Source organism: Gordonibacter pamelaeae (assembly GCF_003340385.1).
GTDB classification, from domain to species: Bacteria; Actinomycetota; Coriobacteriia; order Coriobacteriales; family Eggerthellaceae; genus Gordonibacter; species Gordonibacter pamelaeae.
Genome location: NZ_PPTS01000004.1, coordinates 287,740 through 329,790, shown reverse-complemented (window position 1 = coordinate 329,790; position 42,051 = coordinate 287,740). Strand labels below are relative to the sequence as shown.

Below are 42,051 nucleotides of genomic sequence, written 5' to 3'. Positions count from 1 at the left end.
CCTACTTCGACGATATGATTATGAGGAATGACAGCGACCTGGTAAAACGCTCTTTCTGCTTGACTCGCTCCTGGCACGTTCGCCGCTGCGGGGGCTTACCGATTGCCAAACCGGCTCGTTTTTGGCACTCGAGGGCGTTTTCGGCGTCACTCGCCCCTGTGCGAACCCGAGCACCTTGCGCGCCGTCTCGCGGCCCATGCTAAGATGGGTCGAAGGTGGCAAGAAAGGAGGGGATGGCAGCGTGATGGAACCGGCGGAGTTCTCCTTGTTCGGGGGCGTGGATCCCGGGGAGGTGCCGAAGCTTCTCGCGCGTTTCGACGCGCACGAGGAGTCGTTCGAGAAGGGGGAGCTGCTGTTCCGCGAGGGCGACGTGCCGCACGAGGTGGGGCTCGTGCTGTCGGGCGCGCTCCATGTGATGCAGGACGATTTCTGGGGCAACGCCAGCATCGTGTCCGAGGTGGGGGAGGGAGACCTGTTCGGTGCGTCGAGCGCCTGCGATCCGGTGCCCGCGCTCGACACGCACGGCCTGGCGCTGGTTCCCACGCGCGCGCTGTACCTGGATACGGGCCGGATACTGAACCCGCCGCCCGGTGCGCCCGCCTGCCACGTGCGCGCGCTCGCCAACTTCGCGCGCATGCTCGCCGGCAAGTACGCCGTGCTCAACCGCAAGATCACGCACACAGCGAAGCGCACGACGCGCGGCAAGGTGCTGTCGTACCTTTCCGAGCAGGCCGCCCTCGCCGGAAGCGACCTCTTCGCCATCCCGTTCAACCGCCAGCAGCTGGCCGACTACCTGGAGGTCGACCGCGCGGCGCTGTCGAAGGTGCTCGCGCGCATGCGCGACGAGGGCGTGATCGACTTCGACCGCTCGACGTTCCGTCTGCTGAGGCCGTAAAGGTCCAATCAGGCGACTTGCCATCGAAAACTCGCGGTGGTTCTCACTTTCGTTGCATATGACACATACGGTGTCGCTGCTGCGCCGTACGATGGCCTTCGTCAAAAAACAAGCGAAGGAGTAACCACCCGTGAGTATTTTCGAGATCATCATGCTGATCTGCTTTGGGGCCGCCTGGCCCTTTTCCATCTACCGGTCGGCGAAGGCGCGCTCTACGAAGGGCAAGAGCCTGCTGTTCATGCTGGTGGTTGCCACCGGCTACGTGGCGGGCATCGTCAACAAGCTCGTGTACAACTTCGACGGCGTGGTGTACCTGTACGTGCTCGACCTGGTGCTCGTGTCGACGGACATCGCCCTGTTCGCCCGCAACCGCCGCCTGGAGCGCCGCGGCGAGGGCGCTGCTGCGCGGGTCGCCGAGGCCGCCTGACCGTCCGCTCGCGGCGCTCGACCATCCGCGCCCAGGCTCGCGCGCCTCGGGCGCCCGCATGGCGCCCACGCCGGCAGGCGCCCGCATGGCGCCCACGCCGGCAGGCGCCCGCACGCTGCCTCGCGGCGACGGTCGCCCGCATGCGGATTTCGCGGCGCCTCGGGCGTCCACGCGCCGGCATCGCGGCGCCCGACCCACGCTTCTGCATCGTGACCTTCCCACCCTCGTCGGCCGACCTTCCCGAACAGCCTGGAGCCGCGATCGCGGCACCGGATGCGGCCCCGCTTTCCCTTCTGGTTCAAGCTGCCGGGCCCATTCGCGGCCTGTGCTATGATGGGCACACCGTTTCGGGAAAGGATGCCCTATGCTCGAGTCAGTCGACCTCTCACGTCCCCCGCTGTCCAAAGAAGAGTACAAGCCGCGCCGCGACGCGCTCATGGAGGAGCTCGTGGTGCTGCAGCAGGAGGCGGTGAAGAAGGGCGTGGGGCTGGTGGTGCTGTTCGAGGGTTGGAACGGCGCCGGCAAGGGCAGCCGCATCTCCGACCTCATGTACAACCTGGACGCGCGCGCCACGAGCGTCTACGTCACCGAGGACCTGGACGTCAAGGCCGCCCGCTCCTTTGCGGGCGCCCGGCAAGGGGTGACGGGCTTCTACCCGGTCATGCAGGAGTTCTGGCGCGCGCTCGGCCCGCGCGGCGCCATCACGTTCTACGATCGCGGCTGGTACACGGCCGCCACGCAGCACCTGCTGTACACGGAGTTCGGCGCGCTCTCGCTGGGCGGGCCGGGCGGCGGCGCCGGCAAGGGCGGGAAGAAGGCCGGCAAGAAGGCCGTTGCCGCCGTGGAGCGGGCGCGCGACGAGCGGCACATCGACCTCTTGCACCGCTACCTCACCTCGGCCGCCGACTTCGAGCAGCAGCTCGTGGACGACGGCTACGTGGTGGTGAAGTTCTTCGTGCACGTGGGCCAGGAAGCGCAGAGGAAGCGCCTTGAGCGCCTGCACGACGACCCGGCCACGCGCTGGCGCGTGAGCAAGGAGAAGCTTGCCAGCGTGCGCAACTACGCGCAGGCGTACCGCCTCTATGACCACCTGCTGGAGGGCAGCAACTTCTCGTACACGCCGTGGCACCTGGTGAACGGCGAGGACAAGCGCGCGGCGAACCTGGCTATCGCCGAAACGCTCGTGGAGGCCGTGAAGGGCGCGCTCGCGGCCCAGCCCGATCCTGCCGTGGCCCAGGCGGCCGCGAAGGCGCAGGCGAACTCGGCCGGCCTCCTGGACGAGGCGCCGCAGGGGGCGCGCACGCCCGAGCAGGAGCAGGCCGTGCGCGCCGCCGCCGAGCAGGAGGCCGCCGAGGCCTCCGCACGCGCCCCGCGCGCCTCGCGCTTCGTCATCATGGACGACTACCCCGCGCTCGATGCGGTGGACCACGCGCTGGCGCTGGCGCCCGAGGACTACAAGCGCCAGCTCAAGGCCGAGCAGGAGCGTCTGAACAAGCTGGAGATGGAGATGTACCAGAAGCGCATCCCCCTCATGGTCATGTACGAGGGCTGGGATGCCGCGGGCAAGGGCGGCAACATCAAGCGCGTGGCCCAGGCGCTCGACGCGCGCGCCTACACCGTGTTCCCGAGCCCCGCCCCCACGAAGCCGGAGCTCCTGCACCCGCATCTCTGGCGCTACTGGACGCGTCTGCCGAAGGCCGGCCACGTGGGCATCTACGACCGCAGCTGGTACGGCCGCGTGCTCGTGGAGCGCGTGGAGGGGTTCGCCACGCCGAGCGAGTGGGGCCGTGCCTATGACGAGATCAACGAGTTCGAGCGCGAGCTGGTGCGCTGGGGCGCCATCCTGCTGAAGTTCTGGGTCGACGTGAGCCCCGAGGAGCAGTTGCGCCGCTTCCGCGACCGCGAGCAGGATCCGGCGAAGCAGTGGAAGATCACCGACGAGGATTGGCGCAACCGCGATAAGTACCCCCAGTACAAGGCGGCTATCGAGGATATGTTCCGCCTGACGTCCACGCCTTTCGCGCCCTGGATGGTGCTGGAGAGCGACGACAAGCGCTACGCCCGCGTCAAGGCCCTTAAAATAATCAACGATGCGCTGGAAGCGCGCTTGCGCGAAAAGTGAGATAGCGCTACCATGATCAGACGATCGGAATCGAACCGCATGCTTCGGCGTGCTTGGACAAAGGGGTAGCCACCATGGTGGAACTTTTCGGAATGCAGATTCCCATGTGGGCAATTTGGGTAATCGTGGCCATCATCGTTCTTATCATCGTCGTATTCATCGCCAAGGGCTTCATCGACGAGATGAAGAAGAAGTAGCTCCGCTGGAACCGCCGCTTCGTGAAATATGAGCGTTTTCGAGGCACCGCGCCCCCATTCCGGGGGCGTTTGCTTATTATGGTAACGGTCTGGAGACGGCGGGCGAGGCCCCGCGCGTAGCCCGGCATTCGTCCATCCGAAAGGGAGCTATGGCCGAGTATCGACAATATCCCGACCCGACGCCGCGCGGTCGCCACGCGCTGCGCGGCTCCGCGCAGCCTGACGAGCAGGCTCCCCGGCATGCCGCCCGCCAGCCGCAGCCCCAGCAATCCTCGCAACCGCAGCAGCCGCAGCACCGGGCCCAGCCCGAAGTGCACCGTGCGGCCCAAACACGGCAGCGCGCTCCCCAGCAGCGCCAGGCAGGCTCTCGGCAAGCACCCCGCCCGCAGGCGGCCCCGCACCCGGCGGCGCAGCAGCGCGCCCCGCAGCCGCAGAGGCAGGCGGCCCCCCAAGCATATACGCAGCAGCAAGGCCGGCCGGGCCATCACCCGCCCCAGCAGGGAGCCCGTCCGCAGGGCTTCCGTCCTGCCCAGGCGGGACGCGCCGTGCCGGCTGCCTACGGCGCGGACGCGGCCGGCGGCGGCCATGGCGGCAAGGGCAAGGGCCGCGGCGGCGCGAGGAAGGGCGGCCCGTGGCGCATCGTATTCTGGGTTGCGCTCGTGGTGTTCGCCGTCGCGCTCGTGGCGCTCGGCGCCATCGGCTACAGCTACTGGCAGGGCCAGAACGCCTACGACTCCGTGGCCGAGGAGGTGTTCGCGGCGCCCGAGGACCTCGAGGGCACGGCGCTCGCCGACCTCACGGTTGACTGGGACCGCCTTCTGGCCATCAACCCCGACACCGTGGGCTGGGTCTACATCCCCGGCACTGCGGTGAACTACCCCATCGTGCACACGACCGACGACGAGAAGTACCTCACCACCGACTTCAACGGCCAGCAGGCGTGGGGCGCCACGTACGGCTCCATCTTCCTGTCGGCGGCGAACGCGGCCGACTTCTCCGACGCGAACAACATCGTGTACGGGCACCATCTGAACAACGGCTCCATGTTCGCCGCCATCGCGGACTTCGAGAACGCGGACCAGTTCAACGCCCATCGCACGGCCTATATCCTCACGCCGCAGGGCAACTTCAAGCTGCGGTCGCTCTCGCTCGTCCACGTGGCGGCCGACGACCCGCTGGCCCAGACGGCGTTTGCGACGGAGGGGGAGCTGGCCTCCTATATCCAGGACAAGGTCGACCGCTCGGTGGTGGCGGTTTCCGATGCGCCGGCAGCTGCGGATATCGCGCACCTGTTTGCGTTCGCCACCTGCGACAACCTGCCGAGCGATGGGCGCTTCGTGCTGTTCTCGTACCTCGAGGAGAGCACGGTGGCGGGCGTCGCGGCCGTGGGCGGCACCGATGCGGCCGTCGACCCGGAGGCCGCAGCCGCCGTGGACGACGCGTCGAAGGAGGTCGCCGCGTGAGCACGTCCGTGCTTCCCGGGGAGCGTCCCGACCGCTTGGAGGAGGAGTGCGCCGTGTTCGGCGTGTTCGCCCCCGGCGAGGACGTGGCCCGCATGGCCTGCTTCGGGCTGCAGGCACTGCAGCACCGCGGCCAGGAAAGCGCCGGCATCGCCGTGGGCGACGGCGAGACCGTCGTGGCGGCGAAGGACCTGGGCCTCGTGACGCAGGTGTTCGACGAGGCCACGCTCGCAGCGCTCGAGGGCTTCGTGGCCGTGGGTCACGCGCGCTACTCCACGAGCGGCGGCGCCGCGTCGTGGGAGGCCGCCCAGCCGCACATCTCGGCCATCGACGACGTGCTCATCGCGCTCGCGCACAACGGCACGCTCGTGAACACGAGCCGTCTGCGCGCCCGCCTCGTGGACGAGGGCGTGCAGTTCCGCTCGAGCACCGACAGCGAGGTGGCCGCGAAGGCCATCGGCCAGGAGACGCAGGCCACGCACCATCTTCGCAGCGGCATCCGCCGTGTCATGGAGGACCTGTCGGGCGCCTACGCCATGGTGCTGGCCAGCCCCGACTCGCTCTATGCGTTCCGCGACCCGAACGGCATTCGACCGCTGTGCATCGGCGAGCTGCCGGACGGCCGCGGCTGGGCGGTGTCCAGCGAGACGTGCGGCCTCGACATCGTGGGCGCGCGCTACGTGCGCGACGTGGCGCCCGGCGAGATCGTGCGCTTCAACGAGGAGGGCATGCACGCCGAGCAGGGCGTGCCCGCGGGCAGGCCGGCCGCGTGCATCTTCGAGTACGTGTACTTCGCGCGCCCCGACAGCGTGATCGACGGCCAGAGCGTGTACCAGGCTCGCCGCAACATGGGGCGCATCCTGACGCAGGAGGCGCCCGTGGAGGCCGACCTCGTGCTCGGCGTGCCCGACTCGGGCGTGCCGCCGGCGCTGGGGTTCGCGGCCGAGAGCGGCATCCCGTACGCCGACGGCATCGTGAAGAACCGCTACGTGGGCCGCACCTTCATCGAGCCCACCCAGGCCATGCGGCAGCTGGGCATCCGCCTGAAGCTGAACCCGCTGCGCTCGGTGATCGAGGGCAAGCGCCTCGTGGTCATCGATGACAGCATCGTGCGCGGCAACACGTCGAAGAAGCTCGTGCAGATGCTGCGCGACGCGGGGGCGACGGAGGTGCACCTGCGCATCGTGAGCCCGGAGGTGAGGTGGCCGTGCTTCTACGGCATCGACACCGACACGCGCGACCAGCTCATCGCGGCGAACATGACGCTCGACGAGATGAACGCGTGGATCGGCTCGGACTCGCTGGCGTTCATCTCGCTCGCGGGCCTGCGCGCCGCCGTGCCCGACGCGCGCTGCCAGGGCTTTTGCGACGCCTGCTTCACGGGCGACTACCCGGTGGAGATTCCCTCCTCCGTGGCGAAGAAGAGCTTCAAGACGAAGAAGGATTTCGAGGAGATATACGCCGAAGGCGACCAGTAGGGGACCACGATCAAGCAAGGAGCGTTACCATGACCGAGAGAATAACCGTGAGCGCCGCCGGAGCCGACGACGCCCCCGCGATGCCCAGTTGGATGGACGAGGAGGCCACGACCTACGCGCAGGCGGGCGTGGACACGGCCGAGGGCGCGCGCGCCGTGGACGCCATCAAGGGCGTGGTGCACGATACGTACCGGCCCGAGGTGGTCGGCGACATCGGCGGCTTCGGCGGGCTGTTCTCCATCGCGGCGGCCAAGGACATGGACGACCCGCTGCTGGTAAGCGGCACCGACGGCGTGGGCACGAAGCTCAAGGTGGCCCAGCTGGCCGGCAAGCACGACACGGTGGGCATCGACCTGGTGGCCATGTGCGCGAACGACATCCTGGCCACGGGCGCCGAGCCGCTGTTCTTCCTGGACTACGTGGCCATCGGCAAGCTCAAGGCCGAGAACGTGGCCGAGATCGTGGCGGGCATCGGCGAGGGCTGCAAGCAGGCCGGCTGCGCGCTCATCGGCGGCGAGATGGCCGAGCACCCCGGCGTGATGGACCCGGACGACTACGACCTGTCCGGCTTCTGCGTGGGCGTGGTGGACCGGGCGAAGATGCTCGACCCCGCGGCCGTGCGCGAGGGAGACGTGCTGATCGGCCTGGCGTCGAGCGGCCTGCACTCCAACGGCTACTCGCTCGCCCGCAAGGTGTGCGTGGAGGGCAAGACCCACTACGAGCTGCGTCTTGAGCGCGAGGAGCTGGACGGCGCGTGCCTGCAGGACGCCCTGCTCACGCCCACGCGCATCTACGTGAAGCCCGTGCGCGCCGTGCTGGACGCCTGCCCCGGCGCCGTGCGCGCGCTGGCGCACATCACGGGCGGCGGCATCTCCGAGAACCTGGACCGCGCGCTGCCGAAGACCTGCGACGCCGAGGTGGACCTGGGCACGTGGCCCGTGCCTCCCATCGCGAGGTTCGTGTGCGGCGCCGCGCACCTCGACGAGGCTGAGGCGCTGAAGACGTTCAACATGGGCTTGGGCATGGTCTTGATCGTCGACCCCGCTCGCGCCGGCGAGGTGGAGGCCGCCCTGGCCGAGGCCGGCGAGGCCACGTACCGCGTGGGCCGCATCGTAGCCGGCGAGGGCGCAGTGCGCTACGCGAACGACGGTGAGCTCTACGGGTACGACGCCGGCGCGGAGGCGTAGGGCCATGGTCGAACCGCTTAAGATCGGGGTGCTGCTCTCGGGGAGCGGCACGAACTTGCAGGCTATCATCGATGCGGCGGGCGAGGGGCTGCCGGTGGACATCGTGCGGGTGGTGTCGTCGCGGCCGGACGCGTACGGTATCGAGCGGGCGCGCGCGGCGGGCATCCCCGCAACCGTGCTCAACCGCGGCGTGTACGCCGACCCCGAGGCGGCCGACGCGCGCATCGTGGCGGAGCTGCGAGAGGCGGGGGCGGAATACGTGGTCATGGCGGGCTACATGCGCAAGGTGACGCCGGTCATGCTCGAAGCGTTTCCCGACCGCGTGCTCAACCTGCATCCAGCCCTGCTGCCGTCCTTCAAGGGCGCGCATGCCATCGCCGACGCATACGACGCGGGCGTGAAGGTGACGGGCATCACCGTCCACTTCGCGAACGAGGACTACGACAAGGGCCCCATCGTGGCGCAGCGCGCCGTGGAGGTGCGCGAGGACGATACGCTGGAGGCGCTCGAGGCGCGCATCCACGAGGTCGAGCACGTGCTGTACCCCGAGGTGCTGCGCCTCGTGGCCGAAGGCCGCGTGAGCGTGGGCGAGGACCGCAAGGTGCATATCGCCCCTGCCTGACGTCGGGCCCCTGACTGGTCGCGCGAAAGGCGCGTCCGGCGCGCAGGGCCCCTCTTCCGGCGCGCGGGAGGGGCGTGCGTATTCGACCACGTCTCGCGCGCAGCTTGCAACCGTGCTTGTCGACCGTAAGGAGCCCTGCCCATGAACAAGGAAACGCTGCAAAGCATCGTCGACGACCTGCGGGCGGGGCGTACGCCCCGGCTCTCGCCCGAGGACTTCCCGTGCTTCTCGGCCGAGGCGCTCGAGGGCAACCAACACGTGGACCCGTCGTACCTTGACGTGGTCGCCGCGAGCTTGACCACGGCCGACGTCCCCACCTTCGAGTGCGCCCTGCGCGCGATGGACGAGGGCGACCTCGCCTGGCTCGGCTTCAAGGTGGTCTACGATGCCGCCGAGGCGCAGGCCAACACCGACAACGAGGTGACGAAGAAGTACGGCGAGACGGGCTCCGCCGACGGCGAGCCGCTCGTGTTCTTCTGCAACGACGCGAAGGAGATCGTCGCATCGCGGCCGTTCAGCCCGCGCGACACGTTCCAGATGAAGGACGCCACGCGCGGCCCCTCGATGCACAACGAGCAGTTCGAGGGCCTCACCTGGCTCTCCGTGCCGCTGTTCGAACAGGTTCGCGTGTGGCTGCTGGGCGCGTCGGATGCCGCGAGCGAGGTGGCGGCGCTCGCCGACCACGTGGGCTTCGCCGTGTGCGTGGTGGACTACGATCCTGCATACGTGAGCGAGGCGCGCTTTCCGCGGGCGCGGCGCATCGTGCTCGACGGCGGGAACTTTGACGGCCTGGCCGAGCTGGCCTGCGCGCCGGAGGACTACGTGTGCGTGCTCACGCGCGGCCATATGTTCGACCCCGAGGGCTGCGTGTGGGCCACCGGGCATCACGCGCACTACGTGGGCATGATGGGCTGCGCGGGCAAGAACGATCGCGTGCACGAGCTGGTGTTGGCCGCCGGTGCCACCGAGGAGGACTGGGCGCGCGTCAAGCGTCCCATCGGCCTCAAGTTCGGGGCGAAGACGCCCGCCGAATTGGCCATCGCCATCGTTGCCGAACTGGTGGACGTGCGCTACCGGCAGCGCTACAGTGATGAGGCGCGCGAGCGCCACGAGAAGAGTTTGGGTCGCTAAGCCGGCCCCGATCAGCCTGTTTCCCGTCGCGGATCGGCGGGTTCACCATAGCAGGAGTCAACCAGAAAGGATGTAAGACCATATGAGCGATCCTAAGATCAAGCGCGTGCTCGTGTCCGTGACGGACAAGACGGGCGTGGCGGACTTCGCCCGCGCGCTCGTGAACGAGTTCGGGGCGGAGATCATCTCCACGGGCGGCACGGCCCGCGCCCTGAAGGACGCCGGCGTGCCCGTCACGCCCATCGACGACGTGACGCAGTTCCCCGAGATGATGGACGGCCGCGTGAAGACGCTGCACCCGCGCGTGCACGGCGGCCTCTTGGCCAAGCGCGACAACGAGGCCCACATGGCCCAGGCGGCCGAGCACGGCATCGAGATGATCGATATGGTGGTGGTGAACCTCTACGCCTTCGAGAAGACGGTGGCCGGCGGGGCCGACTTCGGCACCTGCATCGAGAACATCGACATCGGCGGCCCGTCGATGCTGCGCTCCGCGGCGAAGAACTTCGAGAGCGTGGCCGTGGTCACGCGCCCCGAGAGCTACGACGCCATCCTGGCCGAGATGCGCGCCAACGACGGCGCCACGCTGCGCGACACGCGCGCCAAGCTGGCCCTCGACGTGTTCCAGACCACGGCGGCCTACGACGGCGCCATCGCCGCGTGGATGGGCGCCCAGCTGGAGGGCGAGGGTTCCGCGCAGTTCCCGGCCGAGCGCACGCTGCGCCTGCAGAAGGTGCAGGACCTGCGCTACGGCGAGAACCCGCACCAGGCGGCCGCGTTCTACCGTCGCGACGGCTACGTGAACGCCGAGCACTCCCTTGCCCATGCCAAGCAGCACCAGGGCAAGGAGCTGTCGTACAACAACTATCTCGACCTCGACGCCGCCTGGACGGCCGTGCGCGAGTTCGACGAGCCGGCCTGCGTCATCGTGAAGCACCTCACGCCCTGCGGCGTGTGCCAGGACGACGACCTCGTGGCCGCCTACCAGCGCGCGCACGCGTGCGACCCGGTGAGCGCCTACGGCGGCGTCATGGCGTTCAACCGTCCCGTGACGAGCGACGTCGTGGTGGCCATCTTCGACAACAAGCAGTTCGTGGAGGCCATCATCGCGCCCGAGTTCGCGGGCGACGCGCTGGACATGTACAGCGCCAAGAAGAACGCGCGCCTGCTGTCCACGGGCGGCGTGAACCCGGCCGGCGGCGAGGTGGAGTATCGCTCCGTCGAAGGCGGCCTCCTGTGCCAGGACTCCGACGCCGTGGCCGAGGACCCCGCGGCGTTCACCGTGCCCACGAAGCGCCAGCCCACCGACGAGGAGATGGCCGAGCTTCTGTTCGCATGGAAGGTGTGCAAGTCCATCAAGTCCAACGCCATCGCCATCACGAAGGGCCACGCTACCATCGGCGTGGGCGGCGGCCAGCCGAACCGCGTGAACTCCGCGCGCATCGCCGTGGAGCAGGCGGGCGATGCTGCGCAGGGCGCCGTGGCCGCGTCCGACGCGTTCTTCCCGTTCCGCGACGGCCTGGACGCGCTCGCCGAAGCCGGCGTGACCGCCGTCATCGAGCCGGGCGGCTCCATCCGCGACGAGGAGGTCATCGCCGCCGCCGACGAGCACGGCATAGCGCTCGTGTTCACGGGGCATAGGCACTTCCGCCACTAGGAAGGCGCCTTTTCAGGCGGCCTCCCGGCCGTCGAAACGCTCGAAAACGAAGGGACGCCCGCAAGGACGTCCCTTTTCGATGCGTGCGGGAAGGTGCCTCGTCGCGCGATGGCAGCCGGCCGCCGGGTGCTATTCGCCTTCTGTCAGATCCAGGCGGTTGATGCGGTCGGCCAGGTCGGCGCCGCGTTCGTAGAACAGCAGGTCCTCGTTGTGCGCGAAATAGCGCTCGCAGCCGTGCGCGTTGATGAAGGCCATGCCGTAGCGGTTGACGGACAGGTCGGTGACGAGCAGCAGCATCTCCTGACCGCCGCCGAACGCGTCTTCCACGAAACGGAACGCGTTGTCGAGCGCGCTCGAGGTGCCCGCGATGCGCTCGTCGAGCGCGTTCACCTGCTCGGCGAACAGCTCCTTGACGCGCGAGAACGGCACGCCGCCTCCGACCGCGTCGCAGCGCAAGGCGCGATCGACCAGCGCGAGCGTGCGCTCGTAGGCCACGTACTTCTCGTCCGACAGCAGGCCCGCCTTGCGCTCGGTGTCGAGGAGGCGTTGCACCCCGGCGGCCTCGTCGCGCAGCTGCGGCAGCGCGTTCGCGTCGTCGGCGCCGCCGAGGGCGTCGCGCATGGCGGCCAGCTTCCCGTGCATGAACTCCACGGCGCGCTCCTCCAGCACGGCCTCGCGCAGGCGCCCGCCGAGGGCGTCGGTGACGAGCCCCATGAGCGAAACGCGCTCGTCGAAGGCGGCCTCGCGGGCGCGGTCGGTCACGGAAGGGTCGGCCTCGCCGGTCAGGATGCGGTCGATCTGGTAATCGGCGCGGTACTTCGTGAACAGGTCGTAGTACACGCTGAAGCGCTTCGCGATCTCGGCGTTCTGCACGTATTGGCCGATCAGCAGCTCGTCGACGGGAATCCCCTGCTCCTCGTAGAGCTTCATCATAGCCGACAGGTCGTCCCAGCCGCGCGCGGTGACGAACGACTTGCCGTCCACGGTGGTCTCCACGCGGTAGAAGTGGTCGCGCTCGATGTCGAGGTAGGTGAGTACGGCGGGGTGCACGCCCGACTCCACGGCGAAATCGCGCCAGGCGGCGAAGTCGGGCTCCACGTCGATGCGCTTGAGGCGGTCCCACGTGGCGATGTCGAAGTCGTGCGCCGTGCGGTTGTACTCGGGCGGGTTGCCGGCCGTCACCACGATCCAGCCGTCCGGCACGCGATGCCGGCCGAACACCTTGTACTGCAAGAACTGCAGCATGGCGGGCGTCAGCGTTTCCGACACGCAGTTGATCTCGTCGAGGAACAGGATGCCCTCGCGCTTGCCGGTGGCCTCCATCGCGTCGTACACGGCGGCGATGATCTCGCTCATCGTGTACTCGGACACGTCGTACTCCACGCCGTCGTAGGTCTTCTTCGCGATGAAGGGCAGGCCGAGCGCGCTTTGCCGCGTGTGGTGCGTCATCGAGTACGACACGAACCCCACGTCGAGGTCCTGGGCGATCTGCTCCATGATGGCCGTCTTGCCGATGCCGGGCGCGCCCAGTAGGAACACGGGGCGCTGCCGTTCGGTGGGCAGGCGGTAGTTGCCGAACTCGTCCTTCGAGAAGTACGCGACCATCGCGTTTTTGATCTGGTCTTTCGCCTGACGGATATCCATGGCTATCCTTTCTAGCGCGGATGCGACGCGCCTGCTGCCTGCGGGGCGTCGTCCACTATGACGGTTTCGTCGAGCTCCACCTTCATGGCCCAGGCGGGCACGTGGGGGCTGGCGGCGGCTGACGCGTCGTCGACGAAGACGAACGCGGTGTCGTAATCGGGCTTGCGGGCCGGGTAGGTGCCCTGGCCGTCGGTGAAGTAGATGAGGCCGCCGAGGTTCGCCAGCTCGCCGCGCTCCACGGCGTCGTCCACGTAGGCGAACACGGGGCGGAAGTCGGTGCCGCCCAACCCCTTGATCTCGAGGTCGTCCAGGTAGGCATCCAGATCGCGCAGGTTCGCGATGTGCGCCACGTCCGTGACGGCGGCGTCGCACTGCACGATGAGCACGTTCATGTCGGCGAAGAAGCTCGTTTCCTGCTCGAGGATGGCGTACGTCTTCTCGATGAAGCGGCGCACGAGGCCGTCCTTCGTCGAGGCCGAGGTGTCGATGGCGATGACGAAGTCGCGGATGCGCTTCTCCTCCACGTACTCGAGCGGCTCGATGAGGGGCAGGTTGCCGTAGCGCTCCAAACCGTAGCAATAGTAGACGTAGTCGAACTCGTCGTCGTTCACGCGGATCTGCTCAGCGCAGCGGGCGAACTTGCGCAGGAACTCGCGGTAGTCCTGCTTCTCGCGCGTGACGGCGCGCAGGTTCATGGCGAGGTTCGCGCCTTTGACGCCCCAGAGCTTCGCGTAGGCGTCCAGCTGCACGCCCATCTCGAGCGCGGCGTTCTTCCACTGCTCGCGCGAGCGGTCGAGGTTCACCGTGTCGGCGAACCGCTCGCCCACGGAGGGTTTGGCGTTCTCGGGCGCCTGCTTCTGCTCGATGTCGGCGGGGTCCATGCCGCGGTGCGACGCGTGGCTCTTCTTGGCGCTCGCGGCGTCGGGGGGCAGGTCGGCGTCGGTGCCGTTCTCGGCGGGCCCCGATGCGGGCGCCGTGGAGGCGCCGTCATCCTGCTCTTCCGCGCGGCCCTCCTCGGCGCCGCCGCCCTCGCCCTCGGCGGCCATCATGCGGTACCAGGGTTCGTGGTCGTCCACGTAGAAGGGTGCGCGCAGCTCGGCCAGCTCTTCACCCGCGAACCCCTCCTCGCCAAGGAGGCGGTACACCGTCTCGGCGGTGGCCAGCGGCAGCGCGGCATCGATGCGCGCGAGCGTCGCCTGTTGGCGCGCGCCGCGCGCCGTGCGGGTGACGGGCAGATCGAGCTCGGCGATGGTGCGTTCCACCACGATGTCGCAGGCGGCATCCCAGCGCGCGGCGTCCACGTGCTCGCCGGGGTAGGGGTGCAAGAACACGTTATGCAACACGATGTGGAGGTAGGCCCGTGTGAGCTCGTTCGGCTCGGCCGCATAGAGGCGCGCGAGCGCGAGGGGGTCGTAGCGCAGGTGCAGGCCGTCGGTGGCGAGCGTGGCGCCCGGCACGGGGAAGGGGTGCAGGCGCGCGAACGCGGCGTTCATGAAACGCAAGCTCACGAGCAGGGCGTTTTTCGCGAGGTCGAGGGCTTGGCGGGCAAGCGGACCTGCGGCATCGGACGCCATGGGGCCTCCTTCGACGGCGGTGCGTGCGGCGGCGAGGCTGTCGGCTGGGCGTTCGCGCGCCTGCGCACCCTTGTGCCGGACACATGCTTGCCCTTGCCGCCACAGGCAGTGTAGCATGGGGGAAGCGGGCGGTAAACAAACGGATCGGCGATAAGTTTTGGGAGGTAGCACGAAACCATGCCTATGGATGATCTGGTGTTCAACGATGCTGAAACACCCATCGAAGAACTCATTGTGCATGCGCACCAAAATATGCCGACCCTGTCCGTCGCCGATGTCGCGGTGGCGGACGCGGCGCGCGCAGCTGATGGCGAGGTGTGGTCGCCGCAGCTTCCCCCGTATCGGGAATGGGCTGCCCGAAACGGTGCCGAGGGTACCGACGGCGACCTCTTGGTGGTCGGCTCGCTGGGCATGGGGCTGTCCGACGAGGAGCGCGAGGAGCTGCTCGCGCAGGCCGGAGGGCAAGCACGGCGCGACGAGGCGGCGGCGCCGGAATCGCCTGGCGGGATCGCAGCGGGCTTGCGAGGCGCTGTCGGCGTGCGCCGCGACGAGGAGGGCTATGCCATCGTGGCGGTGGACCTGCGGCGCTTTGCGGCGGCGGTCGGGCATGCCGAAGGGCTCGTGGCGGTGCTCCCAGCACGCATCGACGGCGTGCCGGTGGTGCGCATCGCGGCGGAAGCGTTCGCGCGGCGCTTCGTGCAGGGCGTGGGGGTGCGGCTTCTCGTGATTCCCGACACGGTCGAGCGCATCGGGGCGAACGCCTTCCTCGCCTTGTCGGCGCAGCGCATCCATCTGGGTGCGGGCGTACGCATCTTGGGCGAGCAGTCGTGCGACCTCGCCGGCGTGTCGCCGCGCCTCATGCGTCGCGAGTACTCCGTCGCCGCGCGCAACGGTCGCTTCTGCGCGCGGGGCGGCAACCTGTTCGCCGACGAGGGATCGTCTCTCCTGTTCATGGCCTCGCCTTACCACGGACGCATCGATCTGCCTGCGGGTATCGAGCGCATCGGCCCCGCTGCGTTCGCTGCGGGATGCGAGCCTCCCTCGGTGGTGTCGTGCCCGGCCACGCTCACGCGCGTGGATGCGAAGGGGTGGGACGACGCCGTGTGGCTCTGCCCGCCCGAAGCGCCGGCGCACCGCGCGCTTGCGGCGCGCGGCGTGCGGCTTGCGGGGCCGCGCGCGGCGGAACTCGACGGATGCTGGTATGACTTCGACGATGCAGGGGCGGTGCTGGTAGCCGGGCCGCCGGCGCCGACATCGGTGTCGAAGCGGTTCGCGACGGCGGCAGCCGTGCGCGCGGCCACCCTGCGCGGGCAGAGCGCGGTTGCGCAGGCCCCCTCGCCGGGGCAGGAGGCTTCGACCGCAGCGCACGCGGCCGCACCGGAGGACGTGCTGGTGCTGCCGCGTTCGGTGAAGGGACGCCCGCTCGTGCGCGTGGGCGTGCGCGCGCTTCCGTATGCGCCCGCGTCGCTCGTGGTTGCCGACACCGTGCGCGTGATCGGGCGCGACAACGCGTGTCGCGGCACACGGCGCCTTGCGCTCCCGGAAGGCCTTGAGGCCATCGGGGCGCACTGCTTCTGCTCGCGCGTGCTCGAAGGGCCCGTGCCCATCCCTGCCAGCGTGCGCTCCATCGGAGAGGGGAGCTTCGAGTACGCCGTGTGCCGCCTCGAGCATACGGGGACGGTCGTCCACGTATCGGCCGACCAGCTGCTCACGTGCTTCCTGACGGACGCGCCGGACGGCGTTCCGTTCGATTACGCTCGCTACGACGAACTGCTGCGTTCGGGAAAGAACCTGCCGGACAGGCTCGGCGCCGTGCTGCATCGGCTGACGGTGCCGTACCGTTTGGAGGACACGACGCGTGCGGCGCTCGTGGCGTACCTGCGCGAACACGAGCGCGAGGCGCAGCAGCGGGTGGCGCAGGAGGGCGAGCGGGCCATGGTGGAGGCGCTCGTGCGCGACGGGTTCATCGACAACCGCACCTTCGAACGGCAGATCGAGCTCCTGCGTGCCTGCAACCGCACCGACTGCGTGCTCTACCTCATGGAGCAGCACCGGGAGCAGGCGAGGCCGTCAAGCGCGAGGGAGCGGTTCGCGCTGTGAGATCGGTGCGATATCGAACGCATGCCGTTGGATGGGCCTAAAGCGCAGCGCAATGGCATAAGCGCCGATCAAGCAATTTTATCCGTTATGGTCTACTATGTGTTGGCAGTTTGATTGGCAAAGCGGCTCGGGATTCGGTCGTACGGCGGTGGGGGTGCGAGGCGGCCGCACTTGGGCGGCGGAAAGCGAGGAGACGATGAAGATGAAGAGGTTTGTGCAGGTTATGCTGGGCGGCATGTTCGCGGTTGCCTTGGCTGCGTTCCTCGCAGGATGCGCGGCGCCTGCTGCGGATTCGCCGGCGGACGGCAAGGAGATCGACAGCGTGTTCGAAGGCGGCATGCTGTCGTGCGAAGGCGGGAAGATGATCGTGGTTCTTGACGCGAACGCCACCACGGGCTACGAGTGGAAAAGCTCGATCGAAGGCGCTGCCGTCAAGGCTGCCGGCGACGAGTACGAGGCCGACACGACCTCGGACGGCAAGGCGGGCGCCGGCGGCGTGCATACGTTCACCTACCAGGCCGAGGGTTCGGGCGAAGCGACCGTTACGCTGACGTACGCTCGCTCATGGGAGGCTTCCGACAGCGACAAGACGGTTGTTGTCAAAACCGAGGTGAAAGACGGTGTTTTCGTGGAAGCCTCCGTGCAGTAGGCCATCCGCACGCTTCCTTGCGGCAGGCATCTGCGCTGCAAGGAAGCGTGGTTGTTTCGAGATGGCGCGCAACCGCTGCTATACTTGATGGTCTAGGAACGATCAAGGTGTGAGGGGTGCGCGATGATCGATGAGATCCAAGTTGAGAACCTCGCGTTGATCCGCGAGGCCGCGCTCGTGCCGGCGCGCGGGCTGACCGTGCTCACGGGCGAGACGGGTGCGGGCAAGACGGCGCTGCTCTCGGCGTTGAAGCTGCTCATGGGCGCGCGCGCCGACAAGGATGCCGTCCGCGACGGCGAAGAGGCCCTCGTCGTGTCGGGGAGGTTCTACGGCGTCGCGCTCGATGGGCTCGAGGATGCGGACGCCGAGGCCGACCTTCGGGAGCTGGTCGCCACGCGCCGCGTCACCGCGGACGGCCGCTCGCGCGTCTCCCTCGACGGCCGCATGGCGAGCGTCGGCGAGCTTGCTCGTGCCGTGGCGCCCGCCATCGACCTCTGCGGTCAGCACGAGCACCAGCAGCTCATGAAGACATCCCAGCACGTGCGCATGCTCGACGCGTGGGCGGGAGGGGCCGTGGCCGAGGCGCGCGCCGCCTACGAGGAGGCGTTCACGGCCGCGGGTGCGGCGGCGGCCGAGCTCGCGCGCGTGCGCGAGGCGGTCGAGGCCTCGTCGGCCAGGCTCGACGAGGCGCGCTTCGTGCTGCAGCGCATCGACGCGGTCGACCCGCGCGAGGGCGAGTACGACGAGCTGCTGGAAGAGCTCGGGCGCGTGGAGCATGCCGAGGCGCTCGCGGTTGCCGCGAGCGCGGCACACGAGGCGCTTGCGGGCGAGGAGGGCGCCATCGACGCGCTGGGCGGCGCGGTCTCTGCGCTCGATTCGGCTGCGCGCTACGATGCGAAGCTCGGCGAGTTCGCCGATGCCCTGCGCGAGGCCGGTTACGTGCTGGAGGACATGGCCCGCGAGACGCGCGACTATCGCGAGGGCGTTGAGTTCGATCCCGAGGCGTTGGCGCAGCAGCAGGAGCGTATGGCCTCGCTGCAAGGGCTGCTGCGCACGTACGGCCCGCGCATGGAGGACGTCCTCGCGCGCCGCGCCGAGGCCGCCGACCTCGTGTCGCTCGTGGACGATGCCGCCGAGCGCGAGCGCGCGGCGCGGCAGGGGCTCGATCGGGCCGAGGCGGCGCTCGCGCAGGCGGCTGCCGCGTTGGCCGAGGCGCGCGCCGAGGCCGCGCCGCGGTTCGCTGCAGCCGTGTGTGCGCAGATGGGCCGTCTGGAAATGGGCGGCGCCGAGCTCGTGTGCGACCTTGCGCCGCTCGAGCGCGAGCAGTGGACGAAGGCGGGTTCGCAGGCGGTGGAGTTCCTGTTCCGGCCCGGTGCCGGGATGCAGGCGCGCCCGCTCGCGCGCATCGCGTCGGGCGGCGAGGTGAGCCGCGTCATGCTGGCCGTGAAGGTGGTGCTGGGCGAGGCCGACGAGGTGGACACGCTCGTGTTCGACGAGGTGGACGCCGGTGTGGGCGGCTCGACCGCCGTGGCGCTGGCCGACGTGCTCGCCGACCTCGCGCGCACGCACCAGGTGATCGTCGTCACGCACCTCGCGCAGGTGGCCGTCCGGGGCGAGGTGCACTACGTGGTGCGGAAAACGGCGGGCGAGCGCGCCATGCCCGAGACCGACCTGCGTCGCCTCCCCGATGGCGAGCGCCCCGCCGAGATCGCCCGCATGCTGTCAGGCGACGCCACCGAGACATCGCTCGCCCACGCCCGCGAGATGCTGGAGCGAGCCGCCGATTAGCCAACGTTTACCTGCGGCGCCCGGAAACCGCGGCAGCATGCCCGATTTGCCATATTGTGCAACCCCTGCTTCTCACCCTGGCGAAGATAATGAACCGAGGATTATCGAATCGGGGAAGAGAGAGTCGTATGGAAGCAGAGAGGTTGCGCGGAAAGCGCCCCTGCAAGGCACTGCCTTGGTGCTTGGCGTTGGTGTTGTGCGCCCAGATGCTCGGGACGAGCGCGATGCAGGCATTCGCAGACGAGGTGGTTTACACGGCCGTGCTTGCGAGCGAGAGCTTGGGCAAGAACTTGGTGTACGACGACGTGTACGGCGTCAAGACCACCGGGATCGCTTTGATGGTGAAGCGGGGCTCGGTCACGGACGGATCGGGCAATGCGAGCGAGGGCGTCACGCAGGTTGACACGGTGAACAGCTCGGGCACGGTGCTGGCGTCGTTCGGCTTGGGCGATGTGCCCTCTTCGGAAACCAACAAAGCACACTGCATCGAAGTTGCCATGGCGAGCATGCAGCAGCTCATGACGGACGAGTTCTCGTTTAGCGCTGCGCCGAAGAATGTGAACGACAAGGTGAAGTACGGCTTCGTTTCGAACGATGGAGCCGAGGTCGCCTCGGCCCGCTACGACAAATTCGTCAAGAGGGCGAGCGCCGAGCCCCTGGTGGCGGCCGTTGACCTCGACGGTTCTGTTGTGGACGTCTACGATGGGGAAGGTGTCAAAAGGACATCGGTTCCCATGCCCGAAGATTGGTCCAAGGGTTGGTCCGAAGAGGGTCCGAGCGTATCCATCTGGTTCGCGTATGACGAGACGCGTTCGCTTACGCTCAATATATCCGGTTATGACGCCAACAACGTTCGCGTCTCAAAGGAGTACGTATGGGATTCGGCAAGCAACTCGTTCGTTGCCAAGGGGGACACTCCATCCGTCGGGGAGACCGAACGCGAGTGGAGCTTGCCCGACGGCGGCAAGGTTACGATAACCAAAGTCGAGGGACAGGATGCGTACCGGTGCGTGACGCCGAAGAAGCCGGAAGGCTTCATCATGAGCGGTGTTGCGTCTCTTTGGAATTTCGAAGTGTTCTCGGAAGCTGAGTTGATCCAATACAAATCTGGTGGCACGCGGATATGGGATTTCACGGGTGTTCAGCCGGCGGAGTTTCAGGGCGTGACAATCGAAAGCTCTATGGGCAACGGCCGCTTTCTGTGCTACCAGAACTCCACGGATGGCCAGGGGTATTTCACGCAGTATTCCATACGGCTGGCAGACGGAACTTCGGTGAAGGTTCTCCCGGGTACAAGAGGATACTAGGGCACCTTTCGTTTGCACAACTGAGAGCAATGGCAATTGCATTATCCTCGACTTTGCGGGCGAGGAAGTGAAAACGATATCTCCCACGACAGCGGCGGGGACGGTTTCCCTCAACTCCTCGGGCCTGGAAGGCGCGTTGGTTGCGACCGAAACGGTGTACGATGGTGGGTATACCCAAAAAGCCCTTGTTGCCTATGACAAGGGGGAATGGATCGATTCTCCCGAAAAGGCAATGGAGTACGCTCGGGCTTACCGGACGATCTTGGCCGACGGGACAGTGGTCTACCGGATAGCTGTGTACGACCAAGAGGACGGAACGGTCTATCCCAAGGCCACCCCTGCTTATTATCGGTACGTCGACCGTGATCTGAACGAGCTCTCGCGGTCTGCTTACACCGAGTGGATAACGTGGCAGCAAACCAAGCGCACGCTCGGTGACGGCACGGTGATGACCTACACCGCTAACGACGCCGGAAAATATGGTGCGGTCGATGCCGAGGGAGAGGCGTTGATTCCGTTCGAGTACGACGCGTATTACGATTGCGGCGACCACGAGTCCCTCATCCTTTTGAAGAAGGGCGACGCGTGGGAGTTCTTCGACACGAGCACCATCGACACGAAGAAGGAGCCTGTGCCTGCCATGTCGGTGACCATCTCCGGCGCTCCCGAGCAGCTGGCGGTGGGCGCGACCGCGCAGCTGACGGCCGCGGTCGAGCCTGCGAACTCCACCGACAAGGTGATGTGGGCGACTTCAGACGACAAGGTGCTCACGGTCGATGCGTCCGGCAAGGTTACGGCCATTGCCAACGGCAAGGCGACCGTCACCGCCACGGCGGGCGATAGGTCGGCCTTGGTCGAGATAGCGGTGACAACCCCCGCCACGTCCGTGACCATTTCCGGCGCTCCCGAGAAGCCGCTCAACGTGGGCGGCACTGCCCAGCTGACGGCCACGGTGCAGTCTGAAAGCTCTACCGACAAAGTGGAGTGGGCTTCCTCCAGCGAGAACGTGCTCACGGTCGATGCCGACGGCCTGGTGACGGCGCTCGCCAACGGCGAAGCCACGATCACCGCCACGGCGGGCGAGCAGACCGCTTCGGTCGCCATTACCGTGGTGACGCCTGCCGCTGGCATCGAGCTGGACGCTGAAGCCCTCACGCTCTATGTGGGCGACGAGCCGTCGCAGCTCGAGGCCACGGTGCTTCCCGCGACTGCTTCCGACAAGGGCGTCGCCTGGACGTCCTCCAACAGTGACGTGGCCATGGTCGACGACAACGGCGCGGTGACCCCGGTCGGCGTGGGAACGTGCACCGTTACGGCTACCACACTGGATGGCGGACTCACGGCCGAGTGCGCGGTGACCGTGGGCGAGCACGTGGCGGGCGTCGCGCTTGACAAGAGCGAGGTGTCGATCGTGGGCGTCGGTACGACGCAGCTCGTGGCGACCGTTTCTCCCGCCGGGGCGCTCGACAAGTCTGTCGCGTGGTCTGCCAGCGACAAGTCCGTGGCCACGGTCAACGAAAACGGCCTGGTGACGGCTGTGGGCAAGGGAACGGCCGTCATCACGGCAACCTCCCTCGAAGACGAGCAGCAGTCTGCCTCCTGCACGGTCACGGTGAGCAACCCGGTGACGGGCTTCGACCTCTCCGCTGCGAGTGTCGCGCTTGTGAAGGGCGACGCGCAAACCGTGAACGTTGCCGCTTTCGGCGCCTTGTCCGGCGCAGTCGACGACTACGACCTGACGTTCTCCGTGGAGGGCAAGGGCTCGCTCTCGAACGGCGTGTGGAGCGACGCTTCCGGCAACGCCGTGTTCAGCGTCGCGGCCAGCGAGGGTGGCAATTACGCGATCGCTGCGCTTGGCACGGGCAAGGGCACCCTCGTGTTCGAGGCGCAGCAGGAGTCTTCCACCGTGAAGGGCGTCGTCGCGGTTTCGGTGACCAATCCCGCGAAGGCGATCGCGTTGGATGTGACGAGCAAGCAGCTTACTGTGGGCGACGAGCCTTTCACGTTGACGGCGACCGTCGATCCGCTTGACGCCGATGAGGCTGGCAGCATCGCGTGGTCTACCTCGAACTCTGCGGTGGCTACGGTCGACGGCGGCAAGGTGACGCCGCTCGGCGTGGGCTCGGCCACCATCACGGCGAAGGTCGGCGACGTGTCGGCGATTTGCGAGGTGGCGGTGGCTGCCAAGGAGATCGCCGCGACCGAGGGCGACTCCGCGTATCAGGCATCCGTCGAGGTGTCCAGCCCTGCTGCTGCCGAGCAGCTTGACAAGATCGCGCAGGGCAACGGCGGCTCCCTGTCGTTGGCGGTGCAGGGCGCGCAGGATCTGACGGAGAGCGCGCAGCAAACCATCACTTCGCTCCAAGGCGGGCAAACGAAAGTTGCCGAGATCCTTGACGTGTCGCTGCGCAACGCCGATGGCGGGGAAGTGGCGGTCAGCTTGGAGGACGGAACGATGACGGTGCGCCTGCGGATGACCGATGCCATGCGCGCGCTCGACCCGAAGACGCTTGAGGTCAGCCACGTTGCCGACAACGGCGCGATCGAGAAGAAGCCCACATGGGTGGATGGCGACGACCTGTGCTTTGCCACCGAGCACTTCAGCACCTACGTGGTGACGGGCAGCGAGCGGCAGACGTCGGGCGGCGAGATCGGCGGCGGGTCGGCTGGCGGCTCCGGGACCGTTCTCCCCGGAGGCGGTGGCTCCGGTCAGGATGAGGTCGTGAAGCCCCTGCTCGCTCCCACCGGCGACACGCTGGCGCTTCCGATGGCGCTGGCTGGCTGCGCGATTGCCGCGGCGCTGGTTTGCCTGGCGTTCGTGCGCGGCGGACGCAGGGTGAAGTAGAGCCTCTCCTCGATGGCTCGCAAGAACCAGGTGACGGACAGCCCGTCGAACGTACCCCTTCCTTGGGAGGGGGCGGCGTTCGTCGGGCTGCTCGGCGTTCTGGTGCTGTGGCAAGGAGGCTATTACGCCGCAGCCTCATGCGTCGTCGGCCTGCTGGCGGCGGGGTGCGCGGCATTTTCGGCGATCGTCTCGGCCCGTGCGCGTGGCAGACGCGACGGGAGCATCGCGATTCCCCTGCTGATCGCGGGTGTAGGGGCGTGCAGCCTGGCTAGCAGCGCCGTCCATGGCCTCACGCTGACGGGAGTCGCCGAGTCGGCCCCTTGGTTCGCCGTGGCGGCGCTGACGTTCCTGCACGCGGTGCTGCCCGATGCGGCGCGGGCGAGAACGATGCGCGCCGTCGTTTGGCTCGGGGTTGCCATCGCCGTGCTGGGGCTCGCCTTGATGTCGATGCCGGGCGGCGTCGAGGGGGCGGTCAACGCCGGACGGCTGCAGTTCCCCTTCCAGTACGCCAACACGTCGGGAACGTTCTTCGCGGCCTGCGCCCTGCTGGCGCTCGGGTCCGAAAGCGCGCGTCTGCGAAGGGCGGCCTCCTTCCCGTTGGCGGCGCTGCTGTTCACGCAGTCGGCGGGGGCCTGCGGGCTGTTCGCGTGCGCTCTCGTCGCTCTCTGCGCATGCCGATGGCGCGAGGGCGCGTTCGTGCATGTGGCGGAGGCGGCGGCGCTGACGGCGTGCGCGGCCGGAGCGTTCGTCCTCTGCCTCGTTGTCGGGACAGGCTGGGCCCTTGCCGCCGCGGCCGGCGCGTTCGCGGCCGGCTCGTTGGCGGTTCGGAGGCTGGCCAGGGCGAAGAACGCGAGGAGGACGGCTCTTTTTGCATGCGCGCTGCTGGTGGCGTGCACGCTCGCCTGCGTGGAGGCGCTCGCTCAGACGGGCAGGGCGGCGCAGGCGGGGCGGACGTTCGTCGAGCGCCTGGTCCAGATGGGGGATGCGGCGGCCGTGGTCGCGGCGAATCCTGCGCTCGGCATCGGGCCCGACGTGTGGAGGTTCCTCTACCCGTACGTGCAGTCCGCGCAGTACACCGCCACGTCGGTGCACTGCGGCTATCTGCAGATCGCCCTCGATGCCGGTTTGGTCGGGGCGGCGCTGTTCGTCGCGGCCATCGTCATGGGCGTGAAGCGGGCAGCGTCCTGCGGGAACGCGCCGGTCGTCTGCGCCATCTTGCTGATCGCCGTGCATGGAGCCTTCGACATAGACTTCCAGTTCGCCGCGCTGCTCGCATTCTTGGCGATGCTCTTGACCCTCCACGCTGCGCCGGAGCCGCGGCGCCGGTCGCGTAGCCTTGATCGGGCATGGGGCCTCCCGCTCGCGCTGCTTTTTCTGGTAGCGTCCTTCGCGGCCAGCGGGTTCGGCTTGTGGGCGGCTAGCGCGAAAGACGCGTCCGCGTCGGCCGCGGCGAAGGCGGATGCGGCCGCGATCCGGCAGGTTCTGGAACAGAACCCCTTTGCCAAACGCGACGACTCCGTACGGTCGGATTACGCCGAGGCGCTGCGGCGGGCGGGCGCATGGAGCGAGCTCGCAAAGGCTTTCAGCGAAGGTTCGATCACGTCGGCTGAACAGGCGCTTTATGCGGCAGAAGCGCTCTACGCCCTCGGCGACGATGCGCGGGCCGAGGATATCCTGCTCGCAGAGCTGGAGCGCGAGCCCGGCAACGTCGACCTGTTCGAGAGCGCCCGCCTTCTGCTTGCGAGCCATGATGCGGGCGAGGAAGCGCGGGAGCGGTATCGGCAGGCGGCTGCGCGCGCCAACGCCATGGCCTCGACGGGGCTCGCCGCGCTGATCGGAAACCAGGAGCAGCTGCCCGAAACGCTTGCCTAGCTTCGCCGGCCCGCCCTTCCTTATCCCATCGGGGGCGGGCTTCGCCTCGGTCTTACCTCCGGCGTTCGACAAACCGCGGCAGCGTGCCCGACAGCGCGAGGCCCGCAACGGCCGCGCCGACGCACAGCGCGAACACGGGCAGCGCCGCTTCCGCGAACGCGGCTCCGGCGGCTGCGCCGCACGCCGCCGACCCCACGGTGCCGCCCAGCCCGCGGAAGAACAGCGCGAGGGAGGTCGCTTTGCCCACGTCGCGCGGCTCCACGGCGGTTTGGGCGGCGATGTTGGTCATGGGCATGTTCGCCCCGATGCCGAATCCCAGCACTGCCGACGAGCACGCGAGCTGCACCATGCCGGTCGCGGGGCCGACAAGGCACAGCAGCATCGCCCCAGCGCCCAGCACGAGGAACCCGACGCGGCTGATGGTGCGCATCCGCCCGTTCGCGCCGAACACCCGCCCCGCCAGCGTGCTGCCTACTACGAGCGCCAGCGTCATAGGGATCGTGGCCAGCGCCGAGGCGGTCGACGTGAGCCCCAGCCCCTCCTGCACGAACCGCGGCACGAACATCACGCCGACGAGCAGGGCGAACTGCGAGCAGAACCCCATCGCCACCGCCCCGTTCACCTGCGCGCAACGGAAGAATCGCACCGGCACGATGGCGTGGTCGCGCCGCCGTTCCACCAGTACGAGCAGCGCGATCATGGCGGCCGCGAGCGCGAGCAGCCCGAAGAACGGCGCGGAGAACCAGGCGAGGGCGCTGCCCGTCAGGCTGAACGCAAGCGTGAGCGGCACGATGGCGGCGGCCGCGCACAGGGCGCCGGGCAAGTCGAACGACCGTTCCGCATGAGCTTGCTTGCCCGGGAGGAACCGCACGACCAGCACGAGCGCCGCCACGCTCAACGGCAGGTTGACCAGGAAGATCCAGTGCCAGCCCACCGTATCGGCGATCAGCCCGCCGGCCAGCGGCCCTGCGATGGAAGCCAGGCCGTACATGGACGAGAGGATGCCCATGTACTTCCCGCGCACGCGCGGTTCGAACAGCTCGGCCATCGCGATGAACACGCCGGCCTCCACGAGGCCCCCGCCCGCACCTTGCACGGCGCGCCACGCCGTGAGCGCGTCGATACCGTTCGACAGCGCGCAACCCGCCGATGCGACGGCGAACACGCTGATACCGCATGCGAACACCCGCTTGTGGCCGAAGCGCGTCGCGCATGCGCCGCACAGAAGCGTCGCCAGCGTGCAGGTGAGCAAGTAGGAGGTGAACGGCCAGGTGTAGTGGTCGAAGCTGCCCAGGCCGGCGGCGATCTTCGGCATGGCGGTGCTCACGATGGTGTCGTCGAGCGCCGCCATGAACAGGCTCAGCGCCAACCCTCCCAGCACGGCGGCGGTAGGGAAGGGCTTGCCTTCGGCCCTCTGATCCCATGTTTCCATATCTTTCTCCTATCTTAAATACTACTATCAATGATAGTTACTGGTTAAAAAGAAACCGGTTGTCGAACCGGTTTGTCGGCGATGCGGGGGGATCGTCGGATATCGCCCGCGAAGGGACGGCGTTGCGGGGACATAGTGCGAACGAATGTTTCACGTGAAACATTCGTTCGCACTATGCAGACATCAGCCTTTGCCGTACAGTTCCTGCTCGAACCGTGCGAGATGATCGGCGACGAGACGGTACGTGTCGGCGCACAGCTCCATGGTGGCCCGCGCCTCGAGACGCTCGTAGGAGGGGATGAGCCCGTCCACGTGCTCGGCTGTGCTGCGGTGCGTCTCGATCAGCCCGTCGATGAGCGCGCGGCCGGTATCCTCGTCCACGAGGCCGATGTTCGCCAAGACGGGCAGGAAGCCGAAGTCGACCCGCGCGGGCAGCGCGGCGGCCTCGTCCATGAGATCGGCGAAGCGTGCCCGCCCCTTGTCCGTGATGGTGTACACCGTCTTCTCGGGCATCTCGCCTTCCTTGACGACGGTGCCGTCGGCATAGCCTTCATCGCACAGGCGGATGACGTTGCGGTACACCGACGGCGAGCTGATGCGTATCCAGCGTCGGATGTTGCGGTCCTCCATCGTCTTGTCCATCTCGTACGCGCTCATCGGGCGCTCGATGAGCGCGCCCAAAATCATGATCTCGATCGAATGGCTGGCCATTTTCCGGTTCCCTTTCGGCTCTCGCTGATAAGGGACATACTATCACTGATAGTATAAAACGCAAGAGGGGTCTTTGGGAAGATTACCGATGGAGGGCGCGAGCGTTCGCACGCCACTCCCGGGGCGAGAGGCCGCACCGGGCACGGAACGCTTCGGAGAAGCTGCCCTGACGGGAATAACCCACGCATGCGGCGATAGCGGCCAGGGACAGGTCGGTGGTCTCGAGCAGCTCGCAGGCGTGATGCATGCGCACATCGCGCGCGTATTCTTGCGGCGTCATGCCGCAGGATAGCCTGAACAGCTCGATGAGCTTGCTCGTTCCCACGCAAACCGCGCGACAGAGCTCCTCGGTGGTGACGGGGTGTGCGAGGTCTTGCTGGATAAGGCGTTGGGCAGCCGCCACTGCAGCGACATCGTCTGCCGAGAGCGCAACGGGCGCGCGGCCGTATGCGAGCCGCCAGTCCACGATAAGCGCGCACGCTTCCACCACCTTGCTCTCGTAGAACGCCTCGGCCACGACGGCGCTCGGCCGGGCTCGCCGCATGTCGTCAAGCAAGGAGGGCAGCCCGGCGGGGCAGGACGTGCCATCGAGCGCGGCGATTGCCGAGCTCAGCACCACGGGATCGCAATGCAATCGCAGGCTGACGTCCCGCAGCGCCTCGGGCAAGAGTGCGACGAACGTCTCGCTCAGCCTCGCTCCGCCCTGCACCCGTTGATGGTAGGGGGCGTGCTTCCAGGCATGCCCCAGCACGGTGCGGCCGGGTAGTGTTGGTTCGATTCCCAGGTAGGGGAGCATCTCATGGCTGTAGGAGCCGAAGTAGAAGCAATCGGCCGCGTCGCAGAAGAATCCGCCCTCCTCGCGAAGTGCAAAGTCGAACGCGCCCACCGCTAGGCGGTCGCCGATGGGGAAGTACCAGAAAGAGCCCTTGCCGACCGCCGGGTCGATCAGCCACAGGAGCCCTTGCCGCCCGTGTGCGGCCGCATCGATCAGCACACCGCCGAGCTGCCGAATTTGCGGCTCGAACAGCGTGTCGATGCCCGTGTCGGCCTCACGGGCCGTTTCGGCGCGATTCTTGAAGTTTTCGGAGGGATTGCGCATAGGGCCCCTCCTCCTTCCCGCGCCTCCGAGAGACGCTAGCATAGTTAACCATGGATAACAATACTACTACAAATAGGGATCCGGGAAAACCGTCTGCCTATGGCGCGAACACAACGCCGTCATTCGCCTGCACCGCCACCTTGGAGTCCGCGGGTGCGCCGGGGCCGTTGCAGGCAAGCGGCGGGGCTGCCGCGAAAGTATCGGTGCGGGCCCGTGAAAGGGCTGCGGCGGTACCGCCCGCGCATTGCATCGATCCTCGTGTTTCGTTGATTTGCATCCTGTTGATCAGCCTGTCCACGTTCGCTTCCGCATCGGTGGCGGTTGAGTTGGCGGCGGTGGGTGGGTGCGCGCTCGCCGGCATCTGGTGCGGGCGGCTCTCATCGGCCCTGCGCTGGGCGGCGGTCTGGGCGGTGCTTTTCGTCCTCTGCTGGCTGTGCGCGCACTCCGGTGTGGTGCTCATGGCCGTGGGCGCCTCGTTCGCGATGGTGCGCCGTATGTTGTGCGCCTTCATGATGGCTGCGAACATGGTGGGCACCACGCGTACCGGGGAGCTCGCCTACAGTCTGCAGCGCCTCGGCCTGCCGAAGCGGGTGTCGGCGGCGCTGTGCGTGATGCTGCGCTTCGCTCCCACGCTCGGCCAGGAGTTCGGCGCGGTGCTCGATGCCATGAAGGTGCGCGGCATCGCGCTCTCGCCGGCACGCGTGCTGCGGCATCCCGTGCAGGTGATCGAGAACCTGCTGGTGCCGGTGGTGGGACGTGTGGGTATCGTGGCCGATGAACTGGCGAACGCGGCGGCCGTGCGCGGCATCGACGCACCGAATCGGCGCACGAGCTACTACGAGCTGCGTATCGGCGTGGTTGATGCGCTGCTGCTCGTGTACTTCGTTGCGCTTGCAGGCGTATCCGTGGCGCTGGGTGCAGGGGTGCTGGCATGACGGCGCCGCAAGCCCCGCGCGACGGTGCGGCCGTGGAATTCCACGGAGTGGCGTTCTCCTATGCCGATGCGGAGGGAAACCTGTTCGAGCCGGTGCTGAAGGGCGTGAGCCTGTCCGTCGCACGAGGACAGTGCGTGGTGGTGACGGGTTGTTCCGGCTGCGGGAAGACCACGCTCATGCGCCTCGTGAACGGTCTGGTGCCGCAAGCCTACGATGGGGAGCTGTCCGGCACGGTGTGCGTGCTCGGGCAGGATGCGGCCGACCTGGGCATCGAAGGGCTCTCGCTGCGCGTGGGCTCCGTGTTCCAGAATCCGCGCAGCCAGTTCTTCAACCTGGACACCACCTCGGAGATCGCCTTCGGGTGCGAGAACGCGGGCCTGCCGCACGACGAGATACGCCTCCGCGTTCGCAGCGCCGCGGCCGACTTGGGTATCTCCCATCTGCTCGACCGTGACATCCGGGAACTTTCCGGAGGCCAGCGCCAGATGGTGGCCATTGCGTCGGTGCATGCGCTGGGCCCGGAGGTGTTCGCCCTTGACGAGCCCACGGCCGCACTCGATGTGGCCTCCATGCGCACCCTTGCGCACCTCGTTCGTCGCCTGAAGGAGCTAGGGCGCACGGTGATCGTCTCCGAGCACCGGCTATGGTGGCTGCGGGGAATAGCAGATCGGGTGGTGCATATGGAGGACGGGCGCATCGCTCACGATTGGGCGGCTGCGGAATTCGAGCGCCTGCCCGTGCGCGAGCTTCACCGGATGGGCCTTCGGGCCTGGCGCATCGAGGATGCCTGCGCCGAAGGCGCGCCGACGGACGGGCAGGACCCGTCGCTCCCGTGCCCGGTACGCGCCGTCTCTGCTGCGGCACTCTCGTTCAGCAACCTGCGTGCGGGCTACCGTCGCGGTGACGATGTGCTGCGCGGGGCCGCCGGTGCGTTCGCGTCCCGGCGCATCGCGGCTTTGGTGGGAGGCAACGGCGCAGGAAAGTCGACGCTTGCGCGCTGCTTGGCCGGGTTGCATCGCGAACGTGCGGGGCAGGTGGCGCTCGAGGGACGATCGGCTCCGTGTCGCAAACGGGCCGGCCAGGTGTTCCTGGTTATGCAGGAGCCCGGTTACCAACTGTTCGCCCATACGGCCGCATGCGAGCTGGAAGCTGCTGCGGCTCGTCGTCTCGGCCGCGGCGAGGCGGCCCGGGCGGCGGCTGGCGAGGCACTCGACCGTTTCGGCCTCGCGCATCTGGCCGAGCGGCACCCGCTGTCGCTCTCGGGCGGCGAGCGCCAGCGACTGGCCATTGCGGCCGGCGTGCTGCAGGGGGCCCGCGTGCTGGTGCTGGACGAGCCCACGAGCGGGCTTGACTTCGGCAACATGCAGGCCGTGGCCAGAGAGCTTTCGCGTGTGCGCGACGACGGCACGTGCGTGGCGGTGATCACGCACGACTATGAGTTCATCGTCGCCGCATGCGACGAGGTGGCCGTGATGGCCGGCGGTCGCGTGAGCGTCCAGGAGCCGCTTGCGCGGGCGAACCTGCCCGCCGTGCGCCGCACGCTCGGTTTCGACGGGTGATGCACCCGCGCATTTCGGCATTACTTCCGATGAAAGGAGTTCTTGTATGGAATCGACAGCAACAAAAGGGCGCGCGCCCGCCCGCAGCACCCGGCTTACCGGTCGCGACTACGTGGTGCTCGCCGTCTTCGGCGTGCTTCTGTTCGCGGTGTTCATGGTCTTCTCGATAGTGTGTTCCCTCAGCGCCACCACGTCCTGGTTCACCCATGGGGTCGGCGCTGTTCCGGCCGGTATCGTGTGGATGTACGTGCTGGCCCGCGTTCCCAAGCGCGGTGCGGTAGCGCTCATGTGCCTGCTGGTGGCGCTGCTCGGCCTGGTGATGGGCATGTTCTGGACAGGTCCTCTGGGCATCGCCCTTGGCGGCGTGGCGGCCGAGCTCGTGTTGGGCGCGCCGGGCGAGCGCACCGCCTTTCGCCGCGTGGCGGCGTTCGTCGCCTTCGTCGTGTGCTTCTGGGCGGGGCATGTCTCGCTTGTCTACCTCACGGGCCAGGCGTACGTGGACATGGTTGTGGCCTCGGGCATGACGGCCGAGTACGGCCAGCAGCTCGTGGACTTCATGTACGGTCCGCTCGCCTTGGTGGCGCTTGCGGTTGCCGTGATAGGTCCCCTTGTCGGCGGTCTATTGGGAGAGCGCGTGTTCAAGAAGCATTTCGCGCGGATGGGCGCCTAGGCGCATCGAGGCGAGGCGGCGCGGCCTTGACAGGCTGCGCTCGAAGAGAGGAAGGAGGCATCATGGCAGAAGCAGCAGCGGCGGCTGGCGCGCCGCACGGAGCCGTCGGCTCCGGTGGGGCGACTCCATCGGCAGGCGGCTCTGCCGCAGCAGGGGCGGGATGCGGGGGCGAACCGGCAGCTGGTGGGGCGATGCCTGTGGCGCCGCCAAGTCCCAAAGATGCCGTCGGACGCCTGCTCGGGTTCGCAGGCTCGCGCAAGAAGCTCGCGGTGCTGGGGTGCGTGCTTGCGGGCGTTAACGGCGTCTTCGTGGTCATGCCCCTGGTGTGCGTGTGGTTCGTGCTGCGCGACCTCGTAGCCGTGGCTCCCAACTGGAGCGCTGCGGAGGGGCTCGCCTTCTGGGGCTGGCTTGCGTTCGCGTTCTCGGCAGCGGGCCTGTTCGTGTACTTCGCGGCGCTCATGTGCACGCATCTGGCGGCGTTCCGCACGGCGGCGAACATGCGCAAGCAGGCGCTCGGCCACCTGGCCTGCGTGCCGCTCGGCTACTTCGATTCCCATGCCTCGGGGCATCTGCGGCGTGTGGTGGACGGCTGCGCCGGCCAAACCGAGGACGTGCTCGCGCACAAGCTGCCGGACTTCGTGGGATCGCTCGTCACCCCGGTGGCGTTCGTGGCGGTCATGTTCGCGTTCGACTGGGTCATGGGTCTCGTGTGCCTCGTTCCCATCGCCGTCTCGGCGCTCATGATGTGGTGGATGATGGGGCGTCAGGCGAAGAACGACGGCATGCCGTTCATGATGCTCTATCAAGACGCGCTCAATCGCATGAACAAGGCGGCCGTGGAATACGTGCGCGGCATCCCCGTGGTGAAGGTGTTCCAGCAGACGGTGCATTCGTTTCGTGCATTCTCCGAGGCCATCATGAGCTATCGCGACATGGCCTACCAGTACTCGAAGTCGTGCCAGCGCCCCCAGGTCGTCCAGCTCGTGGCCATCAACGGCACGTTCGCCGTGCTCGTGCCCGCAGGCATCCTTTTAGCGCATGCGGCGGGCGATTTTGCGGCGTTTCTGACGGACTTCCTGTTCTATGCGGTGTTCTCGGCTATTACCACCACCATGATGACGAAGGTGATGTACGCGAGCGAGGCCGTGATGATGGCGCAGGACTCCGTGCGTCGCATCGACGAGATACTCGCGACAAGGCCGCTGGCGGAGCCGTCGGCGGTGCGGGCCAGGCACCCGCGCGATGCCTCGATCTCCTTCGAGCAGGTGGGCTTCGCGTACCCCGGCGCTTCAGGAGATGCGCTGGTGGATATGAGCTTGGAGGTGCCCGCCGGCTCCACGGTGGCGCTCGTGGGACCTTCGGGCGGCGGCAAGACGACGGCCGCCAGCCTGGTGCCCCGCTTCTGGGACGCGGGTTCGGGCCGCGTGCGCGTGGGAGGGGTGGACGTGCGCGACATCCCCGCCTCTGAGCTCATGGCGCAGGTGGCCTTCGTGTTCCAAAACGATCGCCTGTTCAAGGCGTCGCTCCTGGAGAATATCCGCGCTGCGCGCCCGGGTGCCACGCGTGCGCAGGTGGAGGCCGCCGCCCACGCCGCACAGTGCGATGATATCGTGGCGAAGTTCCCCGATGGCCTGGACACGCAGGTGGGTGCGGAGGGCGTGTACCTTTCGGGCGGCGAGTGCCAGCGTATCGCGCTCGCGCGTGCCATTCTGAAAGACGCTCCCATCGTGGTGCTCGATGAGGCCACGGCCTTCGCCGACCCGGAGAACGAGGCGCTCATCCAGCGCGCCTTGGCGAGGCTCTGCGCGGGCAAGACGGTGCTCATGATCGCGCATCGGCTGTCCACCGTTATTGGAGCCGACATCATATGCGTGCTGGACGGGGGCCGGGTGGTCGAGCGCGGGCGGCACGACGAGCTGGTTGCGGCCGGCGGCCTGTATGCGAAGATGTGGGACGATTACCGCACGTCGGTAACGTGGAGGATCGAAAGGAGCGGCACCCATGCTGCGTGACAAGTTCGCACTGACCGAACAGGGAGCGCGCGATTTCAAGCGTGGCGTGGGGGCTGCGGCGCTGGCCAACGTCGTGCTCATGGCGCCCATCGGCGTGCTGTTCACGGTTACGGGCGCGTTCGTGGCCCACTTGACCGACCCATCGCAACCGCTGCCGGAGCTCGGAGCGTACCTGCTGGCCATCGTCGCGGTGCTCGTCGTCATGCTGCTCACGCAGAACCTCGAGTACGACAGCACCTACAACGTGGTGTACAACGAGAGCGCCCGCAAGCGCATCGGCCTGGCCGAGAAGCTGCGGCAGCTGCCGCTGTCGTTCTTCGGGCAGCGTGATCTGTCCGATCTCACGAGTGCGGTCATGAAGGACTGCGCCGACCATGAGCGCATGTTCTCGCATGTCATGCCGCAGCTGTTCGGTGCGGCCATCTCGACGGCGGTGGTGGCCGTTTGCCTGGTCGCATTCGACTGGCGCCTGGCGCTGGCGGCGCTGTGGCCCATCCCGGTTGCGGTGGCGGTGCTGCTATCCACTACGCGCCTTCAGCAGGCGGCGGGACGCGCTCGCAACGAGGCGAGCCTCGAGCTTGCCGACGGTATCCAGGAGTACCTGGAATGCGCCCGCGAGATCCGTGCCACGAACCAGGTTCCGGCGTTTCTCGAGCGCGTGGGCGAGCGGGTGGATGCCTTCGAGCATGCGAAGATCAGGGCGGAGCTGACCGCCGGCGTGAGCGCGTCGTCGGCCCAGGCGCTTCTGCGGCTCGGTATCGGCACCACGGTGTTGGCAGGCGCGCTGCTCATTGCGGACGGGCAGGTGGACTTCATGGTGTTCTTCTGCTTCCTGCTGGCGGTCACGCGCGTGTACGACCCGGTGAACGTCATCCTGCAGACCATCATCGAGCTGCTGGACTTGCGCCTGAACATCGCACGGCTGCAGGCTATCGAGGAAGAGCCTGCGCAAACGGGTACGACCGAGTTCAAGCCGGCAGGCCACGACCTGACCTTCGAGGGCGTGTCGTTCTCCTATGGCGAGGGCGAGCGCGTGCTGAGCGACGTGACGTTCACCGCACGGGAAGGCGAGGTGACGGCATTGGTGGGGCCCAGTGGCAGCGGCAAGTCCACCGTGGCCAAGCTAGCCGCGCGTTTTTGGGACGCCGACGCTGGGCAGGTGCGCGTGGGAGGCGTGGACGTGGCGGGTGTGGAACCGGAGACGCTCTTGGCGGACTATGCCGAGGTGTTCCAGGACGTGGTGCTGTTCGACGATACGGTGATGGGCAACATCCGGCTCGGCCGGGCCGACGCCTCCGACAAAGAGGTTCTCGCCGCTGCCCACGCCGCGAATTGCGACGAGTTCGTGCTGCGCATGCCGCAGGGCTACGACACGCCCATCGGCGAGAACGGAAGCCGTCTTTCGGGCGGCGAGCGCCAGCGCATCTCCATCGCCCGCGCCATCCTGAAGGATGCGCCCATCGTGCTGTTGGATGAGGCCACGGCTTCGCTCGACGTTGAGAACGAGACGCAGGTGCAGACGGCGCTCTCGCGACTTCTGGCGGGCAAGACCGTGCTCGTGATCGCGCACCGCATGCGCACCGTGGCGAACGCCGACAAGGTCGTGGTGCTGAAGGAGGGCCGCGTGGTGGAGGAGGGCTCGCCGGCCGAGCTCATGGCACACGAGGGCGGCTTGTACCGCCGCATGGTGGAGCTGCAAACCGAAGCCGCCGGATGGTCGCTGGCGTCGTAAGCGGCGCCATGCGCCCTGTCCGCGCATGGCGCTCGATCGCATGATGCAGAAGGATTCAGCGCGGCGGCCCGAGAGCTGCCGCGCAGTGCTCACCGTCGATGTGTACGGCGGTTTCGACGGGCTGCCGCGCTTGCTGCGAGCGCCCCGGCGGCCAAGAGCGCGATGCCGGCAACGACGGTGGGTATCGCGCTGTCGCCTGTTGCAGCGAGAAGCTTGGCGTCCGATGTGGGAGGCCGGGAGTCGGGCGTCGGAGGTGCCGGCTCGGGAGCGGGCGCGACTACGGGAACGCCGCTTGCGGTGAGGAGCAGCGGGCCGGAGGCGGCACCCTTCTTAATGGCGACGGCGCCAGTTGCCGCATCGTAGGTGTAGTCCGTGCCTGCCGCGAGTTTCGGCCCATCCGCACTTCCAAGGCTCACGGCGATCGCGTCTGGCAGCTGGTATTCTTCGGCGGCCTTGAGCATGAAGCAGTTGATCTCCTCGCTGTCCTTCTCAAACGAGGCGACCAGCTCTGCATTCGCGGTTTCCGCTATTGAAAGCCCGGTGAGCGCGGTGTGCACGGGGAAAGTGCTCGCGCTCACCGTCCCGCCTTCGCAAATGATAGGAAGCGCGAAGAAGCCGCCTCCGATGGCACCCCGGTTGGTCACGTCGCTAAGGAACGTGCCGCCCGAGATGGTGCCGATTTCCTTGTTGGTCACGCGGAAGGAGAACGCCCCGTCTTCGATAGCATCATAGTTGGTCACCGTGCCCTCGAACGTGCCGCCGGTGATGGCGGCCGCGTTGTAGTCGGGGTCGGAATCACCGTTGGTGACGAGGCCCTTGAACGTGCCGTTCGATATGGTGCCGCCGCCGGTGGTGGTGCCTTCGTCGTTGCTGGTAACGGAGCTGGTGGAGGAAAACATGCCGCCTGCGATGATTCCTCCGCTGAGGATCTCGCCGCTGAACGAGCCTCCCTCAATGGTTCCGAAGTTGTCTATATTCGCGCTGAACGTGCCGCCTGAGATGATGCAGGACTTGTTCTGGCCAGGCTCGAATCGCGTGTTGCCGTTCTGTATATAGGCGTTAAACACGCCCTCGCCCTCGATGGTTCCACTGTTGTTGACATCAATTTTGAACTCGCCGCCGCTCACAACGCCTTCGTTTCGCAGGCCGTTGTTGTAGCCGCCGTCGTTGAATGCGCCGCCCGAAATGACGCTGCCTTCGTAGTTGTACACGTAGTTGCTGAACGTGCCGCCGGCGATGATACCCGCTCCTTCCCCTTCGTCCGATCCATTGAACACGCTTTCTTCGAACGTGCCGCCTTCGATAGTTCCAAAGTTATACACGCGAACGCTTAACGTGCCGCCTTCGAGCGTGAACGCGTAGCCCGCTTGAAGGGTGAGCTTGTCGTTCTCGTACGTCCACCCGTCGCCAGGCGCATCCACGGGTACGCCATTGGCGCCGACCTCGATGGTGACGGGGATTGGATCTCCCGGATCCGCCAGCGCGATGCCGGGTGCAAGCGAGCAGGCCAAAACCAGTGCTGTAACCAATGAGAGCAGGCGTTTCCTCATGGGGACCCCCTTCAAGAGCGTTGACCTTCAAATGCTAGCATGGGGGAGGGGACTGCCGTTTTCCGGATCGAACTCGGTCGACTTCACTGCGAAATCGGCAAAGTGCTTCCCTTTGCCGCTCCGATCGGCGGACGAAAGGAGCAGCACGGATAAAGAGCTGGACGAAATCGGAGGCTGTGGCATCGTGCCCTCATAGCGGGCGAAATGCGAATCCGTATGACCTGGGGAAACATTTTTGCCGGTTGTGTGCAGAGGGCTCGTCGAGGCAATTACGCCGCCACAGCCTCTGGTTTCGTCCATGATGCTATAGCTTATAGAAAAGGCTCGGCAGGAGAGGTGTTCCTGCCGAGCCTGCGGCCGCAAAGGCGGCCAAGCCTGCATGCGCATCCGGTCGCCGCCCTGCGCGAGGCGACCGGATGCGCCTCGCGCAGGGCGGTTGCTCCCGTCCGCGCCCCCTGCGTCCGAAACGGGACGCTGTCCCCGCTCGCGTCGCTCGTTCCCGCGTTCCGTCTAGATCGACGACGCCACGGCCTCGTCGTCGGGCAGGGCTGCGGCCTCTTCGGCTCGCTCGAGCTTGGTCGGTCCCTGGCCCTCTCCGCTGCCCGTGGCCAGCGCCTCGTCGCCGCGCTCGGCCAGGTACTGCTCCATGGAGTAGTGGGTGATGTCGGATCGGTTGATCACGCCTACCACCTGGCCCTCGTCGAGCACCGGCACCTTCTTCAAGTGGTTCTCGCCCAGCACGCGGCACACCTCGGGAAGGTCGGCGTGCACGTCCACGCCGATGATGCCCTTCGCGCCGATGCTCAACGCCTGCATGCCCATGAGCTCGTCGAGCTTGCGGGCGAAGTCCTTGTTGCCGCCGTCGGTGTCCACCGTCTGCATGATCATGACCACGGGGTCCATCATCATGGTCGAGCGCTTCGACAGGTAGCGCATGATGTCGCCGTCGGACACGAAACCCACGGCCTTGCCCTCGGCGTTCACGAGCGGCGCGGCGGAGATGTGCTTGTCCACCAGCAGCTTCATGGCCTCGGCCACGGTGGCGTTCGAAGGCAGCGTGAACACGTCGCGCTTCATGATGGACTCCAGCACGGTGCGGCGCGCGTTGTCGGGGTCTTTGGCCGCCGACTCGCCGGGGCGGTTCTTCACCAGCGCAACCACCATGACGAAGCCGATGAGGCAGAGCACGCCCGCCACGGCGAACGCCACGTCGATGCCGAAGAAGCTCGCGGCCTGCTCGCCCATGGCCGGGGCGCTCGCGTTCGTGGCGATGGTAGACGCCGACACGATGATGGCCGTGCCCAGCGATCCCGCCACCTGGCGGAACGTGTTGTTCACCGAGGTGCCGTGGTTCACCAGCTCGTTGCTGAGCGCGTTCATGCCCCAGGTGGTGATGGGCATGTTCACCAGCGACAGCGAGAACAGGCGCACCGTGTACAGCACGGTCAGCGTGATGAGGCCCATGTTCGGCCCCAGGAAGCAGAAGCAGAACGTGGTGAGCGTGAGCACGCCCATGCCCACGAGCGCCAGCACGCGCGGCCCGTGCTTGTCGAACAGGCGGCCGGCGATGGGGCCCATGGCGCCCATGATGATGGCGCCGGGCAGCAGCACCAGGCCCGACACGGTGGCCGAGTAGCCCATGAGCGACTGCAGGTAGATGGGAACGAGGATGCCGGCGGCGAGCAGGGCGCCCTGCACGAGCATGCCGATGACGGTGGCAACGAGGAACTTGCGGTTCTGCAGCACGCGCACCTGCAGCATGGGCTTCTCCATCTTGAGCTGGCGGCGGAAGAAGAACACGAGCGCCACCACGCCCACGAGCGTGCCGGCGATGGCATTGACGCGCAGCCCGTACGAGCCGATGGTGGACAGGCCGTACAGGAGGCCGCCGAAGCCGAGCGACGACAGCACGACGGAGGGAACGTCGAGCGTGACGTCCTTGTTCGTGTCGCCGCCCTTCTGCAGCACGAACGCGCCGATGACGACGACGGCCGCCGACAGCGCCGTGATGATATAGAACATGTCGTGCCACGTGGCGCGGTCGATGATGATGCCGGCTGCCGTGGGCCCGATGGCCGGGCCGAACGCGATGACGATGCCGAACAGGCCCATGGCCGTGCCGCGCTTGTCGACGGGGAACGTCCACATGAGCACGGTCATCACGAGCGGCATGAGGATGCCGGCGCCCGCAGCCTGCACGAGGCGGCCGAGCAGCAGCACGGCGAAGTTCGGTCCCCAGCCCGCCAGCGCGCTGCCCGCGGTGAAGATGACCATGGACACGAGGAAGAGCCGCTTCGTGGTGAAGCGGTCCGTCAAGAACGCCGTGATCGGGATCATGATGGCGTTCACGAGGGTGAAGCCCGTGGTCAGCCACTGCGCCGTGGACGCGTCGACGCTCATCTCGGCCATGACCGACGGCAGCGCCGGCGCCACGACGGTCTGGTTCAAGACGGTGACGAACGTGCCGAACACGAGCACGGCCAACATGATTATCTGCTTGCGCGACAAACCCATATGCTTTGCTTCCTTCCAATGAGACACATGCTGCCGCGAACAAAGGCGCCCTCGAGCGGGCTTCCGCCCGTCCTCGAGAACGCCTTCATGCGCGGCTGAGGTAATTTACACCCAGTATAAATATTCATTCGGTAGATGAAAAGCGAGACGGTTGAAACTTGTGGTACCCTGCATGAAAACGGCACATCATCGTCAACAGGAGGTTGCGCGCATCGTGGAGCAGGGGCAGGAGAAGGCATCGCCGGAGGGGCTTCGGTACCGCAAGAAGCTCAAGGCGCGGCTTGCGGTGGAGCGCGCGGCACTGGAGCTGGTCATCGAGCGCGGCTACGACGGCGTGACCGTGGAGGACATCTGCGCCCGGGCCGAGATATCCAAGAAGACGTTCTTCAACTACTTCCCCTCGAAGGCCTCGGTCATCATGGGGCGCATGGACGCGTTTCCCGACGACGAGCGTTTGCTCGAGATACTCGTGGAGCATGACGAGGCGTGCTATCTCGACGTGCTCGTGGGCGTGGTGAGCACCACCGTCTCCGCCGGCGTGGACGACGAGATCGAGGGCCTGCGCCGCGAGGCGCTGCGCTCCATGCCCCAGCTGTTCTTCCACGGCCAGCGCGACCTCCTGGCTGTGCAGTGCTCCATTGCCGCTGCCTTGCGATCCTATCTGGGCGAACATCCCGAGCGCCGCATGCTGGCGGGCGGCTCGGTTGAGGAGGAGGCGCTCGTGGCGTCGTCCACCGCCATCGGCCTGGCGCGCACGCGCTCCATGCTGCACGTCTGCGGCGAGGTGGCGCCCACGTCCTCCGAGACACGTCGGCTCGTCATGGCCTACCTGTCCGCGGGCGATCAGGCCTGATGCACTGATGCGGCAACAGCCGCACCACGGCTCGAAGCTGCTCGCGTCCACTGGAGACGCGGTCTCGGCGAAAAACTTCTTGACAGCGCCCCGAAGCGTTGTGCTAAAGTATGCGCCACAACTTAATAGCTGAAACCGATGAGGCGAAAGTCAAGCCATCATGAGCACTCACAGAGAGCGGGCGCAGCTGGGATTCCCGCAGTAAGCTGGATGGTAAATGGTTCGCCGAGGGAAAGGGGAAAGGAAGGCACGGCGAGCACGAGGCCGAACCGACCGAGTATCTGGACCGTGAGCCTGCGTTAAGGGCAGAACATGTGTTGGCATGTTCGTGAGAGGGTTCTGCATCGCAGAGCCAATAAAGGTGGCACCGCAGGTTACAACACCTGTCCTTTATCTCAAAGGACAGGTGTTTTTTTATGCGGCGCACAAGGCGGCGGCAGCCGCGCACCTTTGGAGGCGAAGCGGCGCGTTTCTCAACCGCGAAGCTCGTGCCGGCCAAACGAGACGCCCCGGGAGGGGCACAGACCGGCGGGAACGCCGCCAAGAAAGGATTGAGGAACATGGAACAGCAGATCAAGCGCGAGGTTGCAACGCAAACGGCCGCGGCGGGCAAGGCGGCAGCGCCGCGCAAGCGCGACGTGGCGGCAGCTCCCAAGAAGGCGGGCCTCACCACGCAGGATCTCATCCTCATCGCCGTGCTGCTGGCAGCCGGCGCCGTGCTCAAGCTGACGGTGGGGTCGCTCCTCTCGTCGATGGGCATGAAGCCGAACTTCATCATCGCCATGTACTGCCTGGCCATCATACTCACGCGCCCGAAGCTGGGCCAGGCGCTTATCATCGGGCTTCTGGCGGGCCTCATCTGCCAGATACCCCTGCTGAACGCCACGCCGCTGCTGAACATCCCCTCCGAGATCCTCGGTGCGCTCGCCTGCGGCCTGCTCATCAAGGTGCCCATGAGCATCGGCGGCAAGCTCGATCTGAACCCGCTTGTGAATACGTTCATCTCCACCGTGGTGTCCGGCGGCACGTTCGCCCTGCTGTCGGTCTACATCAACGTGGTGTCCACCGGCGGCGACGTCATGGTGGCATTGGCCACGTACGCGGCCATCGTCCTTGGTACGGCCACGTTCAACTGCATCCTCGTGCAGGTGCTGGCCATGCCGCTGAAGAAGGTGCTGAAGCGCTAAGGGGGGGGGTTCCGCGGGCCCACGGCCCGCGGAACCTGCCGACGCTGCGGCCGGTCGTGGCACCCGATCTCGCGGCGAGGCCGAGGACTCGCGTACCGAAGTGCGCTTCGCCCTCGCCCTCCCCACGATCTCGGGCACCACGACAGTCCTCGCTGACTTACTAGCGCCAACCTGCGATTCGACGAAGAAAGACGACTTCCCATGATCGAAATCTCGAACTTCTCATTCCAATACCGCGAGGGGGCGACTCCGGTGGTGCAGGGCATCGACCTTGCCATCCCGGACGGCGCGTTCGTCGGGATCACCGGCGCCGCCGGCTCGGGCAAGTCGACGCTCACCTACGCGCTGAACGGCATCATCCCGCACTGCTATCCGGGCGACTTCTACGGCTCGGTGGTCGTGGACGGGCTCGACACCTGCGACGTCGCGCTGACCGACGTGTCGCGGCTGGTGGGCAGCGTCTGCCAGGACGTCGACAGCCAGTTCGTCACGTCGGTGGTGGAAGACGAGATGCTCTACGGGCTGGAGAACTTCGGCGTGCCGCGAGACGAGATCGAAGGGCGCCTCGAGCAGGCTTTGGACGACATGGGCATCGCCGATTTGCGCGACCGCACGATCACGTCGCTGTCGGGCGGGCAGAAGCAGAAGGTGGCCATCGCGTCCATCCTGGCGCTGAACCCGCGGGTGCTCGTGCTGGACGAGCCCACGGCCGAGCTCGACCCGGCCAGCTCGCGCAGCGTGTTCGACCTGCTGGCACGCTACGCGCGCGAGCACGGCGCCACGGTCGTAGTGGTGGAGCAGAAGATCGCGCTCCTGTCGCAGTACGCCGACATGCTGGTCAT

31 protein-coding genes (1 of these 31 only partly in view) are annotated in these 42,051 nt (G+C 67.3%); 24 read left to right on the top strand and 7 right to left on the bottom strand.

What is annotated here, in order from left to right; translation table 11 throughout:
- The first annotated feature begins 244 nt into the window (after positions 1-244).
- From C1877_RS08520 to purH, 10 genes are all read left to right on the top strand, one after another.
- The gene (locus C1877_RS08520) at positions 245-895 is read left to right on the top strand and encodes a Crp/Fnr family transcriptional regulator (RefSeq protein WP_227155933.1); all 651 of its coding nucleotides are present in this window, start codon (positions 245-247) and stop codon (positions 893-895) included.
- A gap of 130 nt (positions 896-1,025) precedes the next feature.
- Positions 1,026-1,322, top strand: a complete 297-nt coding sequence (locus C1877_RS08515; protein WP_114568941.1) for a hypothetical protein — start codon at positions 1,026-1,028, stop codon at positions 1,320-1,322.
- A gap of 364 nt (positions 1,323-1,686) precedes the next feature.
- The gene (locus tag C1877_RS08510; RefSeq protein WP_114568940.1) at positions 1,687-3,444 is read left to right on the top strand and encodes a polyphosphate--AMP phosphotransferase; all 1,758 of its coding nucleotides are present in this window, start codon (positions 1,687-1,689) and stop codon (positions 3,442-3,444) included.
- A gap of 74 nt (positions 3,445-3,518) precedes the next feature.
- Positions 3,519-3,641 (top strand): hypothetical protein, encoded by a 123-nt coding sequence (locus C1877_RS15925; RefSeq protein WP_015539734.1) that lies wholly within the window; start codon positions 3,519-3,521, stop codon positions 3,639-3,641.
- 545 nt (positions 3,642-4,186) lie between these two features.
- Positions 4,187-5,104 carry a class B sortase gene (locus C1877_RS08505; RefSeq protein WP_244909828.1) on the top strand — a complete coding sequence of 306 codons (918 nt, stop codon included), beginning with the start codon at positions 4,187-4,189 and terminating at the stop codon, positions 5,102-5,104.
- Complete coding sequence (purF, locus tag C1877_RS08500; RefSeq protein WP_041239405.1) at positions 5,101-6,579, top strand: amidophosphoribosyltransferase; 1,479 nt, start codon at positions 5,101-5,103, stop codon at positions 6,577-6,579. The genes C1877_RS08505 and purF overlap by 4 nt, the downstream gene beginning before the upstream one ends.
- A 29-nt stretch (positions 6,580-6,608) precedes the next feature.
- Positions 6,609-7,766, top strand: a complete 1,158-nt coding sequence (purM, locus tag C1877_RS08495; protein ID WP_114568938.1) for a phosphoribosylformylglycinamidine cyclo-ligase — start codon at positions 6,609-6,611, stop codon at positions 7,764-7,766.
- 4 nt (positions 7,767-7,770) lie between these two features.
- Positions 7,771-8,388: a phosphoribosylglycinamide formyltransferase gene (purN, locus tag C1877_RS08490; RefSeq protein ID WP_015539733.1), complete on the top strand. Its 618-nt coding sequence runs from the start codon at positions 7,771-7,773 to the stop codon at positions 8,386-8,388.
- Between the two features lie 141 nt (positions 8,389-8,529).
- Positions 8,530-9,519 carry an XdhC family protein gene (locus tag C1877_RS08485; protein ID WP_015539732.1) on the top strand — a complete coding sequence of 330 codons (990 nt, stop codon included), beginning with the start codon at positions 8,530-8,532 and terminating at the stop codon, positions 9,517-9,519.
- Positions 9,520-9,601: 82 nt separating this feature from the next.
- Positions 9,602-11,176: a bifunctional phosphoribosylaminoimidazolecarboxamide formyltransferase/IMP cyclohydrolase gene (gene purH / locus C1877_RS08480; RefSeq protein WP_114568937.1), complete on the top strand. Its 1,575-nt coding sequence runs from the start codon at positions 9,602-9,604 to the stop codon at positions 11,174-11,176.
- A gap of 129 nt (positions 11,177-11,305) precedes the next feature.
- On the opposite strand, the gene C1877_RS08475 is transcribed toward purH, so the two are convergent.
- Positions 11,306-12,820, bottom strand: coding sequence for an ATP-binding protein (locus tag C1877_RS08475; RefSeq protein ID WP_114568936.1), 1,515 nt, complete (start codon positions 12,818-12,820; stop codon positions 11,306-11,308).
- An 11-nt stretch (positions 12,821-12,831) separates the two neighbouring features.
- Positions 12,832-14,394, bottom strand: coding sequence for a vWA domain-containing protein (locus C1877_RS08470; protein ID WP_114568935.1), 1,563 nt, complete (start codon positions 14,392-14,394; stop codon positions 12,832-12,834).
- 177 nt (positions 14,395-14,571) lie between these two features.
- Here C1877_RS08470 and C1877_RS08465 point away from each other — a divergent pair, with 177 nt between their 5' ends.
- From C1877_RS08465 to C1877_RS08440, 6 genes are all read left to right on the top strand, one after another.
- Positions 14,572-16,494 (top strand): leucine-rich repeat protein, encoded by a 1,923-nt coding sequence (locus C1877_RS08465; protein ID WP_114568934.1) that lies wholly within the window; start codon positions 14,572-14,574, stop codon positions 16,492-16,494.
- A 202-nt stretch (positions 16,495-16,696) separates the two neighbouring features.
- Positions 16,697-17,143, top strand: a complete 447-nt coding sequence (locus C1877_RS08460; protein ID WP_041240340.1) for a protease inhibitor I42 family protein — start codon at positions 16,697-16,699, stop codon at positions 17,141-17,143.
- A 123-nt stretch (positions 17,144-17,266) separates the two neighbouring features.
- Complete coding sequence (gene recN / locus C1877_RS08455) at positions 17,267-18,931, top strand: DNA repair protein RecN (RefSeq protein ID WP_114568933.1); 1,665 nt, start codon at positions 17,267-17,269, stop codon at positions 18,929-18,931.
- Positions 18,932-19,059: 128 nt separating this feature from the next.
- Positions 19,060-20,238: a hypothetical protein gene (locus C1877_RS08450; RefSeq protein WP_114568932.1), complete on the top strand. Its 1,179-nt coding sequence runs from the start codon at positions 19,060-19,062 to the stop codon at positions 20,236-20,238.
- A gap of 262 nt (positions 20,239-20,500) precedes the next feature.
- Positions 20,501-23,083 carry an Ig-like domain-containing protein gene (locus C1877_RS08445; RefSeq protein ID WP_181813822.1) on the top strand — a complete coding sequence of 861 codons (2,583 nt, stop codon included), beginning with the start codon at positions 20,501-20,503 and terminating at the stop codon, positions 23,081-23,083.
- Positions 23,084-23,095: 12 nt separating this feature from the next.
- On the top strand, positions 23,096-24,955 hold the full coding sequence (locus tag C1877_RS08440) for an O-antigen ligase family protein (RefSeq protein WP_114568930.1): 1,860 nt from the start codon (positions 23,096-23,098) through the stop codon (positions 24,953-24,955).
- Between the two features lie 52 nt (positions 24,956-25,007).
- Here C1877_RS08440 and C1877_RS08435 read toward each other — a convergent pair whose 3' ends face one another.
- The 3 genes from C1877_RS08435 to C1877_RS08425 all read right to left on the bottom strand — a co-directional run bounded on the left by C1877_RS08435 (position 25,008) and on the right by C1877_RS08425 (position 28,197).
- Complete coding sequence (locus C1877_RS08435) at positions 25,008-26,387, bottom strand: MFS transporter (protein WP_114568929.1); 1,380 nt, start codon at positions 26,385-26,387, stop codon at positions 25,008-25,010.
- A gap of 183 nt (positions 26,388-26,570) precedes the next feature.
- Positions 26,571-27,098 carry a PadR family transcriptional regulator gene (locus tag C1877_RS08430; protein ID WP_015539728.1) on the bottom strand — a complete coding sequence of 176 codons (528 nt, stop codon included), beginning with the start codon at positions 27,096-27,098 and terminating at the stop codon, positions 26,571-26,573.
- Between the two features lie 82 nt (positions 27,099-27,180).
- Entirely contained in the window at positions 27,181-28,197 is a 1,017-nt protein-coding gene (locus tag C1877_RS08425; protein WP_181813821.1) for a helix-turn-helix domain-containing protein, read from the bottom strand.
- Between the two features lie 50 nt (positions 28,198-28,247).
- On the opposite strand from C1877_RS08425, the gene C1877_RS08420 reads away from it, so the two are divergent.
- From C1877_RS08420 to C1877_RS08400, 5 genes are all read left to right on the top strand, one after another.
- Positions 28,248-29,132: an energy-coupling factor transporter transmembrane component T family protein gene (locus tag C1877_RS08420; RefSeq protein ID WP_083809030.1), complete on the top strand. Its 885-nt coding sequence runs from the start codon at positions 28,248-28,250 to the stop codon at positions 29,130-29,132.
- The gene (locus C1877_RS08415; protein WP_015539726.1) at positions 29,129-30,691 is read left to right on the top strand and encodes an ABC transporter ATP-binding protein; all 1,563 of its coding nucleotides are present in this window, start codon (positions 29,129-29,131) and stop codon (positions 30,689-30,691) included. Before C1877_RS08420 ends, C1877_RS08415 begins: the two co-directional genes overlap by 4 nt.
- 46 nt (positions 30,692-30,737) lie before the next feature.
- Positions 30,738-31,361, top strand: coding sequence for an MptD family putative ECF transporter S component (locus C1877_RS08410; protein ID WP_041239398.1), 624 nt, complete (start codon positions 30,738-30,740; stop codon positions 31,359-31,361).
- A gap of 191 nt (positions 31,362-31,552) precedes the next feature.
- Positions 31,553-33,373 carry an ABC transporter ATP-binding protein gene (locus C1877_RS08405; RefSeq protein WP_114568927.1) on the top strand — a complete coding sequence of 607 codons (1,821 nt, stop codon included), beginning with the start codon at positions 31,553-31,555 and terminating at the stop codon, positions 33,371-33,373.
- A complete protein-coding gene (locus C1877_RS08400) occupies positions 33,363-35,105 on the top strand; it encodes an ABC transporter ATP-binding protein (protein WP_114568926.1) in 1,743 nt (580 codons plus the stop codon). The genes C1877_RS08405 and C1877_RS08400 overlap by 11 nt, the downstream gene beginning before the upstream one ends.
- Positions 35,106-35,194: 89 nt before the next feature.
- On the opposite strand, the gene C1877_RS08395 is transcribed toward C1877_RS08400, so the two are convergent.
- Both C1877_RS08395 and C1877_RS08390 read right to left on the bottom strand, forming a co-directional pair.
- The gene (locus C1877_RS08395; RefSeq protein WP_114568925.1) at positions 35,195-36,655 is read right to left on the bottom strand and encodes a hypothetical protein; all 1,461 of its coding nucleotides are present in this window, start codon (positions 36,653-36,655) and stop codon (positions 35,195-35,197) included.
- Between the two features lie 510 nt (positions 36,656-37,165).
- Positions 37,166-39,169, bottom strand: a complete 2,004-nt coding sequence (locus C1877_RS08390; protein WP_114568924.1) for an MDR family MFS transporter — start codon at positions 39,167-39,169, stop codon at positions 37,166-37,168.
- Between the two features lie 172 nt (positions 39,170-39,341).
- On the opposite strand from C1877_RS08390, the gene C1877_RS08385 reads away from it, so the two are divergent.
- From C1877_RS08385 to C1877_RS08370, 3 genes are all read left to right on the top strand, one after another.
- Positions 39,342-40,022 carry a TetR family transcriptional regulator gene (locus tag C1877_RS08385; RefSeq protein ID WP_015539722.1) on the top strand — a complete coding sequence of 227 codons (681 nt, stop codon included), beginning with the start codon at positions 39,342-39,344 and terminating at the stop codon, positions 40,020-40,022.
- A 560-nt stretch (positions 40,023-40,582) separates the two neighbouring features.
- Entirely contained in the window at positions 40,583-41,209 is a 627-nt protein-coding gene (locus C1877_RS08380) for a tryptophan transporter (protein WP_015539721.1), read from the top strand.
- 201 nt (positions 41,210-41,410) lie between these two features.
- Positions 41,411-42,051, top strand: partial view of an energy-coupling factor ABC transporter ATP-binding protein gene (locus C1877_RS08370; protein WP_015539720.1) — the 5' portion only. Its footprint extends 199 nt past the window's final position; the window shows 641 of its 840 coding nt (coding positions 1-641); the start codon lies at positions 41,411-41,413; its stop codon lies beyond the right edge, outside the window.

Excerpts from the sequence above, each read along its gene's own strand:
- C1877_RS08465 (WP_114568934.1), top strand. The coding sequence starts at position 14,572 with ATGCCTATGGATGATCTGGTGTTCAACGATGCTGAAACACCCATCGAA.
- recN (WP_114568933.1), top strand. The coding sequence starts at position 17,267 with ATGATCGATGAGATCCAAGTTGAGAACCTCGCGTTGATCCGCGAGGCC.
- C1877_RS08485 (WP_015539732.1), top strand. The coding sequence starts at position 8,530 with ATGAACAAGGAAACGCTGCAAAGCATCGTCGACGACCTGCGGGCGGGG.
- C1877_RS08475 (WP_114568936.1), bottom strand. The coding sequence starts at position 12,820 with ATGGATATCCGTCAGGCGAAAGACCAGATCAAAAACGCGATGGTCGCG.
- C1877_RS08440 (WP_114568930.1), top strand. The coding sequence starts at position 23,096 with ATGGCTCGCAAGAACCAGGTGACGGACAGCCCGTCGAACGTACCCCTT.
- C1877_RS08395 (WP_114568925.1), bottom strand. The coding sequence starts at position 36,655 with ATGAGGAAACGCCTGCTCTCATTGGTTACAGCACTGGTTTTGGCCTGC.
- C1877_RS08510 (WP_114568940.1), top strand. The coding sequence starts at position 1,687 with ATGCTCGAGTCAGTCGACCTCTCACGTCCCCCGCTGTCCAAAGAAGAG.
- purM (WP_114568938.1), top strand. The coding sequence starts at position 6,609 with ATGACCGAGAGAATAACCGTGAGCGCCGCCGGAGCCGACGACGCCCCC.
- C1877_RS08450 (WP_114568932.1), top strand. The coding sequence starts at position 19,060 with ATGGAAGCAGAGAGGTTGCGCGGAAAGCGCCCCTGCAAGGCACTGCCT.
- C1877_RS08425 (WP_181813821.1), bottom strand. The coding sequence starts at position 28,197 with ATGCGCAATCCCTCCGAAAACTTCAAGAATCGCGCCGAAACGGCCCGT.
- C1877_RS15925 (WP_015539734.1), top strand. The coding sequence starts at position 3,519 with ATGGTGGAACTTTTCGGAATGCAGATTCCCATGTGGGCAATTTGGGTA.
- C1877_RS08470 (WP_114568935.1), bottom strand. The coding sequence starts at position 14,394 with ATGGCGTCCGATGCCGCAGGTCCGCTTGCCCGCCAAGCCCTCGACCTC.
- purN (WP_015539733.1), top strand. The coding sequence starts at position 7,771 with ATGGTCGAACCGCTTAAGATCGGGGTGCTGCTCTCGGGGAGCGGCACG.
- C1877_RS08420 (WP_083809030.1), top strand. The coding sequence starts at position 28,248 with ATGGATAACAATACTACTACAAATAGGGATCCGGGAAAACCGTCTGCC.
- C1877_RS08435 (WP_114568929.1), bottom strand. The coding sequence starts at position 26,387 with ATGGAAACATGGGATCAGAGGGCCGAAGGCAAGCCCTTCCCTACCGCC.
- purH (WP_114568937.1), top strand. The coding sequence starts at position 9,602 with ATGAGCGATCCTAAGATCAAGCGCGTGCTCGTGTCCGTGACGGACAAG.
- C1877_RS08410 (WP_041239398.1), top strand. The coding sequence starts at position 30,738 with ATGGAATCGACAGCAACAAAAGGGCGCGCGCCCGCCCGCAGCACCCGG.
- C1877_RS08430 (WP_015539728.1), bottom strand. The coding sequence starts at position 27,098 with ATGGCCAGCCATTCGATCGAGATCATGATTTTGGGCGCGCTCATCGAG.
- C1877_RS08385 (WP_015539722.1), top strand. The coding sequence starts at position 39,342 with ATGAAAACGGCACATCATCGTCAACAGGAGGTTGCGCGCATCGTGGAG.
- C1877_RS08405 (WP_114568927.1), top strand. The coding sequence starts at position 31,553 with ATGCCTGTGGCGCCGCCAAGTCCCAAAGATGCCGTCGGACGCCTGCTC.
- C1877_RS08380 (WP_015539721.1), top strand. The coding sequence starts at position 40,583 with ATGGAACAGCAGATCAAGCGCGAGGTTGCAACGCAAACGGCCGCGGCG.
- C1877_RS08520 (WP_227155933.1), top strand. The coding sequence starts at position 245 with ATGGAACCGGCGGAGTTCTCCTTGTTCGGGGGCGTGGATCCCGGGGAG.
- C1877_RS08415 (WP_015539726.1), top strand. The coding sequence starts at position 29,129 with ATGACGGCGCCGCAAGCCCCGCGCGACGGTGCGGCCGTGGAATTCCAC.
- C1877_RS08400 (WP_114568926.1), top strand. The coding sequence starts at position 33,363 with ATGCTGCGTGACAAGTTCGCACTGACCGAACAGGGAGCGCGCGATTTC.
- C1877_RS08460 (WP_041240340.1), top strand. The coding sequence starts at position 16,697 with ATGAAGAGGTTTGTGCAGGTTATGCTGGGCGGCATGTTCGCGGTTGCC.
- C1877_RS08390 (WP_114568924.1), bottom strand. The coding sequence starts at position 39,169 with ATGGGTTTGTCGCGCAAGCAGATAATCATGTTGGCCGTGCTCGTGTTC.